This is a genomic window from Rhodococcus sp. K11/5, from assembly GCF_055193735.1.
This window is the reverse complement of the sequence record NZ_CM143721.1, coordinates 2,698,245-2,755,915: the sequence shown is the minus strand read 5'-3', so window position 1 is coordinate 2,755,915 and position 57,671 is coordinate 2,698,245. Positions and strand designations below refer to the sequence as shown.

Genomic DNA, 57,671 nt, shown 5'->3' with positions numbered 1-57,671 from the left:
CCGGCGGCCAGAAGCTCGCCGCCACCGGCCCGGCCGTCAAGCGTGGTTCCTCGGCCGCCCCGGCCAAGAAGGCGGCCGCCAAGAAGACCGCCGCGAAGGCCCCCGCCAAGTCCGCGGCGAAGAAGACCACGGCGGCAAAGGCTCCTGCCAAGACGGCAGCGAAGAAGACCGCGGCCAAGGCTCCCGCCAAGACCGCAGCGAAGAAGACCGCGGCCAAGGCTCCCGCCAAGACGGCAGCGAAGAAGACCACGGCCGCCAAGGCTCCCGCCAAGACCGCAGCGAAGAAGACCGCGGCCAAGGCTCCCGCCAAGACCGCAGCGAAGAAGACCACTGCCGCAAAGGCTCCCGCCAAGAAGACTCCGGCCAAGAAGGCGGCGACCAAGGCTCCTGCCAAGAAGGCCCCCGCAAAACGTACTGCGCGCAAGTAACTTTCGAGCTCTCCGCGTACCGAACGACCTCGACGTGCGACACCCCACGCTGCGAACTGCGGCGTGGGGTGTCGTCGTCGTGGTGGGGTCGGTCGGACCGCTGGTCCTGCCGAGGCTCAGATATCCCTCGGCAGCGGCGAATCGGTGTAGTCGGCCGCCACCAGGACCCCGTCGTGAAGACTCAGAACCCACACACTCGCTTTCCGGGACCGGGTGCGTTCGAGCGAGACACCGTCCACGTCGGCCCACCAGCTCATCAGATACGGAATGACCTGGCCCTGACTGCAGATCACGGGCACCCCCGGCGTTGTCGCCGCGATCTCGCGGGCCCGCCGGCGTCCCGCCTCCGGATCGAGTGCGTAGGGCTCCTCGGTGAGGGACTTCTCCGACTCGATGTCGATCGAGTTCGCGGTCGCCCACGGTTCGATCGTCTGGGTGCACCGCACGCGTTCGGCGCTGAAGGCGTGCGTGCCGCCGAACGCGTCGAGCAGCGGGACCAGCGCGGCGGCCTGCCTGACGCCGACGCTGTCGAGCGGGCGCTCGGCGTCGTCACCGCGGTACCGCGCCTTGCCCCCGGCTCGGGCATGCCGAACCAGTACCGTCGTCCGAGTCCGATGCGGGGCCTGGAGGAAGCGATCCAGGACCGTGCGGTCCTGCTCGTACGTCAACAGTTCGCGCGCCTCGTCGACGCCGAGCCAGCGGATGTCGTCGACCTCGTCGTTGGCCGCGAACTCGCCGTCTCGCACCTCGGCGGACCAGTAGTCCACGCGCTTCTCCGGCCCGGGTTTCTTCGATCGCTTTCCGCGCGGCGGCAACGCGTACTCGACGGACCCCAGGCTGCGACCGAGCACGCAGCGGTACCCGGTTTCCTCGTGTACCTCGCGCACCGCGGCGACCGCGGCGATCTCGTGCGGTTCCACCTTCCCCTTGGGAAGCGACCAATCGTCGTAGCGCGGTCGGTGCACGATCGCGATGGACGGTGGTTCGCCGTCGTGGCCGCGCCAGAGCACCGCGCCCGCCGCGAGGATCGGACCGATCGGCGACGAGGCCTTCTTCTTCACCGAGCTCGCCACGTCAGGACCCGGCGTAGCGTCGCTGCCGCATCAACGAGACCTGATGCTCGCGAACCGTTTCCCCACCCGCGGGGGATGCGACCCAGGCGCCGTCGGACCGCAGGATCCAGCACCGGGTGGTCTCGCCCATCGCCGAGTCGAGAACCGAGTCGATCTGTTCGGTCAGCTTGGGGTCCTTGACCTGGACCATGACCTCGACGCGCCGGTCGAGGTTGCGGTGCATCATGTCCGCGCTGCCGATCCAGAACTGGTCGGTCGCCTTCAGGTGCAGCACCCGGGAGTGTTCCAGGAAGCGGCCCAGGATCGAACGAACCTCGATGTTCTCGCTCAACCCGGGGACGCCGGGCTTGAGTGCGCAGATACCCCGCACCACCACCTCGACGGGGACGCCCTCGCTCGACGCCCAGTAGAGCGCGTCGATCACCTGCTCGTCGACCAATGCGTTGGCCTTCAAGCGGATTCGGGCATCGGCACCGGACCGTTTCGCTTCGACCTCGGCCTCGATCCGCTCGATGATGCCGGCGCGGACACCGAACGGCGCCACCAACAGATTGCGATAGTGCTCCTTGCGCGAGTACCCCGTGAGCGAGTTGAACAGGTCCGTCAGGTCGGCTCCGATCTCGGGCGCCGCGGTGATGAGACCGAGATCCTCGTACAGCCGTGCCGTTTTCGGGTTGTAGTTGCCGGTACCGATGTGGCAGTAACGCCGAATGGTCGACCCTTCGCGGCGCACCACGAGACAGGTCTTGCAGTGGGTCTTGAGTCCGACCAGTCCGTAGACCACGTGGACACCGGCCTGCTCCAACTTGCGGGCCCACGCGATGTTGGCCTGCTCGTCGAACCGTGCCTTGATCTCCACCAGCGTGACCACCTGCTTGCCGGCCTCGGCGGCGGCGATCAACGCGTTCACGATCGGTGAGTCACCCGAGGTGCGGTACAGCGTCTGCTTGATCGCGAGCACGTGGGGATCGGCCGCAGCCTGCTCGATGAATCGCTGCACGCTCGTGGAGAACGAGTCGTAGGGGTGGTGGAGGAGCACGTCACCGTCGCGCAGCGTGGAGAAGATCGACTTCGGGGTCTCTCGCTCTCCGAACGCGGGGTGGGTCGCGGGCACGAACGGGGCGTCCTTGAGCTGGGGACGGTCGACGCCGTAGACCTGCATGAGGCAGGACAGGTCCAGCAGCCCCGGCACCTGGATCACGTCACCCGGATCGACGTCGAGCTCGCGCAGCAGAAGATCGAGCATGTGCTCGGTCATGTCGTCGGCGACCTCGAGGCGCACCGGCGAGCCGAACCGGCGGCGAGCAAGTTCGCGCTCGAGGGCCTGCAGGAGGTCCTCGTCGCGATCTTCCTCGACCTCGAAGTCCGCGTTCCGGGTGATGCGGAAGGCGTGGTGCTCGACGATCTGCAGGCCGGGGAACAGCACGTCCAGATGCGCCGCGATCAGTTCCTCCATCGCGAGGAACGCGGGGATCGACGGGGCGTCGCCGCGCTTGAGGGAGACGAAGCGATCCACGTTGTCGGGAACCTTGACGCGGGCGAAGTGCTCACCGCCGGTGGTCGAGTCCTTCACCGTCACAGCAAGATTGAGGCTCAGACCGCTGATGTAGGGGAACGGGTGAGCCGGATCGACCGCGAGTGGGGTCAGAACGGGGAAGACCTGCTCGATGAAGTAGGTCGTCAACCGCGCGCGTTCGTCGTCGGTGATCTGGTGCCACCGGATGATCGAGACACCCTCGTCCGCCAACTCGGGCAGGATGGTGTCGAGGAACAGCCGCGCGTGTCGGTCGGCGATCTCCTGGGTGCGCTGGGCGATCAACGACAACTGCTCGCGGGGGGAGAGTCCGTCCGCGGATCGCACGGACAGGCCGGTCTCGTCGCGACGCTTCAGGCCGGCGACGCGAACCATGTAGAACTCGTCGAGGTTGCTCGCGAAGATGGCGAGGAACTTGGTCCGTTCGAGCAGGGGGAGCGAGGAGTCCTCGGCGAGAGCGAGCACGCGTGAATTGAAGTCCAGCCAGCTCAGTTCGCGGTTGAGGTAGCGGTCCTCGGGCAACAGGTCGACCGGAACGGTGATGTCGGAGGTCGCCGCCGGCGGTGCCATGGGTATCGACACTCTCCGCTCGTCACCGGAGGGAGTGTCGGCCCGACCGTCGGCCGTGGTGTCGATCGCGTCGTTGTTCACGCCTCGATCATCCCCCACGCCGCGACGAAAGGAGCACTCGAGGAGGTGAAATCCCGGTGGGCCGCGTGCGCGGGTTCAGCGACGCGCGCGCGGCGAGGCGCGAGGGGTGAAACCGAGATCGTTCAGCACTCGGGCCGTGTGGTCGCCCACACCGAGGTCGAGTGCCGATCGAAGGTCGTCCTCGGTGTCGACGTCCAGGCGGAGACCGGGCCAGTTTCCGCTCAACGGCTTTGCGCCGGAATCGATGTGCCGCAACGCGGAATCGGCGCCGAACCGCGGTTCGAGTCGTCGCGGACGTCCTCGGGCGATGAGGGCGGAGGTGCCCGTACCGGTGTGATCGACCACCACGGATCGGTCGTCGGGAGCCGCGGACGCGTACGCCTGCTCGACTTCGCGGGCGGACAGCGCGGGAAGGTCGGCCTGCAGCGCCAGGACGTCGGAGCCGGACGTGCGGCGTACCAACTCGTCGGCGCTCGACAGGGCCCGGTTGAGGCGATCCTCCGCGGTCGCGTCGTGATCGAGTCGCGGCTCCGAGACCACGCGCCCCCCGAGCGCGGACACGAACTCCGCCACTCGGGCGTCCGGAGTGACCACGGACCATCCTGTGACCGGCTCCGCCGCCGATGCCGCGGTGAGCGTGTCGTGCAGCATCGCGAGCACCAGATCGGTACGGGCGCGGGCAGGGAACAGCCCGGCCAGGCGCGTCTTCGCGTCCTCGAGGGTCTTGACCGCGAGAACGACGTGCACGCCACGGCTCGGGCGAGAGTCGGTACCGGGGGTCACGAGGAACGATCCTGCCAGTTCTCCGGGCCGAGGGGGTGACGGCGGCTAGGGTGACGGCGAAAGGCTCGTGTCGGCGGGAATTCGTTGGGGAGGCTCGAACCATGGTCAAGGCAGCAGTGCTCGGTTCCGGATCGTGGGGGACCGCCTACGCGAAGGTCCTGGCCGACGCGGGAACCGAGGTGACCATGTGGGCCCGTCGGGAGGAGCTGGCGAAGTCCATCGACGTCGACCACGAGAACGTCGACTATCTCCCCGGGGTCCCGTTGCCGACCGCGATACGCGCCACCCACGACGCGGCCGAGGCACTCGACGGTGCGTGCACCGTCATTCTGGCGGTGCCGTCGCAGTCGCTGCGGGCCAACCTCGAGGCGTGGAAGTCGCTCATCGGGCCGGACGTGACGATGCTCTCGTTGGCCAAGGGCATCGAGACCGGGACGTTGATGCGGATGAGTCAGGTCGTCTGCCAGGTGACCGGTGCCGATCCCAGCCGCGTCGGGACACTCTCGGGGCCCAACCTGGCCAAGGAGATCGCAGCCGAGCAGCCCACGGCCACCGTGATCGCCTGTCCCGACTCCAATCGCGCGATCGCGCTGCAGAAGGCGTGCGCGACGAGCTACTTCCGCCCGTACACCAACTCCGACGTCATCGGCTGCGAGATCGGCGGAGCCTGCAAGAACGTCATCGCCCTGGCGTGCGGAATGGCCGCCGGGATCGGCTTCGGCGAGAACTCCGTGGCCAGCATCATCACTCGCGGTCTCGCGGAGATCACTCGGCTCGGGGTGGCGCTCGGTGCGAATCCGGCGACTCTGGCCGGTCTCGCGGGGGTCGGCGATCTGGTGGCGACCTGCTCGTCGCCGCTGTCGCGCAACCGGTCCTTCGGCGAACGCCTGGGCTCCGGTGGTTCGATGGACAGTGCGCAGGAGGCCGCCCACGGCCAGGTCGCCGAGGGCGTCAAGTCCTGCTCCTCGATCCGATCTCTCGCCGAGAGCTACGACGTGGAGATGCCCCTCACCGACGCCGTTCACCGGGTGTGCCACGAGGGCCTCTCCGTGCCGGACGCCGTCCACGGTCTTCTGGGGCGCCGTCACAAGCCCGAGTGATCCGCGTTCGGGCCAGATCGGACGTCGGGACCCGTCGCCGGTACGGTCATCGGCGTGAACACGCGCATCAAGGTCGCCGTCCTCTACGGCGGACGCAGCAACGAACACTCGGTCTCGTGCCTGTCCGCCGCCAGCGTCATGCGCCATCTCGATCCCACCCGGTTCGAGGTGGTCCCCGTCGGTATCACCCGGGACGGGACGTGGGTCGAGGGCGCCTCGGACCTGTCGGAGCTCGCGATCGTCGATCGTGAACTGCCGTCCGTTGCGCCCCGGACCTCGGTGGCGCTCGGCGTCGACCCGGTCCGGTCCGGCCGGATGACCTCCGAGCACGCCGCGGACGAGCTGTCGACGGACCGGACCGGGGCCGTCACACCCGATTCCTGGGCCGATGTGGACGTGGTGTTCCCGGTGCTCCACGGTGCCTACGGGGAGGACGGCACCGTACAGGGACTGTTCGAGGTCGCGGGCATCCCCTACGTGGGTCCCGGCGTCCTCGCGAGCGCCTCGGCGATGGACAAGGAGTTCACCAAGAAGCTTCTGGCCGCGGCCGGTCTGCCGATCGGCCACCAGGTGGTCCTCCGCCGTGATCGCGCGACACTCACCGACGCCGAGCGTGAGCAGATCGGGTTGCCCGCCTTCGTCAAACCGGCCCGCGGCGGATCGTCGATCGGCATCACCCGCATCACCTCCTGGGACCAGCTCGACGGTGCCGTTTCTGTTGCGCGCGAACACGATCCGAAGGTGGTCGTCGAGGCGGGGATCGTGGGACGCGAGGTCGAGTGCGGAGTTCTCGAGCTGCCCGACGGAACCGTCCGCGCGTCGCTGCTCGCCGAGATCAGAATGCCGGACGCCACCGAGGAGAGCGGGGCGTTCTACGACTTCGACAGCAAGTACCTCGACGACGTGTGCGAGTTCGACATTCCGGCCGCACTTCCGGACGCGGTCGCCGAGACCGTGCGCGACATCGCGACTCGGGCCTTCGCGGCTCTCGACTGCCAGGGACTGGCCCGCGTCGACTTCTTCGTGACCGAGGACGGCCCGATCATCAACGAGATCAACACGATGCCGGGATTCACCGCGATCTCGATGTACCCGCGGATGTGGGGAGCGAGCGGGATGGACTACGCCGAGCTCGTGGGCACGCTGGTGGACACGGCGCTGGCGCGGGGGACCGGCCTGCGCTGACCCTCCGGTCCCGCCCGCGGCACAACGGCTAGTTGATCGGCGCCGGATCCAACGCGGTCTCCGGCAGCGTTTCGACGATGGCATCCGAGATCGCTTGCAGCGGCGTCGGTCCCACGCCGTCGGGCACGGTGAGCGCGATGTACACCGTACGGTCGACCGCGTACCAGGTGCTTGCCTCGAGTCCTTGTTCGGCGCCGTCCACCTGGAACCACTGCACCCCGTTCACCACGTCCAACCGCGCTGCCTGGTCGAACTCCACCGGACGATCGAGGCCACAGCGCAGCACCACCGGCTCGACCGCCTCGGCCTGCCATGCCGCAGCCCCCGCAGGGGCGGGGTCGACGAGGGGCGCCCGCGCGAAATCGTCGAGATCGTTCGGCAAAATGGACAACAGTCGGCCACAATCGGCACTCTCCGCCGCGGGCGCCGGAACCGTCCCCAGCGCCACGGGCTCGAGCACCGGCGTTCGGCTCGCCATCACCGCCGCGACCACCACGCCGACCGTCAGGGCGACGGGAAGCGCGATCACCGTGGCGAGTACGGCCGGGTGAAGTCCGGTGCGTTCGACGTCGTCGGGGCGGCGTTCGGGATTCGCGGCGTCGTCGGCCGAGGTGTCGTGCACGTGCAGGTCCGTCCTCGTGGGGTTCTCGTGGGTCGGTCCTTCGCACGGTACCGCAGCGACGACGGGGCCCGGTCCGAGTGAGATGCTGTGCCGATGACCGACGAGTTCTCCGCGCCGCGACCGGCGCGGCCCGGCGCCGAGGAGCCGACGGTCGCGGACCTGGGGGAGTTCGCCCTCATCGCTCGCTCGCTGGCGGGACGAGTATTCCCGCAGTCCACCGTGGTGGGCCCGGGAGACGACGCCGCCGTTCTCCGGGTACCCGACGGCCGCATCGTGGTCACCACCGACATGCTGGTGCAGGACAGGCACTTTCGGTGGGACTGGTCGTCGCCGAGAGACGTCGGTCGCAAAGCTGTCGCGCAGAACGGCGCGGACGTCGCGGCCATGGGGGCGCGCTGTACCGGCTTCGTGGTCGCGATCTCGTGGCCGGCGGACACCGCGGTGTCGCGGGTCGACGAGCTCACCGACGGTCTCTGGGAGGAGGCCGGCCGCGCGGGCGCCGCCATCGTCGGGGGAGACGTGACCGGAGGCGACACCGTGGTGTTGTCGATCACGGCGCTCGGCGAGTGCGACGGCCGTTCCCCGGTGCTGCGATCGGGAGCCGTTCCGGGCGACGTGGTGGCGCTGAGCGCTCCGACGGGTCGCTCGGCGGCGGGCCTCGCGCTTCTGTCCGCCGGGGTGTGGGAATTCCCCGAACTGCTGGCGGCGCACCGTGTTCCGCAGCCCGACTACGACGCCGGGCCTCGTGCCGCGATCGCCGGAGCGACCGCGATGTGCGACGTCTCGGACGGGTTGGTGGCGGAATGCGGTCATCTGGCGGCGGCGTCGGGCGTACGCATCGACCTCGACTCCGATCGGCTGAACGCGGACCCCGTGATGGTCGACGCGGCTCGCCGACTGGGCGTCGATGCTCGGGACTGGGTGCTCGGCGGCGGCGAGGACCATGCGTTGCTCGCGACTTTTCCGGCTCGGGACTCGGTTCCCTCGGGGTGGCACATCGTGGGGTCGGTGAGCGCCGGCCACGGCGACGTCCTGGTGGACGGAACCGTTCGAGAGGGGATCGCCGGGTGGACGAGCTTCTGACGATCGAACGGACCCGACTCGACCACGTGGACGTGCTGGCCATGATCGACGAGGTCCAGCAGGAGTACGTGCGTCGGTACGGGTCCCCGGACGACACCCCGCTCGCCACCGAGGAATTCGAGCTCCCGACGGGCGTGATGCTGCTCGCGTCCCGCGGCGGGACGGCCGTCGGGATGGGCGGATGGCGGACGCACCACGAGGGCCCCGCCGCAGTCGGCCTGCGACCCGGCGACGCCGAGATCAAGCGGATGTACGTCCGCCCGGATTCCCGTGGCCGCGGTGTCGCTCGGGCCCTGCTGGATCGGCTCGAGCAGATTGCGGCCGAAGCGGGCCGGCAGCGCATGGTGCTCGAGAGCGGGTTGCGTCAACCCGAGGCCATCGGGCTCTACACCGCACAGGGTTATCGTCCGCTGGTCCCCAAATTCGGGGTCTACCGCAACGAGGATCTGTCCGTCTGCATGGTGAAGGACCTGACCGCCGACGCCGGATGATCGTGGCGGCGCGCGGAGTGAGAAGCTTCGCACATGACCGTCTACGCCCTCGGCGACCGCGAACCGGAGATCGACCCCACCGCCTACGTGCATCCCGACGCGGTGGTGATCGGATCGGTGTCTCTCGCGGCCGGGGTGTCGGTATGGCCCGGAGCGGTGCTGCGCGGGGACTACGGAACCATCACGATCGGCGAGAACAGCAACATCCAGGACGGCACCGTCGTCCACTGCACACCGATCCACCCCACCGTCATCGGCGCCGGGTGCGTCGTGGGTCACAACGCACACGTGGAGGGGGCCACGATCGGAGACGACTGCCTGATCGCGTCGGGCTCGGTGGTCCTCAACGGAGCGAAGATCGGCGCGGGGGCCATCGTCGGTGCGGGAGCGGTGGTCGCGTTCGACGTCGAGATCCCGGAGCGCAGCATGGCGCTCGGAGTCCCGGCGCGAATCCGCGAGGGGTACGTGGTGCCGGAGGGGCACGTGGCGGTGAACGTGCAGATGTACGCGGCCAACGCCGCGTACTACCGCGACGCTCTGCGGAAGCTGTCCTGATGGCCGACGCCGCGCCGGGAGTCGAGGACCCCTCGTGGGCGCGGGTCCTCGCGCCGGTGGCCGACCGCATCAGGGAGATGGGGGAGTTCCTCCGCGCCGAGAATGCTTCGGGCCGTGGCTATCTGCCGGCGGGAGCGGACGTCCTGCGTGCGTTCTCCCGCCCGTTCGAGGACGTGCGGGTGGTCATCGTCGGCCAGGATCCGTACCCCACGCCGGGACACGCCGTGGGCCTGAGCTTCTCGGTGGCGTCCGATGTCCGCCCGGTGCCGCGCAGCCTCGCGAACATCTTCACCGAGTACTCCGACGATCTCGGATTCCCCACCCCGACCACCGGTGATCTCTCTCCGTGGGCCGATCGCGGCGTCCTGCTGCTCAACCGCGTTCTGACCGTGACGCCGGGCAAGCCGGCGTCGCACCGGCGGCGCGGGTGGGAGGACGTGACCGCGCGTGCGCTGACCGCCCTGGCCGAGCGGGACCGCCCGCTGGTCGCCGTCCTGTGGGGACGCGACGCGGCGACGGCGAAACCGATGCTCGGATCGGCCCGAACGGTCGAGTCCGTTCACCCGTCACCGTTGTCGGCCTCGCGTGGGTTCTTCGGGTCGAAACCCTTCAGCACCGTGAATCGGCATCTGGCCGAGCTCGGCGAGCCTCCGGTGGACTGGCGACTGCCCTGATCTATCGCTCGGCGGCGGACTTGAAGTCCGGGCGTCGCTTCTCGACGAACGCGTCGACTCCCTCGATGCCGATCGGAGAACCGGCCATCGTGGAGATGGCGTCGGTTTCCGCCGCCAGTTGTTCGGCGAGCGTTCGGGTGTCGGCCGAGGCGACCAGCGACTTGGTTCGGCAGTAGGTCTCGGACGGTCCCGCGGCGAGCGAACGGGCCAGTCGTCCGGCTTCGGACGCGATGACGTCGTCACCGACGAGCCGGGTCAACAGGCCCAGGCGGAACGCTTCGTCGCTGCCGATGACGGCGTCGCTGAGCAGGATGTCGCGAGCGCGACGATCACCGACGACGCGGGGAAGGGTGTGCGTCATGCCGCCGTCGGGGGTGAATCCCAGAGCGGAGTAGGCGGGTCGGAACTTCGTCGACCGGCCGCCGATGGCGATGTCCGTGTGCAGGACGAGGGACATTCCGGCCCCGGCCGCCCAGCCCTGGACACCGGCGACGACGGGAACGGTCACGGCGTTCAACGCGAGAACGAAGGCGTGGAACTGCTCCGCGACCTCACGGACGTACTCGCCTCGGTTCTCGGCGGCCGCGAATGCGTGCACGTTGCCGCCCGCGCAGAAGTTGGGCACCGCGCCGACGAGCAGAACTGCGCCCACGTCGGGGTCGAGATCGCTCAGTGCCCTGGTCCCGTCGGCCATGGCCGCGCCGTTCAACGACGATCCGTGCTCGGCCGAGGAGACGTGGACGTGGAGCACGCCGTCCTCGATGTGCACGGTGGACTCCTCGGCGGGAGCGGGGGTGCGGTCGGGCTCCGATGTCGGTCCGGCGTCGTTGTCGGTCATCCGTCGACCCTAACCGCTCCCGGAGCGCGAAAAACCCCGGCACACTCGGTGCCGGGGTTCGCCGTACTCGTGTCGTCGGGTGTCAGCCCCGAACAACCTTGCCGGCCTTGATGCACGAGGTGCACACGTTCAGGCGGCGGGTGTTGCCCGGCGCGACCTGCGCGCGGACGGTCTGGATGTTGGGGTTCCAGCGACGGTTGGTACGACGGTGCGAGTGCGAGACCGACTTACCGAAGCCGGGTCCCTTGGCGCATACGTCACAGACGGCAGCCATAGTCGCGAACTCCTTGGTATTCGAGGTGTAACCGACACGATCGAGGTGCGACCGCCCGGTGGTGGGGCAAAAGTGGTGCAGATGCGTCGAACGCAACCGCCCAAGAATAGCGGTTGGGCCACCGATTGACCAAACCGGTGCACGGGTGCGGTGCGGCACGTCGGGTCCGCGCTCCGGTGGTGGGACCATTTCGAACGTGACTGCACTCGGCGACAGACTGGACTCGGTGCTCGGTGGACCGACGGCGCGGGCTCTCGACACGTCGTTCGGACTCCACACCGTGGAGGACCTGCTGCGGCACTACCCGTTCCGGTACGTGACGCAGGGACAGGGGTTGAGCCGGAAGGATCCGGAGGACGGCGAACACATCACGGTGGTGGGCACGGTCTCGAAGGCGGATCTGGTGCCGATGAAGCAACGCCGCGGGAGCATGCTGAAGGTGGTTCTCCTGTGCGACGGGCAGAACGTGTCCGCGACCTTCTTCAACGGCAACAAGGTGCGCTTCAACATCAAGGTCGGATCCCGCGCGATGTTCTCCGGGACCGTGAAGTACTTCCGCAACACCTGGTCGTTGTCGCATCCCGGGTACCTCATGCTCGACGACGACGAGACCGATCTGGTCGCCACGGACGTTCACGGCGGCGGACAGTTGGCCGGGATGGCGCGGGGAGCCACCGACGATTCCGGTGCCGTCGACATGTCGATGCTCTCGCTGCCGTATCTGCCGATGTACAACGCCACCCGCGAGGTGGAGAGCTGGACGTTCCTGCGCTGCACGCGCCAGGTGCTCGCGTCGCTCGACCCCGTGCAGGATCCCCTGCCGGACACGGTGCGCGCCGAGCACGGTCTGATGAGCCTCGACGACGCGTTGCGCGCGGTGCATCTTCCCCAGACCGACACGGACATCGACAACGCGCGCTATCGACTCCGGTTCGACGAGGCGGTCGCCCTGCAACTCGTACTCGCCGAACGTCGGCACTCGGTATCGGTGCGCCACGCGCCACCGTGCCCACCGGCGCCGACGGGGGTCGCGGCGACCTTCGACACGCAACTACCGTTCGAGCTGACCGACGGCCAGAACGAGGTGGCGGCCGAGATCTCCGCGGACCTGTCTCAGGCGCGTCCGATGAGTCGGCTGCTGCAGGGCGAAGTGGGATCGGGAAAGACGATCGTGGCGTTGCGGGCCATGCTTCAGGTGGTGGACGCCGGGTTCCAGTGCGCCCTCCTCGCGCCCACGGAAGTGCTTGCGGGACAGCATTACCGGTCCCTGACCGCCCAGCTCGGCCCGCTCGCCACGGCCGGTGAGTTGGGGGCCCCGGAGCATGCGACGCGCGTGGTCCTGCTGACCGGTTCGATGTCCACCGCGGCCAAGCGCACCGCCCTGCTCGCCGCGGTGACCGGCGACGCCGGAATCGTGGTCGGAACGCACGCCCTGATCCAGGACGCGGTGGAGTTCTTCGACCTCGGCATGGTGGTCGTCGACGAACAGCACCGATTCGGCGTCGAACAACGAGACGCGTTGCGGGCCAAGGCCAAGGCCGGGATCAGCCCTCACCTGTTGGTCATGACCGCCACCCCGATCCCGCGCACCATCGCCATGACCACCCTCGGCGACCTCGAGACGTCCACGCTGCGTGAACTCCCGAGGGGGCGTGCGCCGATCAAGACGTCGGTGGTGCCGGCGGGCGCGAAGCCGGCGTGGGTCGATCGCGCCTGGCAGCGCATCGCGGAGGAGGTGGCGTCCGGACGCCAGGCGTATGTGGTGTGTTCGCGTATCGGGGACGAGAATCCCAAGGATCCGGACAAGGTGCCGGACACGGCATCGGTGACCGAGGTGTACGACGCGCTCCGGACCGGACCGCTCGCCTCGTTGCGTATCGGCCTGCTCCACGGCCGCCTGCCCACCGAGGAGAAGGACGCCGTCATGGCGGACTTCAACGACCGCGAGATCGACGTGCTGGTGTGCACCACGGTCGTCGAGGTGGGCGTGGACGTTCCGAACGCGACGGTCATGGTGATAGTCGACGCCGACCGGTTCGGGGTCAGTCAACTCCACCAGCTGCGCGGCCGGATCGGTCGCGGGGGACACCAGGGTCTGTGCATCCTTCTGACCGAACTCGGTCCGGGTTCGCCGACCTATGCACGGCTCGAATCGGTGGCCGCGACCACGGACGGGTTCGAACTCGCGCAGCTCGATCTCCGCCAGCGCCGCGAGGGCGACATCCTGGGTGCGGCCCAGTCCGGAACCACCACGACGCTACGACTGCTCTCGCTCGTCGACCACCTCGACATCATCACCGCGGCGCAGTTGTTCGCACGGGCGGTGGTCGCCGAGGATCCCGAGCTCGCCGGCTATCCCGGTCTGGCGGCCATGATGCGCTCCGCGGTCGACGCCGACCGGGTGGATTTCCTCGACAAGGCGTGAGTGGGCCGACCGGCCCGAGGGGCCGTGTTCGGGCACAGGTGGACGAGAAGTCCACTGTGCAGACGCGGACTCCGAACATGCGGTCCACGATCGACGCTACGATCCCCGCACCACGATCTCTCATGATCACGAGGTGGTCCGTTCGGGCGATGCGCCCGGCCCGGGCTCGCTTCCGCACGCCGCAAACGAAGGGTTTCGATGTTTTCCAAAGTGTTGGTGGCCAATCGAGGCGAGATCGCGATCCGTGCGTTCCGTGCCGCGTACGAGCTGGGCGCGTCCACCGTGGCGGTGTTTCCGTTCGAGGATCGCAATTCCGTGCACCGCACCAAGGCCGACGAGGCCTACGAGATCGGTGAGCCGGGGCATCCGGTCCGCAACTACCTGACCGTCGAGACCATCGTCGACGCCGCGAAACGGGCCGGAGCCGACGCGATCTACCCGGGGTACGGGTTCCTGTCCGAGAACCCCGATCTGGCCGCGGCGTGCGCCGCCTCGGGGATCACGTTCGTCGGTCCCTCCGCGGACGTCCTGCAACTGACGGGGAACAAGGCTCGGGCCATCGCGGCCGCCAAGAAGGCCGGTCTGCCGGTCCTGGCGTCGTCGGAACCGTCCACCGACGTCGACGCGCTCATGACGGCGGCCGAGACGATGACCTTTCCGGTGTTCGTCAAGGCGGTGGCGGGAGGCGGCGGCCGCGGCATGCGGCGGGTCGCGGAGATCGACGGGTTGAGGGACGCGATCGAGGCGGCGGCGCGCGAAGCCGAGTCGGCGTTCGGCGACGCGACGGTGTTCCTCGAGCAGGCGGTCGTCGAACCCCGCCACATCGAGGTGCAGATCCTGGCGGATACCCACGGCAACGTGATCCACCTGTTCGAGCGGGACTGCAGTGTGCAGCGCCGACACCAGAAGGTGGTCGAGCTCGCTCCCGCCCCGAACCTGGATCCGGCTCTGCGAGAGAAGATCTGCGCGGACGCGGTCGCCTTCGCGAAGCAGATCGGTTACTCCTGCGCCGGAACGGTCGAGTTCCTGGTGGACCGCGACGGCAATCACGTCTTCATCGAGATGAATCCGCGAATCCAGGTGGAGCACACCGTCACCGAGGAGATCACCGACGTCGACCTGGTGCAGTCCCAGCTGCGTATCGCGTCGGGCGAGTCGCTCGAGGACCTCGGGCTCCGCCAGGAGGACATGCGTATTCGGGGCTTCGCCCTGCAGTGCCGCATCACCACCGAGGACCCGTCGAACGGGTTCCGCCCGGACACCGGCCGCATCACCGCCTACCGCACACCCGGCGGGGCGGGCATCAGACTCGACGGTGGCACCACGCTCGGCGCCGAGGTGTCGGCGTACTTCGATTCCATGTTGGTCAAGCTCACCTGTCGGGGCCGAACCTTCGAAGCGGCGGTCGCACGATCGCGACGGGCCCTGGCGGAGTTCAGGATTCGCGGGGTATCGACGAACATTCCGTTCCTGCAGGCACTGCTCGACGATCCCGATTTCACGGCCGGACACGTCACCACCTCGTTCATCGAGGACCGTCCGGACCTGCTCACGGCGAGGGCGTCGGGCGACCGTGGCACCAAGATCCTGCGCTACCTCGCCGACGTCACCGTCAACAAGCCGCACGGCGAACGCGTCGCCACCGTCTACCCGCACGACAAGCTTCCGGACATCGACCTGACGGTGGCGCCGCCCAGCGGCAGCCGGCAGCGGCTTCTCGAGCTCGGACCCGACGGTTTCGCGAAGGCCCTTCGCGAGCAGAAAGCGTTGGCCGTCACCGACACCACGTTCCGCGACGCCCACCAGTCGCTGTTGGCCACGCGGGTACGCACCACCGGTCTGCTCGGCGTGGCGAGCCACGTCGCACGTCTGACCCCGGAACTGCTCTCCATCGAGGCGTGGGGCGGCGCGACCTACGACGTGGCGTTGCGGTTCCTGCACGAGGACCCGTGGGAGCGGCTCGCCGCGTTGCGCGAGGCGGTACCCAACATCAACCTGCAGATGCTGCTCCGTGGGCGCAACACGGTCGGGTACACCCCCTACCCCGAGCGCGTCACCACCGCGTTCGTCGCGGAGGCCGCGTCCACGGGTGTCGATATCTTCCGGATCTTCGACGCACTCAACAACGTCGATCAGATGCGGCCGGCGATCGACGCCGTCCGCGAGACCGGGACCACGATCGCCGAGGTCGCGATGTCCTACACCGGTGACCTGTCCGATCCCGGCGAAACGCTGTACACGCTGGACTACTACCTGAAGCTGGCAGAGCAGATCGTCGATGCGGGTGCGCACGTGCTGGCGATCAAGGACATGGCGGGTCTGTTGCGGGCGCCGGCCGCGACGACTCTGGTGACGGCGCTTCGCAAGAACTTCGACCTCCCGGTGCATGTGCACACCCACGACACGCCGGGTGGTCAGTTGGCCACGTATCTGGCCGCGTGGACGGCGGGCGCGGACGCCGTCGACGGCGCGAGCTCGCCCATGGCGGGGACCACCTCGCAACCCGCGCTGTCGGCCATCGTCGCGGCCGCTGCGCACACCGAACGCGACACCGGACTGAACCTGCAGAACGTGTGCGACCTCGAGCCGTACTGGGAGGCGCTGCGAAAGGTGTACGCGCCGTTCGAATCCGGGCTGCCCTCACCCACCGGTCGGGTGTACACGCACGAGATCCCCGGCGGTCAGCTGTCCAACCTCCGGCAACAGGCGATCGCCCTGGGCCTCGGGGACCGGTTCGAGGACGTCGAGAAGGCCTACGCGGACGCCGATCGACTGCTGGGCCGGTTGATCAAGGTCACCCCGTCGTCCAAGGTGGTCGGTGATCTCGCGCTGCACCTCGTCGGCGCCGGCGTCTCGGTGGACGAGTTCGCCGCCGAGCCCGGCACGTTCGACATCCCGGACTCCGTGATCGGCTTCCTGCGCGGAGACCTCGGCACCCCGGCGGGCGGATGGCCCGAGCCGTTCCGCACCACGGCGCTGGCCGGTCGATCTCCGGGCCGACCCGAGGCGACGCTCACGACACAGGACGAAGCCCTTCTCGACGGCACGTCGGAGGAACGCCGGAACCGATTGAACGCGTTGCTGTTCCCCGGCCCCACCAAGGAGCTGGCCGAGCACCGGGACAAGTACGGCGACACGTCGGGACTGTCCGCGAACCAGTTCTTCTACGGTCTTCGTCAGGGCGACGAGCACCGTGTGCGCCTCGATCGGGGCGTCGAACTGCTCATCGGACTCGAGGCGATCTCCGAGCCCGACGAGGCGGGAATGCGCACCGTGATGTGCATCCTCAACGGCCAGCTGCGGCCGGTGTCGGTGCGCGACCGGTCCATCGCGGCGGAGGCCCCGGCCACCGAGAAGGCGGATCGATCGGATCCGTCGCACCTCGCCGCGCCCTTCGCCGGGGTCGTCACGATGGTCGCGTCGAACGGCGACGCCGTCGAGGCGGGCGCGACCATCGCGACGATCGAGGCCATGAAGATGGAGGCCGCGGTCACCGCTCCGCGGGCGGGCACCATCAGCAGAGTCGCCATCTCCGACGTCGCGCAGGTGGAGGGCGGTGACCTGATCTGTGTGATCGCGGTCGGTGACACGACCGATCGGTCGTGACCCGCATCGTGTCCGGGGTCGCCGGCGGCCGAGCGTTGACGGTCCCGTCGAAGGGCACTCGGCCGACGGCGGACCGGGTGCGCGAGGCTCTGTTCAGTGCGCTCGACAGCCGGATGGACCTCGAGGGCGCCGCGGTGCTCGACCTGTACGCCGGAACCGGCGCGTTGGGGCTCGAGGCGCTCTCGCGGGGCGCCGAGCACGTGATGCTCGTCGAATCGGACGCACGCGCGGCGGCCGTGGTCACGGCGAACGTCGCGGTGGTCGGACTGCCCGGCGCCGTCGTGCGCTCGGCCCCGGTGGCGGCGGTTCTCGCGGCTCCGGGGGATCGGCGCTACGACCTGGTGCTGGCGGACCCGCCGTATTCGGTCTCCGACTCCGAGGTGGCCGACGTGCTGTCGGCGCTGGCGGATCACCGATGGTTGGCCGACGATGCTCTCGTGGTGGTCGAGCGTTCGTCCCGATCGGCGCCCACCACCTGGCCTCCCGACTTCCGCGAGATCAGGTCGAAGAAGTACGGCGAGGCACGCGTCGACCTGGCCGAGTATCTTCACGCACCATGAGCGGCGCACTGTGTCCAGGTTCCTTCGACCCGATCCACAACGGCCATCTCGACGTGATCACCCGCGTCGCAGAGCAATTCGACGACGTGGTGGTCACCGTCGTGGTCAATCCGAACAAGCGCGGGTTGTTCTCCGTCGACGAGCGCATGGATCTGCTGCGTGACACCACCGCCCACCTGCCGCGAGTGCGGGTGGCGTCGTGGCAGGGACTGCTGGTCGACTTCGCCCGGCAGGAAGGACTGGGCGCGATCGTCAAGGGGCTCCGCGGCTCGGGTGATCTGGACTACGAGTTGCAGATGGCGCAGATGAATCGCGAGCTGACCGGCGTGGACACCTTCTTCGTCGGCGCCGACCCGGTGCACGGCCACCTGTCGAGCTCGCTGATCAAGGAGGTCGCGCGGTACGGAGGCGACGTGCGCTCGATGGTTCCCGCGGCGGTCCACCCTCGCTTGCTGGCCCGGCTGGACGAGTTCACCTGAAGCGATGACGCGACACACCGCGCGGCGTTCCTTCCCCGGCGGTGACCAGCGGGCACACTGTGGAGCGGCGACCCGGACCAGGGCCGTCACGTCTTTCCGAAGTGGGGTTCGAGCACGGTGTATCGGGTATTCGAGGCTCTCGACGAGCTCGTGGCCATTGTCGAAGAGGCGCGCGGCGTCCCGATGACGGCGGGGTGCGTCGTTCCTCGGGGCGACGTGCTCGAACTGCTCGACGACGTGCGGGATGCGATTCCCGGCGAGCTGGACGACGCACAGGACGTTCTGGATCACCGCGACAAGCTGGTCTCCGACGCGCGCACCGGGGCGGAGAAGACGATCACCTCGGCCAACGCCGAGGCCACGTCCACGGTGGAGAACGCGCGCGACGAGGCCGATCGTCTGCTGGCCGACGCGAAGGCCCACGCGGACCGCATGGTGGCCGAGGCGACCGCTCACGCGGAGAACCTCGTCGCCGACGCCGAGGCCCGAGCCGATTCCACCGTGGCCGATGCGGAGAACCAGTACGAGACGGTCACCGAACGTGCTCGGCTCGAGGCGCAGCGCCTGGTCGACGACGGCACCGCATCCTACGAACGGTCCGTGGCCGACGGAATCGCCGAGCAGGATCGCCTGGTGTCGCAGACCGAGGTGGTGAAGTCCGCGCACGCCGAGTCCGCTCGGGTCATCGACGCGGCCCATGCCGAATCGGATCGACTCCGCAGCGAATGCGATCTCTACGTCGATTCCAAGCTCGCGGACTTCGAAGAGCTGCTGGGAACGACGCTGCGCTCCGTCGGACGCGGACGTCAGCAGCTCCGCACGGGAAGCGGTATGCCCGGATACGAATGATTTTGACCGGGTCGCCGGGTGCCGTACCGTGGAGTGGTTGCCCGAACCGGGTATCGAACACTCTCGCAGGAAGGTCGGTCCGTTGTCTCCCGCATCACGCCGCCAGCACCAGGGTCCCCAGTCGGGTCTCGTGGTGGACACCCGTCGCCTCGGGCGTCGGCCGGGGTCGATGATGCAGGTCGAGCGGACCGTGCCGGCGCCGTCGCGCATCGGTCTCGACCTGATCGCCGCGGCCGAGGGAACTCCGCTCGACCTGGACCTGCGGTTCGAGTCGGTCTCGGAGGGGGTGCTGGTCAGCGGCACCGTCGACGCGGACACGTCCGGCGAGTGCTCACGCTGCCTGGAGCCGTTCACCTCGCACGTCCAGCTTCGGCTGACCGAGTTGTTCGCGTACCCGGACAGCGTCACCGAGCAGACGACGGACGAGGACGAGCTGTACCGGGTCGAGGACGACGCCATCGACCTCGAGCCTCTGATCGTCGACGTCGCGGGGCTCACGCTTCCGCTGCGCCCGCTGTGCAGCGAGGACTGCCGGGGTCTGTGCTCGGAGTGCGGTATCCGGCTCTCGATTGCGGAACCGGGTCACACTCATGAGATACTCGATCCTCGCTGGGCTGCACTGGCATCGAAGTTCGACGGCGAGTCGGATCCGTCCCGGTAGAGGCACCACCAGTCGCACCACGCACGTTCCATTTGCACCGAACAAGTACTAGGAGAAGTTGAAGTGGCTGTTCCGAAGCGCAAGATGTCGCGGTCCAACACCCGATCGCGACGCAGCCAGTGGAAGACCACTGCACCCACCCTGATCACGTGCCCCAACCGTGGCTGCGGCGAGAAGACGCTGCCCCACACGGTGTGCCCCAATTGCGGCACCTACAAGGGTCGTCAGGTCAGCGCAGCAGTCTGATCGCATCACCCGTGACCGATCCAGAATCCCCATCGGCCACCCCTGAACACGACCGGAGCGGCGAGAACGACCACGAGTCGTTGCTCGTCGCTCTCGGTGTGTCACTGGGTGCCGAATTGCTCACCCTCGCGCTGACCCACCGCTCGTACGCGTACGAGCACGGAGGTCTGCCCACCAACGAGCGCCTCGAGTTCCTCGGCGACTCCGTGTTGGGCCTGTGCGTGACGGAGAACCTGTACGCGCAGCACCCCGGCAAGTCCGAGGGGGAGTTGGCGAAGATCCGAGCCAGCGTGGTCAACATGCATGCGCTCGCCGAGGTCGCACGCACACTCGGCGAGGGCGGCCTGGGCGCGCATCTGCTGCTCGGCCGCGGCGAGGAGATGACGGGTGGGCGGGAAAAGCCGTCCATCCTGGCCGACGGTATGGAGTCGCTCCTCGGAGCCATCCACATCCAGCACGGAATCGATGTCGCGCGAGGCGTCGTGATCCGGTTGTTCGCCGATCTGCTCGAGCGGGCCCCCAAACTGGGCGCCGGTCTCGACTGGAAGACCAGCCTGCAGGAACTGACGGCCGAACGGGGCATCGGCGTGCCGGCGTACGAGATCAGCGCGACCGGTCCCGATCACGACAAGGAGTTCACCGCGACGGTCATCGTCGGGGGGGCCTCCTACGGCTCCGGTGTCGGCCGGTCCAAGAAGGAAGCCGAGCAGCGGGCGGCGAGCGCCGCGTGGACCACCTTGTCGGCCGAGCCGCCGGCGGGTGTGCCGGTGGTCGCGACTCCGGTCCCGGAGACGACGCACGCCCCGGATGCCTGAACTCCCCGAGGTCGAGGTGGTGCGGCGGGGCCTGGCCACTCACGTGGTGGGACGTCGTATCGATCGCGTCGAGGTTCTTCATCCCCGCGCGGCGCGACGACACGTCGAGGGCGACGCCGATCTCGAGGCTCGCCTGGCCGGGTCGACCGTCGTGGCCGCGGACCGTCGCGGAAAGTACCTGTGGCTGGTGACCGAACCCGAGCGCATCGCGATCGTGGTGCACCTGGGGATGAGCGGTCAGATGTTGGTGCAACCGGAATCCGCGCCCGACGAGAAGCATCTCCGGATCCGGGCCACGTTGGATTCCGGATCCGACCTCCGGTTCGTCGATCAGCGCACCTTCGGTGGGTGGGCGCTCGCCGAACTCGTCGAGGTGGACGGCACGCAGGTACCCACGTCGGTCGCGCACATCGCGCGGGATCCCATCGACCCGTACTTCGACGCCGAGGCCGTCGTGAACACGCTGCGGCGCAAGCACACCGAGATCAAGCGGGCGCTTCTCGACCAGACCGTGGTGTCCGGAGTGGGGAACATCTACGCAGACGAGTCCCTGTGGCGCTCGAAGATCCACGGCAACCGGTCGACCGATGCGTTGACCCGTCCACAACTGCGCACACTGCTGAACAACGCGCACGCGGTGATGGGCGAAGCGCTGGCCCAGGGCGGTACGTCCTTCGACGCCCTCTACGTGAACGTCAACGGCCAGTCCGGCTACTTCGATCGATCGCTCGCCGCCTACGGGCAGGAGGGACGTGCGTGCCCCCGGTGCGGCACCGCCATCAGACGCGAGAAGTTCATGAACCGATCCTCCTTCAGTTGCCCGAAGTGTCAGGTACGTCCCAGGAATTCCTAGGAGGTACCGCTAAGTTGGCCGGAGCAACCCGAAGAGAGAAGACAGCACGTGCAGGTCGATGGAACGGAAGTGCGGGTCAGCGGTGACCTTCTTCAACCGCTGACGCGGCGCACGAGTGACATCGTGCGCGTCGTCGCCGCGGTCCTCTTCCTCGTGGTGGTGATCATCGGGTCCCTCGTCACCCGCAACGAGTGGAACGACCTCGAGCGGTCCGTCTCCAACATCGTCGGCGTACTGAGTCCGGACCAGTCCAACGTCGTCTACCTGACCTACGGCGTCGCCATTCTCGCCCTGCCGTTCACCATTCTCGCCGGCCTCGTCGCGGCGAGGCGCTGGAAGCTTCTCGGTGGCTACGTCCTCGCGGCCATTCTGGCCGCGTTCTCTCTGTCGGTCTCGGGGGACGGCGTGCTGTCCGCCCCGAACTGGCGGATCAACGAGACGACCAACCTGGACACGTTTCTGTCCCAGGTGCTCGACGACCCGCGGTGGATCGCGATCGTCGCGGCCGTGCTCACGGTCTCCGGACCGGGACTGCCGGCGCGCTGGGCCAGGGCCTGGTGGACGTTGCTGCTGGCGTTCGTGCCGATTCATCTGGTCATCAGCACCGTGATCCCCGCGCGGTCCATTCTGGGACTGTCGGTCGGGTGGTTGGCCGGGGCGATCGTGGTGTGGATCGTCGGCACACCCGCACTGGAGGTACCCCTGGCCGGAGCCGTGCGCGCCCTCGCGCGCCGGGGATCGGTCGTCACGGCGCTGACCGTGTTGCGTCCGGCCGGCGGGGGACCGTTGGTGCTCTCGGGCGAGGTGGGACCGGCGTCGCCGCCGGTGGTCGTGGAGCTGTTCGGACCGAACCAGTTCAGCCGCGGCGCGATTCGGCAGATCCGGCGCCGACTGACCCTGCGGTCGACCGAGAGTGCACCGCTGCACACGTCCCAGCGGCGAGCGGTGGAGCACCAGGCTCTGATGGCCATCGCCTTCGCGGAGTTGTCCCTGGCCTCCTCGGCCGCGCTGACGGTCGCCCCGCTGGATCGGGGTTGGATGATGTACGCGCACACGGCGACGCAGGGGCGCCCGCTCGACCCGGAGGACCCCACGGACGCCGCGGCGGTGTGGCGGACACTCGGCGTCCTGCGGTCCCGACGCATGTCCCACGGCGACCTGCGAGCAGACGAGATCGGAATCGAGGACGGCACGGCCCTGCTCGGCGGTTTCGCCCAGGCCGAACTGGGCGCGTCGGATGCGCAGATGAATTCGGATGCGGCGCAGGCGTTGTTCACGCTGGCAGCCCTCTACGGTCCCGAGGTCGCCGTCGACACCGCCGTCGATCGGTTGGGTGCGGCCGAGGTCCTGACCGCCTCGCGCCGGGTGACTCCGGCGGCCATCCCGAAGCGAGTGCGGGACGGCGTACCGGACGCCAAGGCGCTGATGACGTCGGTGCGCGACACCGTGGCCGAGCGCACCGGAGCCGACGCGATCACCGCCGCACAGGTGACGCGGTTCAGCCGTAACCAGATCGTGCAGCTGGTCCTGCTCATCGCGCTCGTCTACGTGGCGTACCCGTTCATCTCTCAGGTACCGACGTTCGTCACGGAGCTGGGTTCGGCGAACTGGTGGTGGGCGGGTCTCGCGTTGCTCGTCTCCACGGCGACGTACCTCGGGGCCGCGATGGCGTTGTGGGCGTGCGCGTCCGGACTGGTGAGCTTCTGGCACACGACGGTCATGCAGATCGCCAACACCTTCGCGGCCACGACCACGCCGGCCGGGGTCGGCGGACTCGCCCTGAGCGTGCGCTTCCTGCAGAAGAGCGGGCTGAGCGTGACCCGCTCGACCGCGGCGGTCGCGTTGCAACAGACCGTTCAGGTGATCACGCACGTCAGCCTGCTGGTCCTCTTCTCCATCGTGGCGGGAACGTCCGCGCAACTGTCGCGGTTCGTGCCCGACCCCACCATCCTGTACCTCATCGCGGGCGTCGCCTTCGGTGTGCTAGGCGGCCTCATCTTCCTGCCGACGGTGCGCCGGTGGTTGCGTACGGCGGTGCGTCCGCAGCTTGCCGAAGTGTCCCGCGACCTCGTCGAACTCGCTCGAAGCCCGGGTCGTTTCGCCATGATCATCCTCGGTTGCGCGACGACCACTCTCGGTGCCGCGCTGGCTCTGTGGGCGAGCGTGGAGGCCTTCGGCGGCGGCACCACCTTCGTCACGGTCACCGTGGTGACGATGATCGGGGGGACGTTGGCGGCGGCTGCGCCGACCCCCGGCGGCGTCGGCGCCGTCGAGGCCGCGTTGATCGGCGGTCTCGCGGCGTTCGGGCTGCCCGTCGCGGTGGCCGTTCCGTCCGTACTCCTCTACCGGGTGGTCACCTGCTGGCTGCCGGTCTTCTGCGGGTGGCCGATCCTGCACTGGCTGGGACGCAAGGAACTGATCTGATCCACCGCTCATTAGGATCGAGCGCATGACTGAACTGTGGGTCGAGCGCACCGGATCTCGCCGCTACGTGGGGAGAAGTTCTCGCGGTGCCGAGGTGCTGGTGGGCTCCGAGGACGTCGACGGCGTGTTCACGCCCGGCGAACTGCTCAAGATCGCGCTGGCCGCGTGCACCGGAATGAGCTCGGACCGGCCGCTGTCGCGCCGACTCGGCGACGACTACGACGCGACGGTGCGGGTGTCCGGCGACGCGGATCGGGAGAACGAGGTCTACCCGACGCTCGACGAGGTGCTGAGCGTGGATCTGAGCGAGCTCGACGCCGACGCGCAGGAGCGGTTGCTGGCGGTCGTGACCAAGTCCGTCGACAAGGTCTGCACCGTCGGACGCACTCTGAAAGCGGGTACCGAGGTCCGGCTGAGCATCGACGTCGACTCGTGAGCGAGGACGATACGGCGCGGCTCGGCGCGTGGGTGCACGGTCGGGTCCAGGGCGTCGGATTCCGGTGGTGGACCCGATCGCGCGCTCTCGAACTGTCCTTGGTGGGTTCCGCGACCAACACGGCGGACGGCCGCGTGCACGTGGTCGCCGAAGGACCGCGTCCGGCACTCGAGGCTCTGCTCGCGCACCTGCGTTCGGGCGAGACTCCGGGCACGGTGAGCACGGTCGTCGAGAACTGGGAGGACGCCCGGGGCGGGCTCTCGGGTTTCGTCGAGCGTTGACGCGCGCGTCGCGACGCGAACGGTACTGTGAACCGCCATGCATCTGAAGAGTCTGACGCTGAAGGGCTTCAAGTCCTTCGCCTCCGCGACGACTCTGCGATTCGAGCCGGGCATCACCTGTGTCGTCGGACCGAACGGCTCGGGTAAGTCCAACGTGGTGGACGCCCTCACCTGGGTGATGGGCGAGCAGGGCGCCAAGGCGCTGCGTGGCGGCAAGATGGAAGACGTCATCTTCGCCGGGACCTCCGGCCGGGCACCACTCGGGCGCGCCGAGGTGACCCTGACGATCGACAACTCCGACGGTGCGCTGCCCATCGACTACAGCGAGGTCTCCATCACCCGCCGGATGTTCCGAGACGGGGCCGGGGAGTACGAGATCAACGGCAGTTCCTGCCGATTGATGGACGTCCAGGAACTGCTGTCCGACTCGGGTATCGGCCGCGAGATGCACGTGATCGTCGGGCAGGGTCGGTTGGCGGCCATCCTCGAATCCAGGCCCGAGGACCGCCGCGCCTTCATCGAAGAGGCCGCGGGGGTGCTCAAGCACCGCAAGCGCAAAGAGAAGGCCGTCCGCAAACTCGATTCGATGCAGGCGAATCTGGCCCGACTGACGGACCTGACCACGGAACTGCGTCGTCAGCTCAAGCCTCTGGGGCGTCAGGCGGAGGTGGCTCGGCGCGCGCAGACGGTGCAGGCGCACCTGCGCGACGCGCGGCTGCGGTTGGTGGCCGACGATCTCGTCGCTCGCCGCACCGAACTGGCCGAGCAGTCGCACGACGAGGGCCGCGCCCGGGAGGAGTACGCCGCCGTCCAGGACGCGTTGGCTGCGGGCGAGGCCGCCCTGGCCGAGGGCGAGCAGGCATTGGCTCAGCTGACCCCGAGCGCCGAGGCGGCGGCGCAGACCTGGTTCCAGCTGTCGGCTCTCGCCGAACGCGTGGGCGCGACCGTGCGGATCGCCACCGAACGGGCCCGACACCTCGGCGACGAACCCGAGGATCGTCGCGGCCCGGACCCCGACGAACTGGACGAGCGTGCGGAACGCGCCGAGGACGCCGAGGTGGAGCTCGCCGAGGCGGTGGAGATCGCACGCGCCACCCTCGAGGCCGCGCGCGAGCAGCTCGGCGAGAGGGAATCGGCTGCCGCCGACGCCGAGCGTGCGCACTCGGCGGCCGTCCGGGCCGTCGCCGATCGCCGGGAGGGACTCGCTCGGTTGTCCGGACAGGTGGACGCCCTGCGTGCCCGATCCGAGTCCTACGACGCCGAGGTGGCTCGCCTCGCCGCTGCGATCGAGGACGCGCGGACCCGTGCCGACGACGCGCAGACGGAGTTCGACCGCGTGCAGGACCAGGTGGGCGAACTCGATGCCGGCGAGCTCGGTCTCGACGTGCAGCACGAACGGGCCGTGGAGGCCGCTCGGATCGCCGACGCGAGAGTGACGGATCTTCAACGGGAAGAACGTGATTCGAGCCAGCGGGTCGCCTCGCTTCGCGCACGCATCGATGCGCTGTCGACGAACCTCGAACGCGGTGACGGCGGCGCCTGGCTGGGGGAGAAGCGCGGCGAGGCGGTTCTCGGTCGACTCGGCAACCGCATCACGGTCCGGCCCGGGTACGAGGCCGCGGTGGCCGCGGCTCTGGGCGCCGCCGCCGACGCCGTGGTGATGACGTCGGCCGACGACGCCCGGGATGCGGTCCGCGCGCTGAAGGACGGCGACGGCGGTCGAGCCGCGATCGTGCACCCGGCGCCGGAGCGCGCCGCCCTGGATGCGGCGGGGACGTCGGTGTTGTCCGTCGTCGAGGCCGACGACCACGTGCGCGGCGCCTTGTCGTCGTTGCTCGCGGGCGTCTGCGTGGTCGACTCGGTCGAGGAAGGTGCGGCGCTGGTGGCGTCGCACCCGTCGATGCAGGCCGTCACCCGCGACGGAGATCTCGTGGGACAGGGTTGGATGACGGGCGGATCGGATCGCCGCCCCAGCACGCTCGAGGTCCAGTCGGCCATCGACGCGTCCGTGGCCGAGCTCGAGGAGGTGGAGCGGCGCACGGGGGAATTGGCGGCCGCACTGGCCGGCGCGACGGCCGAGCAGGTCGATCGCCGGGAGGCCGCCGAACAGGCGCTGGCGGCGTTGCACGAATCCGATGCCGCGATCGCCGCGGTGTACGAGCAGCTCGGGCGGCTGGGTCAGACGGTGCGGGTGGCGCGGGAGGATGCGAACCGGCATCAGGCTCAGCGCGAGCGGGTCGAGCGCCAGCGTGACGAGGCCGTGACCGCTCTCGCCGACATCGAGGAACGGGTGCGGCGCGCCGAGGACGATCACGACGCCGACGCGGACGGTGGCGTCGACGCCGAGGAGTGGGCGCGTGCCCGCGAGAGCGCCGCCGCCGCGGTGGCCGAGGTGCGGTCCGTCGAGGTGGAGGCGCGACTCGCCCTGAGGACGGCGGAGGAGCGGTCCGAACAGGTGCGCGGCAAGGCGGACCAGCTCCGGCGCTCGGCACGGATGGAGCGCGAGGCACGGGCGCGTGCCGAGCGAGCGCGGGCGTCGCGCGCCGCGTCCGCGGCCGTGGCGTCGGCGGTGGCGGAGGCCGGTGCGACGGTCGCCGAGCGACTGTCGACTCTGGTCGGCGATGCGGCCGTTCGACGCGACGAACTCGGTCGGCAACGGTCCGACCGTGCGGCGGAACTGGACCGCACGCGCGAACAGGTTCGAGCTCTGTCCACGCGCGCCGCGCAGTTGACCGACGCGGTGCACCGGGACGAGGTGGCGAAAGCGCAGGCCGTGCTCCGGATCGAACAGCTCGAGCAGACGGTGCTCGAACAGTTCTCCATCGCTCCGGACGACCTGGTGGCCGAGTACGGACCCGAGGTGCCGCTCCCGCCGACCGAGCTCGAGATGGAGGAGTACCGCCAGGCGAAGGAGCGCGGCGAGCAGGTGATCGAACCCGCTCCGATGCCGTTCGACCGCGCGCAGCAGGAACGCCGCGTCAAGCGGGCCGAGAAGGACCTGGCGACGCTGGGCAAGGTCAACCCGCTCGCGCTCGAGGAATTCGCCGCGCTCGAGGAGCGGTACAACTTCCTCTCCACCCAGCTCGAGGACGTCAAGTCCGCCCGTAAGGACCTCCTCGGCGTCGTGGCCGACGTCGATGCGCGCATCCTGCAGGTCTTCACCGAGGCGTACGCCGACGTCGAACGAGAATTTGTCGGGGTGTTCGCGAAACTCTTCCCCGGCGGCGAGGGACGGTTGATCCTCACCGATCCGACGGACATGTTGACCACCGGCATCGAGGTCGAGGCGCGTCCGCCCGGCAAGAAGGTCAAGCGGCTCTCGCTGCTGTCCGGCGGCGAGAAGTCCCTGACCGCGGTGGCGATGCTCGTGGCGATCTTCCGAGCCCGGCCGTCTCCGTTCTACGTCATGGACGAGGTCGAGGCGGCGCTGGACGACACGAATCTGCGTCGGCTCATCGGATTGTTCGAGCAACTGCGCGAGAAGTCCCAGCTCATCGTCATCACCCACCAGAAGCCGACGATGGAGGTGGCCGACGCGCTCTACGGCGTCAGCATGCGCGGTGACGGCATCACCACCGTGATCTCGCAACGCATGCGCAGCCGTGGTCCGGTGGACACCGGCGGGCCTTCGAACCCCGAGGGCCCCACGGCTGACAAGATGGCCAGGTGACTACCGAAGCCTGGATCATCGTCGCGGCCGTCGTCGCACTCCTGTTGATCGTTCTCGTCGTCGGGTTGGTGCTCCAGCGCCGCCGCCGCATCTCGCTGGCCAAGACGGACACGGACGAGCCCGACACCGCGGTGCGAGAGGTCGACCGGTCCGGCGGCTACAAGGCCGGCACCGGGTTCGACTTCGCCCGCGGCACGGCGCCCGCACCGGAACGGACGCCGGCCGCACCGAAGGCGCCCGAACCCCCCACCGCCTCGGCGCCGACGTTCGAGCGGACGGACACCGACGATCAGCCTCGAGTCGGTGACGACGCGTCGGTACCGCGGGACTCGCCGATACGCGGCATCACCGACGTCTCTCTGCCCGACCTGGCGCCGGACGAACCTGCCGTCACCGAACCCCCGGCGACGCCGCCCCCGGTGGCCGAGACCGACGTGTCCGACACCGAGGTCGTTCTGCCCGAGCTCGCGGACCCCGAGGTCGTCGAAGCCGAGCTCGCCGAGACCGAGGTACTCGAACCCGCGTCGACGACACCGGTCCTCGACGACATCGACCCCACCACGGGCCGGCTCGATCGCCTGCGTGGGCGGTTGTCCCGGTCGCAGAACGCGGTGGGCCGGAGCCTGCTCGGTCTTCTCGGCGGCGGTGACCTGGACGAGGATTCGTGGGAAGAGGTCGAGGACACCCTGCTCGTCGCCGACCTCGGTAGCGCGACCACGTCCGAGATCGTCGCCACGCTGCGCGAGCAGATGGCCGTCCGCAGCATCCGTACCGAGGCCCAGGCCCGTGCTCTCCTGCGTGAGGTCCTGATCGCCCAGCTCGATCCCGGCCTGGACCGGGCCATCCGCGCGCTCCCGCACGGCGACCGACCGTCGGTGCTGCTGGTGGTCGGCGTCAACGGAACCGGCAAGACCACCACGACGGGCAAGCTCGCGCGAGTGCTCGTCGCGGACGGACGTCGAGTGATCCTGGGTGCGGCGGACACGTTCCGTGCCGCGGCCGCCGACCAGCTGCAGACGTGGGCCGAGCGAGTCGGTGCGGAGGTGGTGCGCGGGAAGGAAGGCGCCGATCCGGCCGCCGTCGCGTTCGACGCGGTCACGCGCGGCATCGCCGACGGAGTCGACACGGTGCTGATCGACACCGCGGGTCGACTGCACACCAAGACCGGTCTGATGGACGAGCTCGGCAAGGTCAAACGCGTCATCGAGAAGAAGGCCCCCGTGGACGACGTCCTGCTCGTGCTGGACGCCACCATCGGGCAGAACGGACTGGCCCAGGCTCGGGTGTTCGCTCAGGTCGTGGACATCACCGGGGTGGTGCTGACGAAGCTGGACGGCACGGCCAAGGGCGGCATCGTCTTCCAGGTGCAACGCGAGCTCGGTGTGCCGGTCAAACTGGTCGGACTCGGGGAGGGTGCGGACGACCTCGCGCCCTTCGAACCGGCCGCGTTCGTCGACGCTCTGCTGGGCTGACGGAGCGACTCACAGCAACCTCACGCGGGGAATGCCCGAGATGAAACATGCACGCAACGAAATTCGGGCATGCGTTCACATCGGTGAAACACCGCAGTGTCGTCACGGAAACCTCGGGAAACCACTCTTGCTTCGACGGCGCACCGAACGGTGGGCGCGAGAATGGGAGGATCCGCGTGAGTCCCGAGGAATTGTTGGCAAACTCCGGCAACGCCGCTTGGATGCTGATGGCAGCATCGCTCGTGCTGCTGATGACGCCAGGTCTGGCGTTCTTCTACGGCGGTATGTCGCAGCAGAAGAACGTGCTGAACATGATGATGATGTCGTTCGGCGCCATGTGCGTCGTGTCGATCGTCTACGTGCTGTGGGGATGGTCGATGTCCTACGGAACACAGGACATCGGGGGGATCTTCGCCAGCCCGTTCGAGTTCTTCGGACTGAGGGACTCCATCACCGACGCGGACGGCAACTTCATCGCCGGCGCAGCGGGTTACCCGAACATCATCGACGTGGCCTTCCAGGTGACGTTCGCGATCATCACCGTGGCCATCATCAGCGGTTCGGTCGCCGGTCGCGTCAAGTACGGAACGTGGCTCGCGTTCACCGGCATCTGGGTCACCCTGGCGTACTTCCCCCTCGCCCACATGGTGTGGGGCGGCGGTCTGCTGTCGGGCTCCGAGAACAGCCTGGCCGCGATGATCTTCGGAACCACGGACGACGGTGAGGGCGGTCTGGTCGCCGCGGTCGAGCCGATCGACTTCGCCGGTGGCACCGTGGTCCACATCAACGCCGGTATCGCCGGTCTGGTGCTCGCCCTGCTCGTCGGCAAGCGCATCGGGTTCGGTCGCACGATGTACCGCCCGCACAACCTCCCCTTCGTCATGCTCGGTGCCGCACTCCTGTGGTTCGGCTGGTTCGGGTTCAACGCCGGTTCGTCCTTCGCCGCCGACGGTATGGCCGGTCTCGCCTGGGTCAACACCACCACGGCCACGGCCGCCGCGATCGGCGGATGGCTCCTCGTCGAGCGTCTGCGCGACGGACACGCCACCAGCCTCGGCGCGGCCTCGGGCATCGTGGCCGGACTGGTCGCCATCACCCCCGCCGCCGGTTCGGTCACCCCGGTCGGATCGATCTTCGTCGGCGTCATCGCCGGTGTGCTCGCGGCCCTGGCGGTCGGCCTCAAGTTCAAGTTCGGATACGACGACTCGCTCGACGTGGTCGGAGTTCACCTGGTCGCCGGACTGTGGGGCACCATCGCGATCGGCTTCTTCGCCTCGGAGACCGGCCTGTTCTACGGCGACGGCATCGAGCAGCTCGTGATCCAGATCGTCATCGCCCTGGCCGCCCTGATCTTCACGGCCGTGGTCACCGTGGTCATCGCGCTCGCTCTCAAGCCGCTCGGCTGGCGGATCGGCGACGAGGAAGAGTCGACCGGAATCGACGAGTCCGAGCATGCAGAGTCGGCATATGATCTCGCGTGACAGGGTGGCCATGAGCACCGACACCTCATCGCGCTGTAACCGGCACCCGAAATCCTGTGAAGGGAACCAGTAATGAAGCTGATCACCGCAATCGTGAAGCCGTTCACGCTCGAGGACGTGAAATCCGCTCTCGAGCAGGCCGGAGTGCTCGGAATGACCGTGAGCGAAGTCCAGGGTTACGGACGCCAGAAGGGCCACACCGAGGTGTACCGCGGGGCCGAGTACTCGGTGGACTTCGTGCCGAAGGTCCGGGTCGAGGTCGTCGTGGACGACGCTGCGGTGGACAAGGTCGTCGAGGTCATCGTCGAGGCCGCGCGCACCGGCAAAATCGGTGACGGCAAGGTCTGGATCTCTCCGGTGGAGGCCGTGGTCCGCGTCCGCACCGGCGAGCGCGGCACCGACGCCCTCTAGGTCGGGCGCCACACCGAACGAGAAGCGTCGAGCGGTCCGGCCGCGGTTCGATTCCCCACGGAAACGAGCCGCGGCCGAACTGTTTTCACCGACCGAGCAACGATGGAGGATGCGCCGTGAGTGGTTCCGATGCAGCAGCCGATCTGGTCCGCGCGCGATCACAACTGCTCGCCGGGCAGGGAAAGAACCGACGTCTCGATGCTCCGTCGCTACGGGACGCCCTGGTCGACCTGCACGAGTTCTGGTTGACCACCAAGGGTTCCGAGCTGGGAATCAAGCCGGACAGCGGCTTTGCCATCGTCGCGGTCGGCGGACTCGGCCGTCGGGAGATGCTGCCGTGGTCGGATCTCGATCTGGTCCTGCTGCACGACGACGTCGAACCCTCGCTGGTCGGCCATGTCGCGGACCGACTCTGGTACCCGCTGTGGGACGCGCACATCAAGCTCGACCACAGCGTGCGGACGGTTCCGCAGGCTCTGTCCGTCGCGGCGGAGGACATGACCGCGGCGCTCGGTCTCCTCGACGCCCGCCACATCGTCGGCGACACGGAACTGAGCACCGCGCTGATCGAAGGGGTTCGCCGACAGTGGCGCATCGGCCTGCGGGACCGATTCGACGAGCTGGTCGCGCTCACCCGAACGAGGTGGGGACGCAGCGGCGAGATCGCCCATCGGGCCGAGCCCGATCTCAAGAGCGGTCGCGGTGGACTCCGGGACGTGCAGTTGCTCGACGCGCTGTCCATCGCCCAGCTGACCGACGCGATGCCGGGTCTGGGGCCCGAATCACCCGGTGGTGGGCTGGATTTCGCGCACCGTCGCATTCTCGACGTTCGCACCGAGCTGCACCGGGTGGCCGGCCGGGCCCGAGATCAACTGCGCGCCCAGGACGCCGACGAGATCGCCGCCGCGCTCCGTATCGGTGACCGCTTCGATCTCGCTCGGGTGCTGAGCGATTCGGCGCGGACCATCGTCTATTCGACGGACGTCGGGCTGCGGACCGCGGGGAACGCCGTTCCGCGACGGGGACTGTCGCGGTTGCGTCGAACCCCGATCCGTCGGCCGCTGGACGAGGGCGTCGTCGAGCACGCCGGTGAGGTGGTGCTGGCCAGGGACGCACGGCCGACCAAGGACCCGGGACTGATCATGCGCGTGGCCGCGGCGGCCGCGACCACCGGAATGCCGATGTCGGCGTCCACGCTGGGCCGACTGTCCGACAGCGCGCCGGAGTTGCGCGAGCCGTGGCCGAAGGAGGCCCTGAACGATCTTCTGGTGGTGCTCGGCTCGGGTCGCCGGTCGATCGGCGTCGTCGAGGCACTCGACCGCACCGGCCTGTGGGGCCGGCTTCTCCCCGAATGGGGTGCGGTGCGCGATCTCCCGCCGCGCGACGCCGTGCACACGTGGACGGTGGACCGGCACCTCGTCGAGACCGCCGCGTACGCGAGTGGATTCACCACCCGGGTGGCACGGCCGGACCTGTTGGTGCTCGGCGCTCTGCTGCACGACATCGGCAAGGGTCGCGGCGGCGATCACAGCATCGTCGGCGCCGAATTGGCGACGCAGATCGGTCGACGACTCGGGCTGTGGCCCAACGACATCGCCGTGCTCGAAGCCATGGTGCGCCACCACCTTCTGCTGCCGGACACCGCGACCAGACGTGATCTGGACGATCCCGCCACCGTCCAACGTGTCGTCGACGCGTTGGACGGTGACCCGATCCTGCTCGAACTCCTGCATGCGCTCGCCGAGGCCGATTCGCTGGCCACCGGTCCCGGGGTCTGGGGGGACTGGAAGTCCTCGTTGATCGGCGAACTCGCGCGCCGGTGTCGTGTGGTGATGGCCGGTGAGCAGTTGCCCGTGCCGGATCCGATCGACCCGGCTCTCGCCGGACGCGTCGCCGACGGCGACATCTCGGTGGATCTGCATCCTGCGGACAGCCCGCACACCTTCGAGGTCATCGTGACCGGGCCGGACCGTCTCGGGCTGCTGTCCAACGCCGCCGGAGTCCTCGCCCTCGCCTCGCTTCGGGTGTTGTCGGCGTCGGTGGCCGGGCACGGCGGGCACGCGCTCAATCGTTTCGTCGTCACGCCCACGTTCGGTGCGCCCCCACCTCCGGGTCTGTTGCGTCAGGAACTGATCCGCGCCCTCGACGGGGACCTCGACCTGGCGGCGCAGCTCGACGCGCGGGAGGAGGCGGCGCGGGCGGCAGCGGAACCGGAAGTCGGCGCACCCGAGACGTCCGCGGTTCCGCTCTACTCCGAGGCGCCGCCGCGGGTGTTGTGGTTCGACGGCGCCGAGAACGGCGACATGGTCGTGGAGATCCGGGCGGAGGATCGACTGGGCCTGCTGTGCCGACTGGCGTCGACGTTCGAGCGGCACGGTGCGGACGTCCGATGGGCGAAGGTGGCCACCCTCGGATCGTCGGTGGTGGACTCGTTCTGCATCGGTTCCGTCGACTCCGGGGACGGAACGCGTGTGAACCGCGACGAACTGGAACGAGGATTGCTCGCCGTCGTGCCGTCACCGCGGCCGCGGGAGGTGGAGACCACCGATACCTGACACCCCGGCCGGACGTCCACCGACCGGTCGAGCGGTTAGGGTGGGGCCTGGAACTGTCATGTGTTCTCGCGATTTTCAGGAGCCTCATCGGTGTTCGAATCACTTTCCGACAGACTGACCGGAAGCCTCAAGGACCTGCGGGGCAAGGGTCGGCTCTCGGGCGCCGACATCGACGCGGTGTGCCGCGAGATCCGTCTCGCGCTCCTCGAGGCCGACGTCGCCCTCCCGGTCGTGCGCGCCTTCATCACCCGAATCAAGGAGCGCGCCAAGGGCGCCGAGGTCTCGGCCGCCCTCAACCCGGCGCAGCAGGTCGTCAAGATCGTCAACGACGAACTGGTCGGCATCCTGGGCGGCGAGACTCGCCGCATCGCCTTCGCGAAGAACCCGCCGACGGTGATCATGCTCGCGGGTCTGCAGGGCTCCGGTAAGACGACCCTCGCCGGCAAGCTCGCGAAGTGGCTGCGCGATCAGGGCCACACCCCTCTGCTGGTCGCCTGCGACCTCCAGCGACCGGGTGCGGTCAGTCAGCTGCAGATCGTCGGTGAACGCGCCGGCGCGCACGTCTTCGCCCCGCACCCCGGGACGTCCATCGGCGGCGGTGACAACGCGCTGGGCATCACGGCCGCCGATCCGGTCGAGGTGGCGCGGGCGGGTGTCGCCGAGGCGCGGGCCAAGCAGTACGACGTGGTCATCGTGGACACCGCCGGCCGCCTCGGTATCGACAGCGAGCTGATGGGGCAGGCGGCGGGCATCCGCGACGCCACGAACCCCGACGAGACGCTGTTCGTGCTCGACTCGATGATCGGCCAGGACGCCGTCAGCACGGCGGAAGCGTTCCAGGACGGCGTCGGTTTCACCGGTGTCGTGCTGACCAAGCTCGACGGTGACGCCCGCGGTGGCGCGGCGCTGAGCGTCCGCGAGGTCACCGGACGCCCCATCATGTTCGCGTCCACGGGCGAGAAGCTCGAGGACTTCGACGTCTTCCACCCGGACCGTATGGCCAGCCGGATCCTCGGCATGGGCGATCTCCTCAGCCTGATCGAACAGGCCGAGGGCGTCTTCGATCAGCAGCAGGCCGAGGACACCGCCGCGAAGATCGGCTCGGGCCAACTCACGCTCGAGGACTTCCTCGAGCAGATGATGGCCATCCGCAAGATGGGCCCCATCGGAAACCTGCTGGGCATGCTGCCGGGCGCCGCCGGCATGAAGGACGCGCTGTCGCAGGTCGACGACAAGCAGCTCGACAAGGTCCAGGCGATCATTCGCGGCATGACGCCGGCCGAGCGGGCGGATCCGAAGATGATCAACGCCTCTCGCCGCCTGCGGATCGCCAACGGCTCGGGCGTCAAGGTCTCCGACGTCAACCAACTCGTCGATCGCTTCTTCGAGGCCCGCAAGATGATGGCGTCGATGGCCGGTCGGATGGGCATGCCCGGTGCGCGAAAAGCCAACCAGCGCAAGGTCAAGGGAAAGAAGGGCAAGAAGGGTGGTCGCGGTCCCACGCCGCCGAAGGTGCGGGGTGGCATGCCGGGTATGCCCGCGGGTATGCCGGATCTGACGGGGATGCCGAAGGGCACCGATGCGCTGCCACCGGGTCTCGAGGGGTTCGACCTGTCCAAACTGAAGTTGCCGAAGAAGTAGGCCGGACCGCGTGCGGATCACCCCGAGCCTGCACCTGAACGGTGTCGTGCTGCCCGACGGTGCCCGGGCCGACGTCTGGGTCCGGGACGGTCTCGTCTCCCTCGAACCGGTTCCGGGTGCCGTGACGGTGGGGTCCGGGGGCTGGATCGTCCCGGGGCTGGTCGACGCACACTGCCACGTCGGTATCAAGTACGGCGGGGGTCACGAGGACGCGGACGGCACCGTCGCTCAGGCCACGAGAGAACGGTCGGTGGGGGCGCTGCTGTTGCGGGATGCGGGGTCGCCCGTGGACACGCGTGACCTCGACGACCACGAGGACCTGCCGAAGATCATCCGCGCGGGCCGCCACATCGCGATGCCGAAGCGCTACATCCCCGGCCTCGCCGTGGACCTCGAGGACGAGTCCCAGCTTCCCGAGGCCGTCGCGCAGCAGGCACGTGCGGGCGACGGCTGGGTGAAGCTGGTGGGGGACTGGATCGATCGCGGTGTCGGCGACCTCGCACCGCTGTGGAACGACGCGATCCTGAAGGACGCCGTCGACGCGGCGCATCGCGAGGGTGCTCGGGTGACGGCCCACGTCTTCGGGGAGGACGCCCTGCCCGGACTGATAGCGGCGGGCATCGACTGCATCGAACACGGCACGGGGCTGACCGACGACACCATCGAGATGATGGTCGAACACGGAACCGCCCTGGTTCCCACGCTCATCAACATCGAGACGTTCCCGGACATCGCCGCGTCGGCGGGCAAGTATCCGATCTACGCGCGGCACATGCGTGATCTGCACGCTCGGGTCGCGGACACCGTCGGGCGCGCGCACGATGCCGGGGTGCCTCTGTACGCCGGCACGGACGCCGGCGGCAGCATCGAGCACGGCCGCGTCGCCGACGAGGTGGCAGCCCTGGTGGGCGTCGGAATGTCGCCGACCGATGCCCTCGGTGCGGCGAGTTGGAACGCCCGCCGGTGGCTCGGGCACGCGGGAATCGACCACGGTGCCCCCGCGGACCTGGTCTTCTACGAGAACGATCCCCGGATCGGTGCCGAGGTTCTGGCCGCCCCGGACGTCGTCGTCCTGCGCGGACGCGCGTACTGATCGCCTCCGAGCCGGCGAGTCCGGACCGGGTGACTTCCCGTGCGTCGAGGGTCTCTGGCAAGATGTACCCCTGTTCGCCCGTCTGCGGTTCCGTACCGCGCGGCGGTCACAACACCCATCCACCGCAAAACCGGATGCGCACGCCACGCGCATCGCCGAATTGCGTCGTGACCACTGATCGCGCCTCGCGCGGTCGCAACGAAAGAGGATCGTCTTCACATGGCTGTCAAGATCAAGCTCACCCGGCTCGGCAAGATCCGGAACCCGCAGTACCGCATCGTCGTCGCCGATGCCCGCACCCGCCGCGGCGGTCGTGCCATCGAGACCATCGGCCGGTACCACCCGAAGGAAGAGCCGTCGCTGATCGACATCGACTCCGAGCGTGCGCAGCACTGGCTCGCCGTCGGAGCGCAGCCGACCGAGCCGGTCGCCGCTCTCCTGAAGATCACCGGTGACTGGCAGAAGTTCAAGGGCCTCCCGGGTGCCGAGGGCACGCTGAAGGTCAAGGAGCCCAAGCCCTCCAAGCTCGATCTGTTCAACGCCGCTCTCGCACAGGCCGACAACGAGCCCGCCGGCGAGGCCACCACGCCGAAGAAGAAGAAGGCCGCCAAGGCCGAGTCCGACGCTCCGGCCACCGAGTCCGACGCTCCGGCCGACGAGACCGCCGACACCGCGACGGCCGAGTCCACGGACAAGTGAGCACCGTCGTCGCCGACGCCGTCGAGCATCTCGTTCGCGGCATCGTCTCCAATCCGGACGACGTTCGGGTCGAGATGATCACCGGGCGCCGCGGCCGGACCGTCGAGGTGCACGTGCACCCCGATGATCTGGGCAAGGTGATCGGTCGCGGTGGCCGCACCGCCACCGCCATCCGCACCCTGGTGGCCGGCATCGGCGGCCGCGGTATCCGCGTCGACGTCGTCGACACCGACCAGTCCTGATCGGTTCGGAGCCGAGTATGGAACTGGTCATCGGCCGGATCGCCAAGTCGCACGGTGTCAAGGGCGAGGTCGTCGTCGAGGTCCGAACGGACGACCCGGACGAGCGTTTCGCCGTCGGGACCGTGCTGCGAGGTCGGGCGCGGCGCTCGACCGTCACCGACGAGTACACCGTGGAAGCCGCCCGGGATCACTCCGGGCGGCTTCTGCTGCGTCTCGAGGGAATCACCGACCGCACGCAGTCGGATGCGTTGCGCGGGACTCTCTTCTACGTCGACACCGCAGACCTGCCGCCGTCGGAGGACCCGGACGAGTTCTACGACCACGAGCTCGAGGGCATGACGGTGCGCTACGCCGCCGGACACGCACTCGCCGGTGAGATCGTCGGCGAGGTCGTGGAAGTGTTGCACTCGGCGGCGGGGGAGCTGTTGTCGGTCAAGCCGGCCGACCCCGACCGGGGCCGAGAGTTGTTGATTCCCTTCGTGTCCGCAATCGTCGTCGCGGTCTCGCGCGAGAACGCGACTGTGGACATCGATCCTCCCGACGGTCTCCTGGATCCGGAGTGAGGGTCGACGGGGCATGACTCTTCGACTGTCCGTCGTCACGATCTTCCCCGAGTACCTCGAACCGATGCGCACGGCGTTGTTGGGCCGGGCGATCGAACGCGGCCTGGTCTCCGTCGACGTGCACGATCTGCGGCACTGGACCCACGACGTGCACAAGGCCGTCGACGACTCCCCGTACGGCGGCGGTCCCGGCATGGTGATGAAGCCGACCGTGTGGGGTGACGCACTCGACGAGGTCACCCGCGATTCGGACCCCGTGCTGGTGGTGCCGACCCCGGCGGGGGTGCCGTTCACACAGTCCACCGCGACGCGGTGGGCGAACGAGAATCACCTGGTGTTCGCCTGCGGGCGGTACGAGGGGATCGATCAACGAGTGTTCGATGACGCGTCTCGGCGCCTGCGGGTCGAAGAGGTCAGTATCGGCGACTACGTTCTGATCGGCGGCGAAGCCGCGGTCCTGGTGATGGCCGAGGCCGTGACCCGGTTGCTTCCGGGAGTACTGGGCAATCAGCTCTCGCACCAACAGGATTCGTTCTCCGACGGCTTGCTCGAGGGCCCGTCCTACACCCGCCCGGTGTCCTGGCGCGGGCTCGACGTGCCCCCGGTTCTGCGGTCCGGTGACCACGCCGCGATCGCGGCCTGGCGGGACGAACAGTCCCGACGCCGGACGGCCGAGCGTCGGCCGGACCTCCTCGAGCGCCGGCCGCCGCCCGGCCGGTAGGGTCCATCGCCGTGACGACTGCTCCGAAATCCGTGAACCGACGCATTGCCGACGAACTCGAGATCAGCGAGGAGCGGGTGCGCGCCGCGGTCGATCTGCTCGACGGCGGGGCGACCGTGCCGTTCATCGCCCGGTACCGCAAGGAGGCGACCGGGACTCTCGACGACAATCAGCTGCGACTGCTCGAGGAACGGCTGCGCTACTTGCGCGAACTCGACGAGCGCCGAGCCGCCGTACTCGAGTCCATTCGCGGTCAGGGCAAGCTCGACCCCGAGCTCGAGGCACAACTTCTGGCCGCCGACACCAAGGCCCGGCTCGAGGACATCTACCTTCCGTTCAAGCCGAAGCGACGCACCAAGGCGCAGATCGCCCGCGAAGCCGGGCATCAACCCGTGGCCGACGCACTGTTCGGCGATCCGTCGACGGATCCGGCGACCTTCACCGCCGAGCAGCTCGACGGTGCCCGCTCCATCCTGGTCGAACACTTCGCCGAGGACGCCGACCTGCTGGGGGAACTGCGGGAACTGATGTGGACGCGCGGGCGACTCACCGCGAAGGTGCGATCGGGGAAGGAGACCGAGGGCGCGAAGTTCGCCGACTACTTCGACTTCTCCGAGCCGTTCACCAAGGTTCCCTCGCACCGCGTTCTCGCCGCCCTGCGTGGTGAGAAGGAGGAAGTGCTCTCGCTCTCCGTCGAACCGGACGCCGCCCCGGACGAGGACGCACCGAAGGGCGTTCCGACCCTGTACGAGGCGCGCATCGCAGCCCGCTTCGGGATCGCGGATCGCGGTCGGCCGGCGGACCGATGGCTGCTCGACACGGTGCGATGGGCCTGGCGCACCAAGCTTCTCGTGAGTCTGGGTATCGACACCCGCATGCGCCTACGGCAGTCCGCCGAGGAGGGAGCCATCGAGGTCTTCGCCTCGAACCTCGGAGACCTGCTTCTCGCGGCGCCGGCCGGCAGCCGGACCACCATGGGCCTCGACCCCGGCTACCGTTCGGGCACCAAGGTCGCGGTGGTCGACGCGACGGGCAAGGTGGTGGACCACGACACCGTCTATCCGCACAAGCCCCAGGGGAAGTGGAACGACGCGCTCGCCCGGCTCGCGGCGCTGGCCGCGAAGCACGACGTGGACCTGATCGCCATCGGCAACGGCACCGCCTCGCGGGAAACCGATGCGTTGGCCGCGGAGCTCATCGCGTCGAACCCGGACGCGACGTTGACCAAGGCGATGGTGTCGGAGGCGGGGGCGTCGGTGTACTCCGCCTCGGAGTACGGCTCGCGCGAGCTGCCCGATCTGGACGTGTCGATCCGCGGCGCGGTCTCCATCGCGCGGCGCCTGCAGGATCCGCTCGCCGAGTTGGTGAAGATCGATCCGAAGTCCATCGGTGTGGGTCAGTACCAACACGACGTGTCGGAGTCCCTGCTCGCGAGGTCGCTCGGTGCGGTGGTGGAGGACGCCGTGAATGCGGTCGGAGTCGATGCGAACACCGCGTCGGTTCCGCTGCTCGCCCGCGTCTCGGGGGTCACGACGTCGCTGGCGGAGTCGATCGTCGCGCACCGGGACCGCAACGGGCCGTTCCGCAGCCGGTCGTCGCTCACCGAGGTGCCTCGCCTCGGGCCGAAGGCCTTCGAGCAGTGTGCCGGCTTCCTGCGGATCTCCGGCGGAGACGATCCGCTGGACCGATCGAGCGTGCACCCCGAGGCGTACCCGGTGGTGCGTCGTATCGCCGAGCGCGCCGGTGTCGGCGTCCGGGAGGTGATCGGCAACTCGCGGGTGTTGCGCGAGGTGCGCCCACAGGAGTTCGTCGACGACCGCTTCGGCCTTCCCACCATCACCGACATCCTCGCCGAGCTCGAGAAGCCCGGCCGTGACCCGCGCCCGGAATTCGCCACCGCCACGTTCAAGGCAGGGGTCGAGAAGGTCGCGGACCTCGAACCGGGCATGGTGCTCGAGGGCGTGGTGACCAACGTCGCCGCCTTCGGTGCGTTCGTCGACGTGGGCGTGCATCAGGACGGTCTGGTGCACGTGTCGGCGATGTCGACGACGTTCGTCAAGGATCCGCGTGAGGTGGTCAAGTCCGGCGACGTCGTGCGTGTGAAGGTGATGGAGGTGGACCTGCCGCGGCAGCGCATCGGGCTGTCGCTGCGACTCGACGACGAGATCGGGGCGGCGAAGTCCGAGGGCGGTCGCGGTTCGGGACGGGCCCGCACCGGCCGGAGCGAATCGGCGGGCCCGAACGCGAAGCGGTCCGCGGGGTCCCCGAAAACCGCCCCGAAATCCGCTCCCGCGTCCGGTTCGATGGCCGATGCCCTGCGTCAAGCGGGCTTCGGGAAGTAGCGGCTCGCGCGCGCAGCCCCGTGGATTGACTGTTCTCCGCACGAGGGAGAAGGTTCCGATATGGACGGCTGGGTGCGCCACATCGTGGCCGAGGGGAGGCTGCCGCTTCTGTGCTTCCTCTCGGGTTTCCTGATCGCCTTCCTGTTCATCCGGCTCAGCGTCAGACTGATTCGCGCCGAGGTCTCGTGGTGGCCGGGCAACGTCACCCCGGGCGGACATCACGTGCACCACGTGGTGTTCGGCGTGGTGTGCATGACCGTCTCGGGCGGCGCCCTCATCACGGTCTACGTCGACGGCAGCCAGACCACCGGCGCGGTTCTCGCCGCGGTGTTCGGCATCGGAACCGCGCTGGTCCTCGACGAGTTCGCACTGATCTTCTACCTGGAGGACGTGTACTGGTCCGCGCAGGGACGGACCTCCGTGGACGCCGTCTTCGTCGCGGTCGCCGTCACGGTCATGGTGCTCTTCGGATTGCGCCCGCTCGAGTTCTTCGACGTCGCCGGTTTCCGTGACGATCCGTCCCCGGGGGTCGTCGTCCTGGTTCTCGCGTTGGCGCTGACGAACCTCGCACTGGCGGTGGTGACGCTGGCGAAGGGCAAGATCTGGACCGGTCTGGCGGGTCTGTTCTTCTTCCCGCTGCTGATCGTGGGAGCGATCCGGCTGAGCCGACCCGGCGCACCCTGGGCACGCTGGCGGTACACCCACCGGCCGGCGCGCATGGTGCGCGCCCTGCATCGGGAGAAGACGCTGCGTCGTCCGGTGGTGCGGGCCAAGATATGGGTGCAGGACGCCATCGCCGGCTCACCGAACGTCGACCACGCGGTCACCGCCGCCGAGGACGAACTGGATCGGGTGGTGGTGCCGGCGCCGCCTCCGGTCGGTCCACGCTGAGCACGGGCGTTCGATTTCCTGCCGGACGGGGGCGTCTGGCACTATGGACGCCGTTGCCTGCGGACGGCGCGCTCCCGCGTGCCCGGATGTCAGGGGACACCATTCGGAGTACGAACCAGTCGAGCACCCCCGGCCCCGTCGGCGGAGGTAGCCGCTCGGGTCCTCTGCTCGAGTTTCGTGACACGCAAGGATGAATTATGAACACTCTGGACTTCCTCGACAACAAGTCGCTTCGCGACGACATCCCCGCGTTCCGCGCGGGAGACACCCTCAACGTCCACGTGAAGGTCATCGAGGGCTCGAAGGAGCGCGTGCAGATCTTCAAGGGCGTCGTCATTCGTCGCCAGGGAGGCGGGGTCCGCGAGACCTTCACCGTTCGCAAGGTCTCGTTCGGCGTCGGCGTGGAGCGTACGTTCCCGGTGCACACCCCGAACATCGCGCAGATCGAGGTACTCACCCGCGGCGACGTGCGTCGCGCCAAGCTGTACTACCTGCGCGAACTCCGTGGCAAGGCCGCGAAGATCAAGGAAAAGCGCTGATCCACCGTCACCGCGCGCCGGTCGGATGACCGGTTCTCCACGGGCATGGCTAACCTGATCTCGTGACAGATCATGCCCGTGGAGACGGTGACGACGGACCCGAGCCGAACCGGACGGAGAAGAAACCACGCTCGTTCTGGCGTGAACTTCCGATTCTCATCCTGGTCGCCCTGGTCCTGAGTTTCCTCCTCCAGACCTTCGTGGCCCGCGTCTATCTGATTCCGTCGGAGTCCATGGAGCCCACCCTGCACGGGTGTCCCGGGTGCACCGGGGACCGCATCGTGGTCGAGAAGATCTCCTCCCACTTCGCCGACCCGCAACCGGGCGACGTGATCGTCTTCCGCGGTCCGGAATCCTGGGACGCCGACTACGTGTCCACGCGATCCGACAACGTCGTCATTCGCGGTGCGCAAGAGCTGGGTTCGCTCGTGGGCCTGGTCGCACCGGACGAGAACGACCTCGTGAAGCGTGTCGTCGCCACCGGCGGGCAGACCGTGGAGTGCTGCGACGAGCAAGGCCGCGTCCTGGTCGACGGAGTGCCGGTCGACGAGCCGTACATCACCATGGACTTCGAGTTCCTGCCGGGCGTGCAGTCCTGCGACACCCCCGTTCGATCCGGTCGCTGCTTCGGACCGGTCACGGTGCCGGAGGGGAACCTCTGGATGATGGGGGACAACCGCAGCAACAGCGCCGATTCACGCTTTCACGTCGCGGACGAGTTCCAGGGCACCGTCCCGGTGGACAACGTCATCGGGCAGGCTCGCGCCATCGTCCTGCCGCCCACCCGGTGGGGTCTGATCGACACCCCGGACATCCAGGGGCCGTGATCACCAGGCTGTCCCGCACGTCGTGGCCGCCGCGTGTCACGATCCGGCGGGCCGGGGGTATGCGCACCATGGAGTCCGCACTGCTCCGGTCCGGACTCGGTCCGGTCGCCGGGGTCGACGAGGCCGGCCGGGGCGCCTGCGCCGGTCCGCTCGTGGTGGCGGCGTGCATTCTCGGTGATCGCGCCCGTACAGCCCTGGATCTGCTCGACGATTCCAAGAAGCTGAGCGAGAAGACCCGAGAGTCGTTGTTTCCCAGGGTGATCCGCTGGGCCACGGCCTACTCGATAGTGACGGTGCCGGCCGAGGAAGTCGATCGGATCGGTATTCACGTGGCCAACATCGAGGGCATGCGACGTGCGGTGATGGGACTGGACCCGACGCCGGGTTACGTCTTGACCGACGGGTTCCGTGTTCCGGGTCTGGCGGTACCGTCGCTACCCGTCATCGGCGGCGACGCCACCGCGGCGTGTATCGCGGCGGCGAGCGTGCTCGCGAAGGTGCACCGTGATCGCATCATGCGGGCGCTGGACACCGAGCTACCCGGGTACTCGTTCTCGGTACACAAGGGGTACAACACGGCGCTGCACACGGAAGCGCTCGCGGCTCTCGGCCCGACGGCGGAGCATCGGCGATCCTGGTCCAACGTGGCGGCCCTGTCGGGTCCGGAGGTCCACCCACGCCGGGTCGGCTGGAACCCGTCGGTCGTGGTGCGCGAAGATGAACTGTCCACCGCCACGACGACGAGCGGCACCGCCGCGTCCGTCGATCGCCGCACCGTGTCCCGAGGAGGATGTCCACGCCGATGAGCGCCGAAGATCTCGAGAAGTACGAAACCGAGATGGAACTCTCGCTGTACCGGGAGTACCGCGACATCGTCGGCCAGTTCACCTATGTCGTGGAGACGGAGCGTCGGTTCTACCTCGCGAACTCGGTGGAGATGATTCCGCGCAACGCGGACGGCGAGATCTACTTCGAGGTGCGGATGTCGGACGCCTGGGTGTGGGACATGTACCGCCCGGCCCGGTTCGTCAAGCACGTCCGGGTGATCACCTTCAAGGACGTCAACATCGAGGAATTGGACAAGCCGGACCTCCGTCTGCCCGAGTAGTACCCCTCAGGCGCTGTCGCGTCCGACGATGCGCGCGTTGAGGTGCCAGCCCTCGTAGCCGTCGTCGACGCGGTGGTGTCTGCCGTCGTGGTCGATGTCCACGCGGGGTATGGACAACGTGCGCGCGAGTCGAACCGCCCAAGGGTAATCGCCCCGACCCACCTCCCTCGGCCCCCAGAACAGCGCGTATTGGTGTGCCGGTCGGTCGGGGAGCGGCGCTCGTCGGAGCACGAACTCCGGGGCCGGAGGCCCAGCGCGCGTCATGAACCGATTGTCGCAGCTCCGTCATCCCCGGGGCATGCCTTCCTCCACAGATTTTCTGTCGGCGCACGTCGGTGAATCCGCGTCGGTGCGTCGTCCGGTCAGAGTGGTCGCACGGACGACCGGCCCCGACTCACGGTGTCGGCGTCGCGACGAAGGTGAGGTGCCGCCGGTGATCGAGAGCGTGGGGGACGAGAGCTCGGGGGAGCGGGGTCGGCCGGCAGGCGGTCGAGCCGTCAGTGCGAAGGAGCTCGGGGCGCTCGGTGAGGACGCCGCCGCGGCCTTTCTGGTCACATGCGGCCACGACATCGTCGCCCGGAACTGGCGATGCCGGTCCGGAGAAATCGACATCATCGCGGCCGACGGCGACACGATCGTGTTCGTCGAGGTCAAGACGCGGTCGGGAACATGGTTCGGGACGCCGGCGGAGGCGGTGACCCCGGCGAAGGCGAACCGTCTGCACCGATTGGCGGGCCTGTGGTTGGCGGAGCGGTCGGCGGCCTGGTCGCCGGTGCGCTTCGACGTGGTCGAGGTCGTCGTCGACCGCGGTGGAGAACCGCGGCTGACGCACCTGCCGGGGGTCTTCTGATGGCACTGGGTCGGGCATTCTCGGTGGCGGTGTCCGGGGTGGACGGGGTTCTGGTGGAGATCGAGGCCGACATCGGTCGGGGTCTGCCGGGTGTGCACGTCGTCGGTCTTCCCGACACGGCGCTGCAGGAGTCGCGGGACCGGGTCCGCGCGGCAGTGAACAACTCGGGTCGGACCTGGCCGGCGTCGAAGGTGGTGCTGGCGCTGTCCCCGGCGACGCTTCCCAAGGTGGGGTCGGTGTACGACCTGGCGCTGGCGTGCGCGGTCCTGTGCGCGGCCGGTGTGGTTCCGCCGCATGGGCTGGCGACGACGGTTCTGCTGGGCGAACTGGCTCTGGACGGCCGACTGCGCACCGTGCGTGGCGTGCTTCCCGCGGTGCTCGCGGCTCGCCGGGCCGGGTGGGAACGGGTCGTGGTGCCGGACGCGGGTCTGGCCGAGGCCGGGTTGGTCGGCGGCATAGAGATTCTGGGAGCCGGCCATCTCCGTCAGGTCGTCGAGTGGCTGAACGGTCACGGGGATCTGCAGCGGCCGCGTCCGAGTGTGCCCGCGATCGTCGCGTCGTCGGAGGATCTGGCCGACGTGGTGGGTCAGTCGGAGGCCCGCTGGGCGATCGAGATCGCGGCGGCGGGTGCACACCATCTGTTGATGACCGGGCCGCCGGGTATCGGAAAGACGATGCTGGCGGGGCGTCTGCCGGGGCTGCTGCCTCCGCTGTCCGAAACCGAGGCACTCGAGGTGACCGCGGTGCATTCGGTCGCCGGGACCCTGACGGCCGATCACCCGCTGATCGTGGTGCCGCCGTTCATCGCTCCGCACCATTCGAGTTCGGTCACCGCGCTCATCGGCGGCGGTAGCGGAATGGCCAAGCCGGGGGCGGTCAGTCGCGCGCATCGAGGTGTCCTCTTTCTCGACGAATGCGCCGAGATCTCGTCCCGGGTCCTCGAATCTCTGCGAACTCCGCTGGAGGAGGGCGAGGTTCGCATCGCCCGACGCGACGGGGTCGCGCGGTATCCCGCTCGATTCCAACTGGTCCTCGCCGCCAACCCGTGCCCGTGCGCCTCACCGCGGGCGGTCGACTGCGTGTGTGCACCGACGGTTCGGCGCCGGTATCTGGGTCGGTTGTCCGGCCCCTTGCTCGATCGGGTGGATCTGCGAGTGGTGATGCATCCACCCGCGACGGGGTTGTTGGTGGACGAGGACGCGGAATCATCCGACGTGGTGCGGGCGCGCGTCGCCGAGGCTCGCGCCGCAGCCGTGGACCGGTGGCGGGAGTTCGGGTGGCGGTGCAACTCGGAAGTACCCGGTTCGGCTCTGCGGCAACGGTTCCGGTTGTCCTCCGACACGCTCGCTCCCGTGGAGCGGGCGCTCCGGCGCGGCGTGATCACGGCCCGCGGCGCGGATCGTGTGTTGCGGCTGGCGTGGACGTTGAGCGATCTGGAGGGGCTCGATCGACCGGGCCCGGACGCGGTGGCGTCGGCGATGACGTTCCGAGATCGGGAGTCGACGCGATGACCGACGAGGGAGTGCTCTCGCCCGAGGAGCGGCGGGCGTGGGCGTACGTCTCGCGCGTCTCGCAGGGGCCGAGTGCCGCAGTGGCGGACCTACTTCGATCGCGCGGCGTGCTCGATGCGGCGCGGACGATGAAGGCCGGCGACGTTCCCGAGGCGGTGTGGGAGCGGGTGTCCACGCGCGCCCACATCGACTGCGCCGACGATGATCTCGCGACGGTGGCGGCGCTCGGGGGCCGGTTGGTGACACCGTCGGACGAGGAGTGGCCCGCGTGGCGGTTGCTGGGCTTCGATCGCGTCGACGGTGCCGGAGGCGGGCCGCCCCTGGCGCTGTGGGTGCTCGGTCCGAGGCCGCTGGCGTCGATGACCGACCGCGCCGTGTCCGTCGTCGGCACGCGGGCGGCGACCGCCTACGGCGAGCACGTGACCGCCGAGATCTCGGGGGACCTCGCCGTCGACGGGTGGACCGTGGTGTCCGGTGGAGCCTTCGGTATCGACGGTGCGGCGCATCGAGCGGCACTGGGAGTCGGTGGAGCGACGATGGCCGTTCTCGCCTGCGGCGTCGATCGCGCCTATCCGTCGGGGCACGCGCGACTGCTTCGGCGCATCGCCGAGACGGGTGCCGTGGTGAGCGAGTACGCACCCGGCACCACGCCTGCCAAGCATCGCTTCCTCGCCCGCAACCGACTGGTGGCGGCCTTCGGAGACGGCGTCGTCGTGGTGGAAGCGGGCTGGCGCAGTGGTGCGCGGAACACGGCGGGGTGGGCTCGTTCGCTGGGCCGACCGGTGGTGGCGGTGCCGGGACCGGTGACCTCGGCGTCGTCGGCCGGGTGTCACCGGATGATCCGCGAGAACGAGGCTCGACTGGTGTCGAACGCGCGGGACGTGGTCGAGGAGGTGGGTACCCCGTCGGACCTGCACGAGGAGGTACAGGACACGTTGTTCTCCACCGACATCGACCGGTTGCCGGAGGCGGCGGCGCGGGTGCTGGACACGTTTCCCGCATCGGGATCGATCGGGGTGCAGCAGCTGTCGGTCGACTCGGGGGTGGCGGTCTCGGCCGTGCGCTCAGCGCTGGCGGTGCTCGAGCTCGAGGGTTTCGTGGGGCGCGACGACACCGGCTGGTTCCGGCACGCCGGCCGCTGAACGGCCCGGAGCCACGATCAGATCCTCGGGACGGAGCGACGTTCCGGGCAACACCGCCTCGGCGACGTCGGGCTTGACGCCGGTGAGGATCCACTGGGCCAGGTGCGCGAGCTGGTGGGACACCAGCGGCGGAACGGCGTCGCCGATGTGGCGGTACATGTTCGCGAGGCTGTTGGCGCGGAAGACGTAATCGTCGGGAAACCCGTTGAGCAGAGCCATCTCCCGGATCGTGCACAGTCGATCCTGTTCGGGGTGGGTGTACCGGCCGTTGCCGAAGTGGGCGCATTCTCGTTTCACGGTGGGAGCGGGTGCGTCCCATCGGAGCCGGCCGTAGACGTCGGGGTGCGATCCGATGCGCCCGGCGGCAACGAGCCGATGCATCGCCGGGGTCAACAGCGTCTCGGCGTCGGGGTGCTCCCTGAGGTCGGACCAGGACCCGCCGTCGTGGGGCAGCGCGGCGAGTCGGCGCCGGGTGGTCTCACGGGCGATGTCGGGGGAGACGTGCATGGAATCCGACGGATGGGCCCGTCCCGCGGCCACGTGGGGAAGGTGCCCGATCGCCCGGCGCACCGTGAGTGCGTCGGGTTCGACGGACACCCCTGCCCAGAAGTCGCCCAGGGTGCGCAGGCGGAAGTCCTCCCGCACGGCGATCACCAGCGACCGTTCCCGCCGTTGTGGAAGCCCGATGCTGCTGAGCATGTGGATCGACGCGTCGACCGCGTACCCCAGGGCGTCCAGTCGTGCGGTCAGCGCATCGAGATGACCGCGGAAATTCCCGCCCACCAATTCGCGGGCGTTCTCCATCACCAGGACGGCGGGTCGGAGGGCCGCGACCGCGTCGGCGACACCACTGACCAAGGAATTGCGGGGATCGTCGCTCAGGTGGTTGTGCGGATTGGCGCGGGAGAATCCGGTGCATGGCGGGCAGGCGCTCAGCACGGTGAGCTCTCGGCCGGCGAGTGCGGGCGCGAACAATTGCGCGAGTTCGGCTCCGGAAACAACCGCGAGGTCTCGATTGTGTGGGGCTCGACCGATATTGGCGGTGTACGACGAGTTGCATTCGAGCGAACCACGCGCACTGCTCGGCTTTCCCAGTTGGGCGTCGACCGCTCCAACCACGTCGAAACGGCCGTGCCGAGCGAATCCACAGCTCATGCCCCCGGCGCCGCTGAACAGGTCCGCGAAAGTCCACGGCCCGTGCGGTGTTTCGCCCATTCGCGGTCGGCCTCTCGGTGTTCGGTGTCCCGCACGGCTCGATCGAGCGGTGCGGGCGAAGTATAGATGCGCGGCGTCGACAATTGTTTCGACCGTCGTTTCGGCTCTCGGCGAAACGACGGACTCGGCGAAACGACTCACGGTCGGCCGAGAACACCGGTGGGGGCTGTTAGATTGGGGAGAACACAATTCAGCTTTCCCGAAGGGATGTCACACAAATGGCACGACGCACGACCGTTCAAATGATCGACGATGTCGATGGTTCGCTCATCAAGGACGGCCAGGGAGAAACCGTCGAGTTCGCAGTGGGTGGCGTTTCGTACACCATCGATCTGAACCACAAGCACGCGAACGAGTTGTACGACCAATTCGCCTACTGGATCGAGCACGCCGAGAAGGTCGGCGGTCGCAAAGCTCGCCGGGCGCCGGCGACGTCGGCGAAGAAGTCCCGTCAGAATCTGCAGGACGTGCGCGCCTGGGCAAAGGAGAACGGCTTCGAGGTCAGCACTCGTGGACGGATCAGCCAGGAGATCCAGGACGCGTACGACGCCGCTCACTGATCGGCCACGGTGAGCTAGGGTTAGGTGACACTAACTCGCCGGAGCGCCCTCGAACGCGTGACCGACGGTTGTCCTACGGAGGTGGAGCGATGGCTCGTCGGATCACGACGTTGACGGTGGTACGCACCGAGTGGCTCACGCCGCACATGGTGCGCGTGTACCTCGGCGACCCCCACTTCGAGGCGTTCGAGCCGACCGAGTTCACCGACTCGTACGTCAAACTCCACTTCGGTGGTGGGGACGGGACCGACCCGGTGTTGCGCACCTACACCGTCAGTTCGGTCGACGTCGCCGCACGGCAGATCTCGATCGATTTCGTCGTCCACGGGGACGAGGGCGTGGCCGGACCCTGGGCTCGCACGGTGGAACCCGGCACCGCGGTGTCGATGTTCGGCCCGTCGGGTGCCTACGCGCCCCGCGCGGACGCCGATTGGCACCTGCTCGCGGGTGACGAGTCCGCGTTACCCGCCATCGGCGCCGCGCTGGCCGCGCTCCCGGACGGTGCCGTGGCGAGAGTCGTGGTGGAGGTGGCCGGTCCGGACGACCGGGTCGCACTGCCCGCGGGCGACGGCGTGGAGATCACGTGGGTTCACCGCGGCGTCGCGTCGAACGAGGCGACGGACGAGCGCGCCGGTGAGCGTGCGCCCCTGGTGGATGCGGTCCGGGCTCTCGACTGGTTGCCCGGGCAGGTTCACGTCTTCGTCCACGGTGAGGCGGGTGCCGTCATGCACGGAATCCGCCCCTACGTTCGCCGCGAGCGTGGCGTAACCGCCGAATGGGCATCGATATCGGGATACTGGCGACGTGGGCGCACCGAAGAAGGCTTCCGGGTCTGGAAGAAGGAACTCGCCGCCGCCGAGAGCTGAGCGAGCTGCCCTGCCGACGCCGCAGGCTGCCCTGATCGATCGATTCGCCGATCATCTGCGCTGGCAGCGCGGCCGGTCCGAACACACCGTGCGCGCGTACGTCGCCGACGCGTCCTCCCTCCTCGTGCACGCCCTCGCCCACCACGACGGCGCGCACGTCGACACGGCGGAGGTGCGCGATCTGCTGACGCTGAGATCGGTGCGAGCGTGGCTGGCCGACCTCGCGCGGGAGGGCGCTGCTCGCACGACGTCGGCCCGCCGGGCGTCGTCGGTCCGGACCTTCACCGCCTGGTTGGTGTCGGTCGGCGAGCTGGAGACGGACCCGGGGGCTCGACTGTCGGCACCGCCCGCGCACCGCACCCTTCCCGCGGTGCTGCGCGAGGATCAGGCGCGAGAGGCCATGGTGGCCGCCGCGTCGGGAGCCCAGCAGGAGGATCCGGTGGCACTACGCGACCGTCTGATCGTGGAAATGTTGTACGCCACGGGAATTCGGGTCGGAGAACTGTGCGGTCTGGACGTCGACGACGTGGACCGCGCGCGCCGGGTCCTCCGCGTCGTGGGCAAGGGCGACAAGGAACGCACGGTGCCGTTCGGGGTCCCGGCCGAGCAGGCGCTCACCGTGTGGCTGGACCGCGGTCGACCGGCACTCCTCGCACCGACGTCGGGCCCGGCTCTTCTGGTCGGCAAGCGGGGTGGGCGACTGGACCCGCGGCAGGCACGCACCGCGGTGCACGAGGTGCTCGGTGCGGTTCCCGGTGCTCCGGACCTCGGACCGCACGGACTGCGGCACTCCGCGGCGACCCATCTCCTCGAGGGTGGTGCGGATCTGCGTGTCGTCCAGGAACTGCTGGGGCACGCGTCGTTGGCGACCACGCAGATCTACACGCACGTCTCGGTCGACCGCCTGCGCGCGATCCACGACCGCGCGCATCCCCGCGCCTGACCGAGCGGTACGGCCTCTCACCGGTGGATTTGATACCGTCGCACGTCGGTGTCCGCTGGGGTGTGGGCGCCGAGTCGAGTTCGAGGGGAGGCGCCGGTGGATCGTCGTCACGACACCTACCGAGCCGGGGGAGCGTGGTCTCCGCCTCCCGTGGCGTCACCGGGCGACGCCGACCGGCGTTCGTACCCGGGGCCTTCCGCCGAGCGCACGGCGCAACCGCCGCGTCGAGCCGATTCGACGGCACCTCCACGATCCGGCCCGTCGGGATCCTCGGGTGGTTCGGGGTGGCGCGCCGTCGTCGACAGGCTGCGAGGACACGGGTCGGCCGGGAAGTCCTCCGTCCGCGCGGAGCAGCAGGTCCAGCGGATCGCGCAGCCCGTTCGCAGTGACTACCGGATCGCATTGCTCTCGCTCAAGGGCGGTGTCGGCAAGACCACGGTGACCGTCGGGCTCGGCTCGGTGTTCGCCTCGTTGCGCCGCGACAACGTGGTGGCGTTGGACGCCAACCCCGACTTCGGGACCCTCGGAGAGCGGGTACCCCGGCAGACGATGTCGACGGTGCGCGATCTGCTCGCCGCGCGACCGACCATCCGGAGCTACGCGGACATCCGACAGCACACTTCTCAGTCGAGCAGCCGCCTGGAAGTGGTGGCGGGAGAACGAGATCCAGCGGCCTCGGAGGCGTTCACCGAGCAGGACTATCGCGCGGTCATCGACACACTGCGTACCCATTACAGCGTGATCCTGACCGATTGCGGGACCGGCATCATGCACTCGGCCATGGACGGCGTCCTGTCGTTGACCCACGCGCTGGTGTTGGTGAGTTCGCCGGCGGTGGACGGTGCGAAGAGTGCGGCCGCGACACTCGACTGGCTCGCGTTGCACGGATACGCCCATCTGGTCGAACGCACCGTGGTCGTCATCAGCGCTCACCGACCGGGGGTGGCGAGCGTGGACATGGCCGAGCTGCGGCGGCACTTCCTCTCGCGGTGCCGCGCGGTGGTGGTGATCCCGTTCGACGAGCATCTGGCGGAGGGATCGGTCGTCGATCTCGCACGGTTGCGTCCGCGTACCCGCGACGCGTTCGTCGAACTCGCGGCGATGATGGCGGACGACTTCCCCGACGCGGCGGGTCGGCACGCGGGACGCTGATCGCTCGTCACCGCACGGGGAGCAACCGCACCCGAGCGGTGCGGACGGCGGCGGTGGGATCGAGATAGTCGCGGCCTCGGCGCATGCCCCAATGCAGGCAGACGGACACCGGACATCCGGGATGACCGGCCTCCACCACGCCGAGCGGGTCACCGCGTCGTACCCGGTCGCCGGCCACGACGACGGCTCGGACCGGTTCGTAGGTGGTGCGCAATCCTCCGACGTGATCGACGGACACGACCGGCCGCCCCGCGACGGGGCCGGCGAACACCACGATGCCGTCCGCGGAGGATCGGGCCGTCGCGGGCGATCCGGCGGTGGAGGTGTCGAGGTCGACTCCCCGATGGCCGGCGAGCCACCGTTCGGGCGGCGGATCGAAGGCGGTGACGACGATCGGTCGAGGCTCGAGCGGCCAGTCGAAGACAGTCGGTGCTGCCCCGGCGGCACCCGTTCCGGACATCAGGGAGGTCGCGACGGCCAGGGCCAGCGCGCGCTGCGGAGCGACGGTCATCGATCGAGCCTGGGCGTTGCACGGACCGCGCGAGTGCCGTCCGTGCCGCCCGGGGAGCGTCGGTCACGTCCATCCCCACCCGCGAACGACGGGGTTGACGTCGAACCCGGTTATGACCAGCGGCATCGGCGACGTATGCTGGTCCTGCGGCCTGTCCACACGGGTCGACTTCGCGCGCCTCGAACGCCACGACGCAGGTTGTCGTACGCGGTCCGTCGGCTGGTCTCGCTTCGGCGGGTTCCGATGGTCACGAGGCGCCAGGGCACGAATCGCGACGGATCCACGGTGCATCACGGCCGGAGATCGACGGCGATCGAGCATCAACCGGCAACGAAAGAGAGAATCACAGCAATGGCTGTTGTGACCATGAAGCAGCTGCTCGACAGCGGCACACACTTCGGGCATCAGACCCGCCGTTGGAATCCGAAGATGAAGCGATTCATCTTCACCGATCGCAACGGCATCTACATCATCGACCTGCAGCAGACGCTGACGTACATCGACAAGGCGTACGAGTTCGTCAAGGAGACGGTCGCCCACGGCGGAACCGTTCTCTTCGTCGGCACCAAGAAGCAGGCGCAGGAATCCATCGCAGGCGAGGCCACGCGCGTCGGCATGCCGTATGTGAACCAGCGCTGGCTCGGTGGAATGCTCACCAACTTCAGCACCGTCCACAAGCGCCTCATCCGGCTCAAGGAACTCGAGTCGATGGAGCAGACCGGCGGTTTCGAGGGTCGTACCAAGAAGGAAATTCTCATGCTCACGCGTGAGATGACCAAGCTGGACCGCACCCTCGGTGGTATCCGGGACATGTCCAAGGTCCCGTCGGCCATCTGGATCGTCGACACCAACAAGGAGCACCTCGCGGTTGCCGAGGCGCGCAAGTTGAACATCCCGGTCATCGCGATCCTGGACACCAACTGCGATCCCGACGTGGTCGACTACCCGATCCCGGGTAACGACGACGCGATCCGCTCCGCGGCTCTGCTCACCAAGGTCGTGGCGTCCGCCGTGGCCGAGGGTGTGCAGGCTCGCGCCGGACGCAACTCCGGCTCGGACGACAAGCCTGAGGTGGGTGGCGGCGAGCCGCTCGCCGAGTGGGAGCTCGAGCAGCTCGCACAGGCATCGCCGGCCGCGGACGCCACCGCACAGGCTGCGGCGGAGACCCCCGCTGCCACCGACGCACCCGTCACCGAGGCTCCGGCCGCGGAGGGTGCGGACGGCGCGGCCGCTCCGGCCGAGACCGAGGCTCCGGCCGCAGAAGTTCCCGCTTCCCAGAGCTGACGACGTACGAGACCCGGTGTGCCACCTCTGGTGCACCGGGTTTCGTCGTGAACCGACCCGAACGATTTCCTCGGAAGCGTCGCGACCGGCGATCGTTTCCTCGAACACTGCAAGGAGGCTCGCCCACGATGGCGAACTACACTGCCGCCGACGTCAAGCGGCTCCGTGAGCTCACCGGCTCCGGAATGATGGATTGCAAGAACGCTCTCGCAGAGAACGACGGTGACTTCGACAAGGCCGTCGAGCAGCTCCGCATCAAGGGTGCGAAGGACGTCGGCAAGCGCGCCGAGCGGTCCACCGCCGAGGGCCTGGTCGTCGCCAAGGACGGCGTTCTGGTGGAGATCAACTCCGAGACCGACTTCGTCGCCAAGAACGAGGAGTTCCAGAACTTCGCCCAGTCCATCGCGGACGTCGCCGCCGCCGGCAAGCCCGCCGACGTCGACGCACTCGAGGCACTCGACCTGAACGGCAAGCCCGTGAAGGCCGCGCTGCAGGAGCTGTCCGCGAAGATCGGCGAGAAGCTCGAGATCCGTCGGGTCGCGTCGTTCGACGGTCCCGTGGCGACCTACCTGCACAAGCGCAGCTCGGACCTGCCCCCCGCCGTCGGTGTCCTCGTCGAGTACACCGGTGAGGGCGAGGAAGCGGCCGAGGCGGCTCGCGGCGCAGCGATGCAGGTCGCGGCGCTCAAGGCCAAGTACGTCACGCGCGACGAGGTCCCGGCCGACATCGTCGACGGCGAGCGTCGTATCGCCGAGCAGACCGCTCGCGAAGAGGGCAAGCCCGAGGCCGCGCTGTCCAAGATCACCGAGGGGCGCGTCAACGGGTTCTACAAGGACGTCGTGCTGACCGAGCAGTCATCGGTCCAGGACTCCAAGAAGACGGTCAAGGCGATGCTCGCCGACGCCGGAGTCACGATCACCCGATTCGTGCGCTTCGAGGTCGGCTCCAACTGATCGGACCGTCGCCCGACCACATTGCGCCGCTCATCCGTCCTCGGATGGGCGGCGCAGTCGTGACAACGGGCGCCGGTAGAGCCCGGGCCCGGTGGTTGTGAACAGTCACCGGGGATGGGGCAAGATCGACCCCGCACGAGTTGCGATCGCGAACACCACGAACAGGAGCGAGATGACCGAGGCCGACCACGATCGAGCGGGTTTCAAGCGCGTGCTGCTGAAGTTGGGCGGCGAGATGTTCGGTGGTGGAAGCGTCGGTCTCGATCCCGACGTGGTGCAGAAGGTCGCCGAGGAGATTGCCGAGGTCGTGCGCTCCGGCGTGCAGGTCGCGGTGGTCATCGGTGGCGGCAACTTCTTCCGCGGTGCCGAACTGCAGATCCGCGGCATGGATCGCTCTCGGTCGGACTACATGGGCATGCTCGGAACCGTCATGAATTGCCTTGCTCTGCAGGACTTCCTGGAGAAGCAGGGCATCGCGACCCGAGTGCAGACCGCCATCACGATGGGACAGGTCGCCGAGCCGTACATTCCGCTGCGAGCACAGCGGCACCTCGAGAAGGGCCGCGTCGTGATCTTCGGGGCGGGTATGGGTATGCCGTACTTTTCGACCGACACCACGGCCGCGCAACGCGCGCTCGAGATCGGCGCCGAGGTGGTCCTCATGGCCAAGGGCGTCGACGGTGTGTACTCGGCCGACCCCAACGTCGACCCCGACGCCACGATGTTCACCGAGATCAGCCACCGGGAAGTCATCGAGAAGGGTCTGAAGGTCGCGGACGCGACGGCATTCAGTCTGTGTATGGACAACCAGATGCCCATCATGGTGTTCAATCTGCTTACCGAGGGCAACATCGCTCGCGCGGTCGCGGGTGAGAAGATCGGAACACTGGTCAGCTAGCCCGTGGGGTAACCGAGAAGGCCCATCGGGGCAACGAGAGGAACGGTCGTGATCGACGAAGCGCTCTTCGACGCCGAAGAGAAGATGGAAAAAGCCGTCACCGTGGCGCAGAACGATCTGCAGTCCATCCGGACCGGGCGAGCCAATCCCGGCATGTTCAACCGAGTGCTCGTGGAGTACTACGGTGCGCTGACGCCGATCACGCAGCTCGCCGGGATCAACGTTCCCGAGGCGCGCATGGTCATCGTCAAGCCCTACGAGCAGACGCAGCTGGGCGCGATCGAGACCGCGATCCGTAACTCGGATCTCGGCGTCAATCCGAGCAACGACGGTCACATCATCCGAATCTCCATTCCTCAGCTCACCGAGGAACGCCGACGGGACTACGTCAAGCAGGCCAAGGGCAAGGGCGAGGACGCGAAGGTCTCGATCCGGAACGTGCGTCGCAAGGCGATGGACGAACTCAAGCGCATCCAGAAGGACGGCGAGGCCGGCGAGGACGACGTCAACCGTGCCGAGGCCGAGCTCGACAAGACCACGGCGAAGTACGTCGCGCAGATCGACGACATCGTCAAGAACAAGGAAGCGGAATTGATGGAGGTATG

55 protein-coding genes (2 of these 55 cut by a window edge) are annotated in these 57,671 nt (G+C 68.7%); 47 read left to right on the top strand and 8 right to left on the bottom strand.

All coding sequences use genetic code 11. From position 1 onward, the window contains the following. On the top strand, positions 1-428 hold the 3' portion of the coding sequence (locus ACY466_RS12995) for an HU family DNA-binding protein (protein WP_463245785.1). Its footprint begins 268 nt before the window's first position; 428 of the gene's 696 nt are visible here — the last part of the coding sequence; the start codon falls outside the window, past its left edge; its stop codon occupies positions 426-428. A 116-nt stretch (positions 429-544) separates the two neighbouring features. On the opposite strand, the gene ACY466_RS12990 is transcribed toward ACY466_RS12995, so the two are convergent. From ACY466_RS12990 to cofC, 3 genes are all read right to left on the bottom strand, one after another. Then, the gene (locus ACY466_RS12990; RefSeq protein ID WP_463245784.1) at positions 545-1,501 is read right to left on the bottom strand and encodes an NUDIX domain-containing protein; all 957 of its coding nucleotides are present in this window, start codon (positions 1,499-1,501) and stop codon (positions 545-547) included. 1 nt (position 1,502) lies between these two features. After that, the gene (locus ACY466_RS12985; protein ID WP_463252278.1) at positions 1,503-3,605 is read right to left on the bottom strand and encodes an RNA degradosome polyphosphate kinase; all 2,103 of its coding nucleotides are present in this window, start codon (positions 3,603-3,605) and stop codon (positions 1,503-1,505) included. 156 nt (positions 3,606-3,761) lie between these two features. Further along, a complete protein-coding gene (cofC, locus tag ACY466_RS12980; protein WP_463245783.1) occupies positions 3,762-4,469 on the bottom strand; it encodes a 2-phospho-L-lactate guanylyltransferase in 708 nt (235 codons plus the stop codon). A gap of 101 nt (positions 4,470-4,570) precedes the next feature. On the opposite strand from cofC, the gene ACY466_RS12975 reads away from it, so the two are divergent. Next, positions 4,571-5,569, top strand: a complete 999-nt coding sequence (locus ACY466_RS12975; RefSeq protein WP_463245782.1) for an NAD(P)H-dependent glycerol-3-phosphate dehydrogenase — start codon at positions 4,571-4,573, stop codon at positions 5,567-5,569. Positions 5,570-5,623: 54 nt separating this feature from the next. Continuing rightward, positions 5,624-6,754, top strand: a complete 1,131-nt coding sequence (locus tag ACY466_RS12970; protein WP_463245781.1) for a D-alanine--D-alanine ligase family protein — start codon at positions 5,624-5,626, stop codon at positions 6,752-6,754. A 28-nt stretch (positions 6,755-6,782) separates the two neighbouring features. Here the strand turns inward: ACY466_RS12970 and ACY466_RS12965 are convergent, their stop codons facing one another. Beyond that, positions 6,783-7,376, bottom strand: a complete 594-nt coding sequence (locus ACY466_RS12965; RefSeq protein WP_463245780.1) for a DUF3515 domain-containing protein — start codon at positions 7,374-7,376, stop codon at positions 6,783-6,785. A 93-nt stretch (positions 7,377-7,469) separates the two neighbouring features. Here ACY466_RS12965 and ACY466_RS12960 point away from each other — a divergent pair, with 93 nt between their 5' ends. The 4 genes from ACY466_RS12960 to ACY466_RS12945 are packed head-to-tail and all read left to right on the top strand — an operon-like array spanning position 7,470 to position 10,179. Continuing rightward, positions 7,470-8,459: a thiamine-phosphate kinase gene (locus tag ACY466_RS12960; RefSeq protein ID WP_463245779.1), complete on the top strand. Its 990-nt coding sequence runs from the start codon at positions 7,470-7,472 to the stop codon at positions 8,457-8,459. After that, entirely contained in the window at positions 8,444-8,950 is a 507-nt protein-coding gene (locus tag ACY466_RS12955; RefSeq protein ID WP_463245778.1) for a GNAT family N-acetyltransferase, read from the top strand. Before ACY466_RS12960 ends, ACY466_RS12955 begins: the two co-directional genes overlap by 16 nt. Before the next feature lie 33 nt (positions 8,951-8,983). Then, the gene (locus ACY466_RS12950) at positions 8,984-9,505 is read left to right on the top strand and encodes a gamma carbonic anhydrase family protein (RefSeq protein WP_463245777.1); all 522 of its coding nucleotides are present in this window, start codon (positions 8,984-8,986) and stop codon (positions 9,503-9,505) included. Continuing rightward, positions 9,505-10,179: a uracil-DNA glycosylase gene (locus tag ACY466_RS12945; RefSeq protein ID WP_463245776.1), complete on the top strand. Its 675-nt coding sequence runs from the start codon at positions 9,505-9,507 to the stop codon at positions 10,177-10,179. The genes ACY466_RS12950 and ACY466_RS12945 overlap by 1 nt, the downstream gene beginning before the upstream one ends. Before the next feature lies 1 nt (position 10,180). Here ACY466_RS12945 and ACY466_RS12940 read toward each other — a convergent pair whose 3' ends face one another. Both ACY466_RS12940 and rpmB read right to left on the bottom strand, forming a co-directional pair. Next, the gene (locus ACY466_RS12940) at positions 10,181-11,017 is read right to left on the bottom strand and encodes an enoyl-CoA hydratase/isomerase family protein (RefSeq protein ID WP_463245775.1); all 837 of its coding nucleotides are present in this window, start codon (positions 11,015-11,017) and stop codon (positions 10,181-10,183) included. An 82-nt stretch (positions 11,018-11,099) separates the two neighbouring features. Next, positions 11,100-11,291, bottom strand: a complete 192-nt coding sequence (gene rpmB, locus ACY466_RS12935) for a 50S ribosomal protein L28 (RefSeq protein WP_463245774.1) — start codon at positions 11,289-11,291, stop codon at positions 11,100-11,102. A gap of 196 nt (positions 11,292-11,487) precedes the next feature. On the opposite strand from rpmB, the gene recG reads away from it, so the two are divergent. The 32 genes from recG (at position 11,488) to dprA (ending at position 48,684) form a co-directional block, all read left to right on the top strand. Continuing rightward, a complete protein-coding gene (gene recG, locus ACY466_RS12930; protein ID WP_463245773.1) occupies positions 11,488-13,716 on the top strand; it encodes an ATP-dependent DNA helicase RecG in 2,229 nt (742 codons plus the stop codon). Between the two features lie 198 nt (positions 13,717-13,914). Next, the gene (locus tag ACY466_RS12925; RefSeq protein ID WP_463245772.1) at positions 13,915-17,322 is read left to right on the top strand and encodes a pyruvate carboxylase; all 3,408 of its coding nucleotides are present in this window, start codon (positions 13,915-13,917) and stop codon (positions 17,320-17,322) included. Continuing rightward, a complete protein-coding gene (gene rsmD / locus ACY466_RS12920; RefSeq protein WP_463245771.1) occupies positions 17,319-17,882 on the top strand; it encodes a 16S rRNA (guanine(966)-N(2))-methyltransferase RsmD in 564 nt (187 codons plus the stop codon). Before ACY466_RS12925 ends, rsmD begins: the two co-directional genes overlap by 4 nt. Then, positions 17,879-18,361 carry a pantetheine-phosphate adenylyltransferase gene (gene coaD, locus ACY466_RS12915; RefSeq protein ID WP_463245770.1) on the top strand — a complete coding sequence of 161 codons (483 nt, stop codon included), beginning with the start codon at positions 17,879-17,881 and terminating at the stop codon, positions 18,359-18,361. The genes rsmD and coaD overlap by 4 nt, the downstream gene beginning before the upstream one ends. Positions 18,362-18,478: 117 nt before the next feature. Continuing rightward, entirely contained in the window at positions 18,479-19,210 is a 732-nt protein-coding gene (locus ACY466_RS12910; protein ID WP_463245769.1) for a DivIVA domain-containing protein, read from the top strand. Between the two features lie 130 nt (positions 19,211-19,340). After that, entirely contained in the window at positions 19,341-19,871 is a 531-nt protein-coding gene (locus ACY466_RS12905) for a YceD family protein (protein WP_463252277.1), read from the top strand. A gap of 63 nt (positions 19,872-19,934) precedes the next feature. Beyond that, positions 19,935-20,117 carry a 50S ribosomal protein L32 gene (gene rpmF / locus ACY466_RS12900; protein ID WP_463245768.1) on the top strand — a complete coding sequence of 61 codons (183 nt, stop codon included), beginning with the start codon at positions 19,935-19,937 and terminating at the stop codon, positions 20,115-20,117. An 11-nt stretch (positions 20,118-20,128) separates the two neighbouring features. After that, the gene (gene rnc / locus ACY466_RS12895) at positions 20,129-20,932 is read left to right on the top strand and encodes a ribonuclease III (RefSeq protein WP_463245767.1); all 804 of its coding nucleotides are present in this window, start codon (positions 20,129-20,131) and stop codon (positions 20,930-20,932) included. Continuing rightward, positions 20,925-21,785, top strand: coding sequence for a bifunctional DNA-formamidopyrimidine glycosylase/DNA-(apurinic or apyrimidinic site) lyase (gene mutM / locus ACY466_RS12890; protein ID WP_463245766.1), 861 nt, complete (start codon positions 20,925-20,927; stop codon positions 21,783-21,785). Before rnc ends, mutM begins: the two co-directional genes overlap by 8 nt. A gap of 48 nt (positions 21,786-21,833) precedes the next feature. Then, positions 21,834-24,209 (top strand): lysylphosphatidylglycerol synthase domain-containing protein, encoded by a 2,376-nt coding sequence (locus tag ACY466_RS12885; RefSeq protein WP_463245765.1) that lies wholly within the window; start codon positions 21,834-21,836, stop codon positions 24,207-24,209. 25 nt (positions 24,210-24,234) lie between these two features. Next, positions 24,235-24,645 (top strand): OsmC family protein, encoded by a 411-nt coding sequence (locus ACY466_RS12880; protein WP_463245764.1) that lies wholly within the window; start codon positions 24,235-24,237, stop codon positions 24,643-24,645. Next, on the top strand, positions 24,642-24,926 hold the full coding sequence (locus ACY466_RS12875; protein ID WP_463245763.1) for an acylphosphatase: 285 nt from the start codon (positions 24,642-24,644) through the stop codon (positions 24,924-24,926). The genes ACY466_RS12880 and ACY466_RS12875 overlap by 4 nt, the downstream gene beginning before the upstream one ends. 37 nt (positions 24,927-24,963) lie before the next feature. Next, on the top strand, positions 24,964-28,596 hold the full coding sequence (gene smc, locus ACY466_RS12870) for a chromosome segregation protein SMC (RefSeq protein WP_463245762.1): 3,633 nt from the start codon (positions 24,964-24,966) through the stop codon (positions 28,594-28,596). Further along, on the top strand, positions 28,593-30,068 hold the full coding sequence (gene ftsY, locus ACY466_RS12865) for a signal recognition particle-docking protein FtsY (RefSeq protein ID WP_463245761.1): 1,476 nt from the start codon (positions 28,593-28,595) through the stop codon (positions 30,066-30,068). Before smc ends, ftsY begins: the two co-directional genes overlap by 4 nt. A 221-nt stretch (positions 30,069-30,289) precedes the next feature. After that, positions 30,290-31,549 carry an ammonium transporter gene (locus ACY466_RS12860; protein WP_463252276.1) on the top strand — a complete coding sequence of 420 codons (1,260 nt, stop codon included), beginning with the start codon at positions 30,290-30,292 and terminating at the stop codon, positions 31,547-31,549. A gap of 72 nt (positions 31,550-31,621) precedes the next feature. Next, positions 31,622-31,960: a P-II family nitrogen regulator gene (locus tag ACY466_RS12855; protein WP_463245760.1), complete on the top strand. Its 339-nt coding sequence runs from the start codon at positions 31,622-31,624 to the stop codon at positions 31,958-31,960. 116 nt (positions 31,961-32,076) lie between these two features. After that, complete coding sequence (locus ACY466_RS12850; RefSeq protein WP_463245759.1) at positions 32,077-34,515, top strand: [protein-PII] uridylyltransferase; 2,439 nt, start codon at positions 32,077-32,079, stop codon at positions 34,513-34,515. A gap of 90 nt (positions 34,516-34,605) precedes the next feature. Then, positions 34,606-36,156, top strand: a complete 1,551-nt coding sequence (gene ffh / locus ACY466_RS12845) for a signal recognition particle protein (protein WP_463245758.1) — start codon at positions 34,606-34,608, stop codon at positions 36,154-36,156. A 16-nt stretch (positions 36,157-36,172) separates the two neighbouring features. Next, positions 36,173-37,249: an amidohydrolase family protein gene (locus ACY466_RS12840; protein WP_463252275.1), complete on the top strand. Its 1,077-nt coding sequence runs from the start codon at positions 36,173-36,175 to the stop codon at positions 37,247-37,249. 219 nt (positions 37,250-37,468) lie between these two features. Further along, positions 37,469-37,948, top strand: a complete 480-nt coding sequence (gene rpsP, locus ACY466_RS12835; protein ID WP_463245757.1) for a 30S ribosomal protein S16 — start codon at positions 37,469-37,471, stop codon at positions 37,946-37,948. Next, positions 37,945-38,190: an RNA-binding protein gene (locus ACY466_RS12830; RefSeq protein ID WP_463245756.1), complete on the top strand. Its 246-nt coding sequence runs from the start codon at positions 37,945-37,947 to the stop codon at positions 38,188-38,190. The genes rpsP and ACY466_RS12830 overlap by 4 nt, the downstream gene beginning before the upstream one ends. Before the next feature lie 17 nt (positions 38,191-38,207). Continuing rightward, positions 38,208-38,753 carry a ribosome maturation factor RimM gene (rimM, locus tag ACY466_RS12825; RefSeq protein WP_463245755.1) on the top strand — a complete coding sequence of 182 codons (546 nt, stop codon included), beginning with the start codon at positions 38,208-38,210 and terminating at the stop codon, positions 38,751-38,753. Positions 38,754-38,766: 13 nt separating this feature from the next. Beyond that, entirely contained in the window at positions 38,767-39,474 is a 708-nt protein-coding gene (gene trmD, locus ACY466_RS12820) for a tRNA (guanosine(37)-N1)-methyltransferase TrmD (RefSeq protein ID WP_463245754.1), read from the top strand. Positions 39,475-39,485: 11 nt separating this feature from the next. Further along, a complete protein-coding gene (locus tag ACY466_RS12815) occupies positions 39,486-41,816 on the top strand; it encodes a Tex family protein (RefSeq protein ID WP_463245753.1) in 2,331 nt (776 codons plus the stop codon). A gap of 60 nt (positions 41,817-41,876) precedes the next feature. After that, the gene (locus tag ACY466_RS12810) at positions 41,877-42,707 is read left to right on the top strand and encodes a hypothetical protein (RefSeq protein ID WP_463245752.1); all 831 of its coding nucleotides are present in this window, start codon (positions 41,877-41,879) and stop codon (positions 42,705-42,707) included. A gap of 197 nt (positions 42,708-42,904) precedes the next feature. Then, positions 42,905-43,246: a 50S ribosomal protein L19 gene (rplS, locus tag ACY466_RS12805; RefSeq protein ID WP_463245751.1), complete on the top strand. Its 342-nt coding sequence runs from the start codon at positions 42,905-42,907 to the stop codon at positions 43,244-43,246. Between the two features lie 62 nt (positions 43,247-43,308). Beyond that, a complete protein-coding gene (gene lepB / locus ACY466_RS12800; RefSeq protein ID WP_463245750.1) occupies positions 43,309-44,073 on the top strand; it encodes a signal peptidase I in 765 nt (254 codons plus the stop codon). A gap of 59 nt (positions 44,074-44,132) precedes the next feature. Next, on the top strand, positions 44,133-44,879 hold the full coding sequence (locus ACY466_RS12795; protein WP_463252274.1) for a ribonuclease HII: 747 nt from the start codon (positions 44,133-44,135) through the stop codon (positions 44,877-44,879). Further along, positions 44,876-45,181, top strand: a complete 306-nt coding sequence (locus ACY466_RS12790; protein ID WP_027505026.1) for a DUF2469 domain-containing protein — start codon at positions 44,876-44,878, stop codon at positions 45,179-45,181. Before ACY466_RS12795 ends, ACY466_RS12790 begins: the two co-directional genes overlap by 4 nt. Positions 45,182-45,626: 445 nt before the next feature. Continuing rightward, on the top strand, positions 45,627-46,031 hold the full coding sequence (locus ACY466_RS12785; RefSeq protein ID WP_463252273.1) for a YraN family protein: 405 nt from the start codon (positions 45,627-45,629) through the stop codon (positions 46,029-46,031). Further along, positions 46,031-47,542: a YifB family Mg chelatase-like AAA ATPase gene (locus ACY466_RS12780; RefSeq protein ID WP_463245749.1), complete on the top strand. Its 1,512-nt coding sequence runs from the start codon at positions 46,031-46,033 to the stop codon at positions 47,540-47,542. The genes ACY466_RS12785 and ACY466_RS12780 overlap by 1 nt, the downstream gene beginning before the upstream one ends. After that, a complete protein-coding gene (gene dprA, locus ACY466_RS12775; RefSeq protein WP_463245748.1) occupies positions 47,539-48,684 on the top strand; it encodes a DNA-processing protein DprA in 1,146 nt (381 codons plus the stop codon). The genes ACY466_RS12780 and dprA overlap by 4 nt, the downstream gene beginning before the upstream one ends. Here the strand turns inward: dprA and ACY466_RS12770 are convergent. After that, complete coding sequence (locus tag ACY466_RS12770) at positions 48,607-49,899, bottom strand: DNA cytosine methyltransferase (protein WP_463245747.1); 1,293 nt, start codon at positions 49,897-49,899, stop codon at positions 48,607-48,609. The two genes, dprA and ACY466_RS12770, sit on opposite strands and share 78 nt — an antisense overlap. Positions 49,900-50,117: 218 nt before the next feature. Between ACY466_RS12770 and ACY466_RS12765 the strand changes: the two genes are divergently transcribed. The 4 genes from ACY466_RS12765 to ACY466_RS12750 all read left to right on the top strand — a co-directional run bounded on the left by ACY466_RS12765 (position 50,118) and on the right by ACY466_RS12750 (position 53,420). Continuing rightward, entirely contained in the window at positions 50,118-50,459 is a 342-nt protein-coding gene (locus ACY466_RS12765) for a histone-like nucleoid-structuring protein Lsr2 (RefSeq protein WP_463245746.1), read from the top strand. Positions 50,460-50,548: 89 nt separating this feature from the next. Next, a complete protein-coding gene (locus tag ACY466_RS12760) occupies positions 50,549-51,325 on the top strand; it encodes a siderophore-interacting protein (RefSeq protein WP_463245745.1) in 777 nt (258 codons plus the stop codon). A 10-nt stretch (positions 51,326-51,335) separates the two neighbouring features. After that, the gene (locus ACY466_RS12755) at positions 51,336-52,268 is read left to right on the top strand and encodes a tyrosine recombinase XerC (RefSeq protein WP_463252272.1); all 933 of its coding nucleotides are present in this window, start codon (positions 51,336-51,338) and stop codon (positions 52,266-52,268) included. A gap of 96 nt (positions 52,269-52,364) precedes the next feature. After that, complete coding sequence (locus tag ACY466_RS12750) at positions 52,365-53,420, top strand: MinD/ParA family ATP-binding protein (RefSeq protein WP_463245744.1); 1,056 nt, start codon at positions 52,365-52,367, stop codon at positions 53,418-53,420. Between the two features lie 7 nt (positions 53,421-53,427). Here the strand turns inward: ACY466_RS12750 and ACY466_RS12745 are convergent, their stop codons facing one another. Further along, positions 53,428-53,931, bottom strand: coding sequence for a murein hydrolase activator EnvC family protein (locus tag ACY466_RS12745; protein ID WP_463245743.1), 504 nt, complete (start codon positions 53,929-53,931; stop codon positions 53,428-53,430). Positions 53,932-54,282: 351 nt separating this feature from the next. Between ACY466_RS12745 and rpsB the strand changes: the two genes are divergently transcribed. The 4 genes from rpsB to frr all read left to right on the top strand — a co-directional run. Further along, the gene (gene rpsB / locus ACY466_RS12740; protein WP_463245742.1) at positions 54,283-55,215 is read left to right on the top strand and encodes a 30S ribosomal protein S2; all 933 of its coding nucleotides are present in this window, start codon (positions 54,283-54,285) and stop codon (positions 55,213-55,215) included. 128 nt (positions 55,216-55,343) lie between these two features. Further along, entirely contained in the window at positions 55,344-56,168 is an 825-nt protein-coding gene (gene tsf / locus ACY466_RS12735; RefSeq protein WP_463245741.1) for a translation elongation factor Ts, read from the top strand. A gap of 172 nt (positions 56,169-56,340) precedes the next feature. Next, positions 56,341-57,066, top strand: a complete 726-nt coding sequence (gene pyrH, locus ACY466_RS12730; RefSeq protein WP_463245740.1) for a UMP kinase — start codon at positions 56,341-56,343, stop codon at positions 57,064-57,066. Positions 57,067-57,114: 48 nt separating this feature from the next. After that, on the top strand, positions 57,115-57,671 hold the 5' portion of the coding sequence (gene frr, locus ACY466_RS12725; RefSeq protein ID WP_463245739.1) for a ribosome recycling factor. 1 nt of this gene lie beyond the right edge of the window; 557 of the gene's 558 nt are visible here — the first part of the coding sequence; it begins with the start codon at positions 57,115-57,117; its stop codon straddles the right edge of the window (only 2 of its three bases are visible, at positions 57,670-57,671).

What these genes read in the sequence shown, in the direction of transcription:
- smc (WP_463245762.1), top strand. Translation starts at nt 24,964, where the DNA reads ATGCATCTGAAGAGTCTGACGCTGAAGGGCTTCAAGTCCTTCGCCTCC.
- ACY466_RS12760 (WP_463245745.1), top strand. Translation starts at nt 50,549, where the DNA reads ATGGCTCGTCGGATCACGACGTTGACGGTGGTACGCACCGAGTGGCTC.
- ACY466_RS12940 (WP_463245775.1), bottom strand. Translation starts at nt 11,017, where the DNA reads ATGACCGACAACGACGCCGGACCGACATCGGAGCCCGACCGCACCCCC.
- ACY466_RS12975 (WP_463245782.1), top strand. Translation starts at nt 4,571, where the DNA reads ATGGTCAAGGCAGCAGTGCTCGGTTCCGGATCGTGGGGGACCGCCTAC.
- ACY466_RS12780 (WP_463245749.1), top strand. Translation starts at nt 46,031, where the DNA reads ATGGCACTGGGTCGGGCATTCTCGGTGGCGGTGTCCGGGGTGGACGGG.
- tsf (WP_463245741.1), top strand. Translation starts at nt 55,344, where the DNA reads ATGGCGAACTACACTGCCGCCGACGTCAAGCGGCTCCGTGAGCTCACC.
- ACY466_RS12790 (WP_027505026.1), top strand. Translation starts at nt 44,876, where the DNA reads ATGAGCGCCGAAGATCTCGAGAAGTACGAAACCGAGATGGAACTCTCG.
- ACY466_RS12960 (WP_463245779.1), top strand. Translation starts at nt 7,470, where the DNA reads ATGACCGACGAGTTCTCCGCGCCGCGACCGGCGCGGCCCGGCGCCGAG.
- mutM (WP_463245766.1), top strand. Translation starts at nt 20,925, where the DNA reads ATGCCTGAACTCCCCGAGGTCGAGGTGGTGCGGCGGGGCCTGGCCACT.
- rplS (WP_463245751.1), top strand. Translation starts at nt 42,905, where the DNA reads ATGAACACTCTGGACTTCCTCGACAACAAGTCGCTTCGCGACGACATC.
- dprA (WP_463245748.1), top strand. Translation starts at nt 47,539, where the DNA reads ATGACCGACGAGGGAGTGCTCTCGCCCGAGGAGCGGCGGGCGTGGGCG.
- ACY466_RS12925 (WP_463245772.1), top strand. Translation starts at nt 13,915, where the DNA reads ATGTTTTCCAAAGTGTTGGTGGCCAATCGAGGCGAGATCGCGATCCGT.
- ACY466_RS12795 (WP_463252274.1), top strand. Translation starts at nt 44,133, where the DNA reads ATGCGCACCATGGAGTCCGCACTGCTCCGGTCCGGACTCGGTCCGGTC.
- ACY466_RS12950 (WP_463245777.1), top strand. Translation starts at nt 8,984, where the DNA reads ATGACCGTCTACGCCCTCGGCGACCGCGAACCGGAGATCGACCCCACC.
- rimM (WP_463245755.1), top strand. Translation starts at nt 38,208, where the DNA reads ATGGAACTGGTCATCGGCCGGATCGCCAAGTCGCACGGTGTCAAGGGC.
- rpsB (WP_463245742.1), top strand. Translation starts at nt 54,283, where the DNA reads ATGGCTGTTGTGACCATGAAGCAGCTGCTCGACAGCGGCACACACTTC.
- ACY466_RS12855 (WP_463245760.1), top strand. Translation starts at nt 31,622, where the DNA reads ATGAAGCTGATCACCGCAATCGTGAAGCCGTTCACGCTCGAGGACGTG.
- ACY466_RS12770 (WP_463245747.1), bottom strand. Translation starts at nt 49,899, where the DNA reads ATGGGCGAAACACCGCACGGGCCGTGGACTTTCGCGGACCTGTTCAGC.
- ACY466_RS12860 (WP_463252276.1), top strand. Translation starts at nt 30,290, where the DNA reads ATGCTGATGGCAGCATCGCTCGTGCTGCTGATGACGCCAGGTCTGGCG.
- ACY466_RS12945 (WP_463245776.1), top strand. Translation starts at nt 9,505, where the DNA reads ATGGCCGACGCCGCGCCGGGAGTCGAGGACCCCTCGTGGGCGCGGGTC.
- ACY466_RS12880 (WP_463245764.1), top strand. Translation starts at nt 24,235, where the DNA reads ATGACTGAACTGTGGGTCGAGCGCACCGGATCTCGCCGCTACGTGGGG.
- ACY466_RS12810 (WP_463245752.1), top strand. Translation starts at nt 41,877, where the DNA reads ATGGACGGCTGGGTGCGCCACATCGTGGCCGAGGGGAGGCTGCCGCTT.
- ACY466_RS12985 (WP_463252278.1), bottom strand. Translation starts at nt 3,605, where the DNA reads ATGGCACCGCCGGCGGCGACCTCCGACATCACCGTTCCGGTCGACCTG.
- pyrH (WP_463245740.1), top strand. Translation starts at nt 56,341, where the DNA reads ATGACCGAGGCCGACCACGATCGAGCGGGTTTCAAGCGCGTGCTGCTG.
- coaD (WP_463245770.1), top strand. Translation starts at nt 17,879, where the DNA reads ATGAGCGGCGCACTGTGTCCAGGTTCCTTCGACCCGATCCACAACGGC.
- trmD (WP_463245754.1), top strand. Translation starts at nt 38,767, where the DNA reads ATGACTCTTCGACTGTCCGTCGTCACGATCTTCCCCGAGTACCTCGAA.
- ACY466_RS12765 (WP_463245746.1), top strand. Translation starts at nt 50,118, where the DNA reads ATGGCACGACGCACGACCGTTCAAATGATCGACGATGTCGATGGTTCG.
- rpmB (WP_463245774.1), bottom strand. Translation starts at nt 11,291, where the DNA reads ATGGCTGCCGTCTGTGACGTATGCGCCAAGGGACCCGGCTTCGGTAAG.
- ACY466_RS12745 (WP_463245743.1), bottom strand. Translation starts at nt 53,931, where the DNA reads ATGACCGTCGCTCCGCAGCGCGCGCTGGCCCTGGCCGTCGCGACCTCC.
- rpsP (WP_463245757.1), top strand. Translation starts at nt 37,469, where the DNA reads ATGGCTGTCAAGATCAAGCTCACCCGGCTCGGCAAGATCCGGAACCCG.